Source organism: Fibrella aestuarina BUZ 2, from assembly GCF_000331105.1.
Lineage (GTDB): Bacteria > Bacteroidota > Bacteroidia > Cytophagales > Spirosomataceae > Fibrella > Fibrella aestuarina.
Window position 1 is genome coordinate 346,029 of the sequence record NC_020054.1, and the last position, 57,671, is coordinate 403,699.

Genomic DNA, 57,671 nt, shown 5'->3' on the forward strand with positions numbered 1-57,671 from the left:
CATCCGCGCCGCCGTGCTCAATGCCGAAGCTGGGCCCATCTACATCGGTCGTAATGCCACCATTAGTGAAGGCACGATCATGATTGGCCCCTTTGCCCTGTGCGATAACGCCACGGTCAATTGGGGCGGCAAAATGCGCAACAACACCACCGTCGGACCCTATTGCAAGGTGGGCGGCGAGGTCGGCAACTCTGTCTTTTTTGGCTACAGCAACAAAGGCCACGACGGGTTCCTGGGCAATTCGGTGGTGGGCGAGTGGTGCAACCTGGGCGCCAACGTCAACAACTCGAACCTGAAAAATGACTATACCAACGTGAAGCTGCACAGCTACGCCACCGGGCAGCTAGAAGATACGGGGCGGCTGTTCTGCGGGCTAATGATGGGCGACTACACCAAAGCAGGCATCAGCACTATGTTCAATACGGGCACGGTGGTGGGCGTCAACGTCAACGTGTTTGGCGCAGGTTTCCAGCCGAAACATGTGCCGTCGTTTTCGTGGGGCGGGGCCGCCGAAGGCTTTTCCCAGTACCGGCTCGACAAGGCGTTGCAGGTCGTCCGCGAGACCGTAAGCCGCCGTAATATGGCCTTCACAGAAGCCGACGAGGCCATCTTGCGGGAAATTTATTCAATGCACGCTAAGTAATGTATAATGAATGATGTACGATGTACAATGGGCTGGCCGGGCGGCTAGGCGCCCCCGGCGGACCGCTAACGCGAAGCTGTTCATGCGCCAGCCCATTATACATCGTACATCATTCATTATACATTATACTCCATTCATTACCCTATGCGTTTCGCTGACATTATAGGCCACGACGACACGAAACAGACGCTGGTGCGGGCGGTGCAGACCAACCACCTCGCCCACGCGCTGCTGTTCGACGGGCGCACGGGCAGCGCCAACCTCGCGCTGGCGCTGGCGTTGGCCACCTACGTCAACTGCGAGAACCGCAACGGGGGCGATTCGCTATTTGGCAACACGGGCCCGGCTACCGACGCCTGCGGGCAGTGCGCTTCCTGCGCCAAAATGGCCCGGCTCGTTCACCCCGATCTGCATATGGTGTTTCCAGTGGCCAACCTGGGCAAGGGCAAAAACACCAGCGAGAGCCTGCTCACCGAATGGCGTAAATTTCTGATCGAAAGCCCCTACCGGACGCTCACCGAGTGGCTCGATGCTACCGGCGGCGACAATAAACAAGCCAATATCTCGGCCGAAGAAGCGCGGAACATTCTGCAAAAACTGTCGCTCAAATCGTATGAGGGTGGCTACAAGATCATGCTCATCTGGCTCCCCGAACTGATGAACGTGACCTCGGCCAACGCGCTGCTGAAGGTGCTGGAAGAGCCACCCGAGCGCACCCTCTTTCTGCTCGTCACCAATCAGCCCGACAAGCTGCTGATTACAATTCTATCACGTACCCAACGCGTGGCGGTTGGGAATTTTTCGGATACGGAAGTAGCCACGTACCTGCGGCAGACGCTCAATTTCGACGAAACCCGCGCCCGCCGCGTGGCGTATCTGGTCGATGGTGATCTGGCCGAAGCGATGCGTATGGCGCAGACCAAAACCGATGAAGGAGCTACCAACACGCAGCACACCTGGTTTGCCGACTGGATGCGCGCCTGCTACCGGCAAGACCTGACGTACCTGGTGAAACAGGCCGATGAGTTCGACAAACTACCCAAAGAGCGCCAGAAAGGCCTGTTTGATTACAGTCTTCGCCTGTGCCGCGACCTGTTTCTATGGCAGCAGGGAGCCGAGCAATTGCTGCGCCTGCCCGACGATGAACTCAACTTCGTACGTAATTTCGGGAAGGTGCTGCGGCCCGATCTGATCGAGCGGATGGTGGGCGATATCAACGAGGCCGCTTACCACCTCGAACGAAACGCCCGCGCCAAAATGATCTTACTCGATATGTCGCTGACCTTCACGAGGTTGATTAAGTAAGAGTCACTTGCTGCGCGTCATTCGTAGTCATTCATTGTCATTTATCGTAAAGACCAATCAATGACAATGAATGACTACGAATGACGCGCAGCAAATGACCATCAATGATAAAGAATTACCGCTAGCCCCATGCCCACCACCCTAACCCCCGACCTGAAACGAGCCATTGCGCAGTTGCCCGATAAAGAGAAAGACAAGCTGCTTGTCCGGCTGATTGCCAAAGACCCGATTCTGGCCGAAAAGATGGAGTACGAACTGGTTGAGGAGAAAACGACGCTCGACCACCGCCGTCAGCTCATCCGCGACCTGATCGAGCGCACGGCCCGCCTCGACCCCGATACGGCCGGTTGGCTCATGATGGACATGCGGACGGTCAGCGGCTACATCACCCGGCACGTGAAGGTCACCAAAGACACCTATGGCGAAGTGGAACTGACGATTCTGATGCTCAACCGGTTTCTGGCGCAGCACGGCGAGCTGTTGCAGAAGCTCAACAGTCGAACCGAGAAGTGCGCCATCTACGTGGCCAAACGCACCGACGCCATCCTGAAAAAGCTGAACAAGCTTGACGCTGATTACCACCTCGAATTTGCCGACGACATGAATCGGCTGCTCCGGTTTGTGCACCACAACGCCCCCCTCCACTACGCCCGGCAACTGGGTACCCCAACCGAGTGGGCCTAAACAATTAGGGATGTACAGGGTATAGTTTACGGTGTATGATGGCGGAACGTGAGCCAGCGTTTGTCCGGCAACAGTCCATTGTACATGTCCCCTATACATTGTGCATTATGAACACCGTTCTCATCACGGGCGGCACCGGCACCATTGGCCGGCGACTCACCCAACTTCTTTTGCAACAGGGCTGCACGGTAACCCATCTGAGCCGCAGCCCGAAAGCCAGCAGCGATGGCGTACAGACCTACCAATGGAACGTCGACACCTCCGAGCTGGACCCGCGCGCCATTGAAACGGCCGACCATATCGTGCATCTGGCCGGTGCCGGTGTGGCTGATGGCCGGTGGACCGACGCCCGCAAAAAAGAAATTCTGGAAAGCCGCACCCAGTCGACGGCCTTGTTGGCCGAAGCTCTGCGGAGCACGAATCACCACGTCAAAAGCTTTATTTCATCGTCGGCTATTGGGTATTACGGCAGCGATACCGGCGACCGTCCCCTGCGTGAAAACAGCCCGGCCGGAAGCGATTTTCTGGCGCAGGTCACGCGGGCCTGGGAGCGTTCAGTAGACCCCATTGCCGATCTGGGCATTCGTACCGTGCGGATTCGGACGGGCGTCGTGCTGGCCAAAGAGGGGGGTGCGTTGCCTAAACTGGCCCAGCCCATTCGTCTTGGTGTGGGCGCTCCTATTGGCTCCGGCGATCAATATATCTCCTGGATTCACCTCGACGACATCTGCCAGCTCTACATCGAAGCGATTCGGAATGAGCAGTGGAACGGCGTCTACAATGGTGTCGCGCCCGGCCCTGTCACCAATGCCGACCTGACGAGCCGCATTGCCGATGTCCTCGAAAAGCCCCAGATTCTACCCAATATTCCGGCGTTTGCCATCAAGCTGCTGTTTGGCGAAATGGCCATAACCGTGCTGGGCGGTAGCTATGTGCTCAACAAACGAGTCGCCGACGAAACGGATTTCCATTACAAATTCCCCGATCTGCGAAAAGCGCTGGAAGATTTGTTGAGATAAGCGTTATAACACAGCGCTACGCAGAGAGCCACAGAGTTGTACAGAGAGAGCTTATTACTCATTTCTCTAGGCAACTCCGTGGCTCTCTGCGTAGCGCTGTGTTATAACTCGTTTACTCTGTGTTCGATCTCCTAGAAACGCCGCTTCAGGATCTCAACCAGTTCACTCACTTCGTCGCTTTCCATATTCCACATAAACTGGTTGGCGTAGCGGTACGAGATCAGGTCGAGCGCCTGCCCGTAGTTGGTGAGCTGGTCAAGTTCGGCGATGGCTTCGTTGTAGGCCTCAGCGCTCCCGTTGAACAGTTGGTTGATAAACCGGAATTTCTGGTTTAGCGAAATGCTTTTGGCAATGCTGCCCGAGGCTTTTTGCAGGCTATCTCCCAGGGTAGCCACCCCTTCGGGCACTACGGTTGGCGTGCTTGCCGACGTCGACATGGTTGGCGCCGGGGCATTGGTCGACAACACGTTGGGCTGATTGGCCGGTGCCGTGGGGTCGGCCTGGTAAGCACCGCCGTTGATCGCCACCGTTCCGCTCGTGTGCACGTCGTCGTCGGAGGGGGGTGGGCTGTCGGGCAGCGCACTTTGTTCGGCCACAGGCTGCACGACCGGCGCAGGCGGCGGGGGTGGCACCAGCACGGGGCTTTGTTTCGGCGCGTCTTCGTCGAGATCGAAGAACGATTTCGCGGTGGGCGCGTAATTCTCGGCTACCTGCCCGCGCAACAGCGTCGAGAGGTCCATGGCCACTTTTTCAGAGAAGAGTTCGATGTATTTTTCCGGCCGTTCGAGATCGTGAGCGCGTTGCGTCAGGATTTCGTCGAGGAACCCGAGCGCCTGGTTGACGTAGACAAACGGGCGGCCATTCATCTTCTGCTCCAGGGTCATCGGAATGAGCTTATTGACCTGCGTGTAGCGGTTGATGTGCTTGAGGCTATCGGCCGTGAGCGTGAAATCGGGTTGGTTGCGCAGCAGGTCGTCGTAATAAAACCGCGGGTCGAACAAGGCAATGAGGGTGCGGCGCGTAGCATCGGCCAGCAGGGGCTCGAGGTGTTCGCGGCGTACAGCGATGTGCTGCGATACCACGTTCATAAACGACCGCAACGCCTCTTCTACTTCCGGGTTGCTGAAGTCGAAATACGGGCTGCGAAACTTCTCAACCTCACCTTTCCATTTGTCGAACAACGTGCTTACAACGAATAAATTAACTTGTTGGATGGGCGTCAGATTCAGGATTTGCTTACCGCTGATTGTCGTATGAGCATGGTAAAAATCGGCCGCCACGCGCCGGGCGTAGGACTTACTGTATTCGTTGAGGGCGTTGGTATTGAACTTGTTCGACATTGGGTAAATGCTTTGCTTTGTAAATATATTGGGATTTACGACTTACGATGTACGAATTCCAATTTAGTGCGTCTAATTCAGCCGGTAAGCCTTTTTCTGACGGGAAAATCGTAAGTTGTATCCGGGCCTAACTTCGTCAATCAGTACATGTTCATTGAACCCTCGCGCCACCGGGAGCCGCCTCACCTTCGCACCGGATGGATCGAAGTCATTGCCGGATCGATGTTTTCGGGCAAAACCGAAGAACTCATCCGCCGACTCAACCGGGCGCGCATTGCCAAGCTCAACGTTGGTATTTTCAAACCCAGTCTCGACACGCGCTACGACGTCAACGACATTGTGTCGCACAATGCCTCGGCCATCGCCTCGACGCCCGTGCCACAAGCCGCCGATATCCTCCCCCTCGCTACCGAATGCGACGTGGTCGGCATCGACGAAGCGCAGTTTTTCGATCCGAACGTCGTGCACGTCTGCCATCAGCTGGCCGATCAGGGCAAACGGGTCATCGTGGCGGGTCTCGACATGGACTTTTCGGGCAAACCGTTTGGCTGCATTCCCCAGTTGATGGCCATCGCTGAGTTTGTGACCAAAGTTCATGCCATCTGCGTGGTCTGCGGCGACGTAGCCCATTATTCCTATCGGCTTGTGCCTTCGCAGGAGCGCGTGTTGCTTGGCGAAACCGACAGCTACGAAGCCCGTTGCCGCCGCTGCTTCAACCTCGGCACCGAAGCCGTCCACCGGGAATGGGTGTATGAATGAGGCGTTAGGCCTTAAACTACCCTCGCCACTCAATCAGCAGGCCGTCGCGTTCCAGTTTGCGGAAGAAGGTCATCTGGCGTTTGGCAAACTGGTGAATGGCCGTTTCCAGCTGCCCAACCATGGCGTCGTAGGGCAACGTACCCAGCACGTATTCCGTCACGAATTTGTATTCCAGGCCGTAGAAAATCAGTTTTTCGGGTGGGATGCCAGCATCCAGCAGTTGCCTCACCTCGTCGATCAGGCCGTGTTGCAGCCGGTCGCGCAGGCGGCGGCTGATGCGCTCCCGACGAAGGGGCACGGGCGGGTTGAGGCCAATCACCCGGTAGGGCGGCAGGTCGCGGCGCAACGCAGGTACGTTGCCAGGGCCACTGACGGGGCTTCCGGCCGCGTTCAGGTACGTTCCGATCTCGATGGCCCGGATCAGGCGTTTGCGCGTGCTCGTATCGGCCAGCGGCGTATAGGGCGACGGGTTGGCCCGAAACAGGTCGAGTAGCTGGGCGTCGGTGAGTTGGGCAAGCTCGGCGCGCAGGTCATCGTTAGGCGGAATGGGCAGCATCGTTTCGGGGCGCAGGGCCGCCTCGATGTATAGGCCCGACCCACCGCAGACGATGGGCGTCTTGCCGCGACTCAACACATCGGCCAGAGCCGCATCAAAATCGCGCTGATACCGGAACACGTTGTAGTCGTCGCCCGCGTCGACAATGTCGATGAGGTGATACGGAACCGCCGGGCCGCCAACGCTATACTCGGCCAGGTCTTTACCCGTACCGATGTCCATGCCCCGGTACACCTGCCGCGAGTCGGCGCTGAGGATCTCGCCGTTGAGTTGCCGGGCCATCTGCACAGCCAGGGTCGTTTTCCCGCTAGCCGTCGGACCAAGAATCACAAGCATAGAAATGGGTTTAAGGTATAAGGTCTACCGCTCAAGGTTGGCTGACGCGTTCTGTTGTTGCGTCGGCTAGCCTTGAGCGGTAGACCTTATACCTTAAACGTAGTTAATCAATGCGTTACCATAATCTTTTTCACCTGACTGGCATCGCCCGCTTTCAGTTGCAGGAAATACATGCCGGTAGGCAGCTGGCTCAGGTCCATCTGTTCGCTGATCTGCTTGCCGTCGCGCACCGCTACGGATAGCTGGCGCACCGACTGCCCGGTCGGGCTGCTCAGCGTCAGGGTGCCGCTGGTGGCCGGTTGTGTCAGTTCGGCCGTGACCCGGACGGTGTTGCTAACCGGGTTCGGGAAAACGTCGAAATTGGCAACGGGCGTTGGTTCGGTCGCCAGCACAACCGGCACCGGCACCTGAATCTGGAGATTGTCGATCTGCCAGCCCCAGCCGTGCGCGAGCTGATCGGCAAACAACCGGAACCGGATCAGGATGACGTCGTTGGCTCTGAACAAGCCCTTGTCATAAATCCCGATTTCCCGGCGTTTGAGCAGCGCGGCGGTACCTACAGCGGTTGAGTTCTGCTCGCCCGTGTTCGGATCGACGGCTGACTTCCGCGAATTCCAGGCCGTCAGCCATTCCGAGCGGTTAGAGGCATCGTAGCCGTCGATGAGCGGCAGCCAGGTACGTCCGTTGTCTTTGCTGGCTTCCACGATCACGTAGTCGTAAAAGCCCTGGTCCAGGTACGTTGCGCCCGATTCGCCCGGCTCCACCAACACGATTTCATCGAACCGGATCTTGGCGCTGTCGGGGTTGGCTTTCACGCGTATTGGTGCCAGCAGCGAGTAGGTAAAGTTGCTTTCGTTGAAAATATCTGAGCCGTTGGCATACGGGTGATCCGAGTTGATGCTGGGGCTGGTGAAACCCGTTGGCGTTTCAATCCGGAAATTGTTACCGGCGAAGTCAGTTGCCGTGGCGGTTGAGGCAAAGTCATTGACGTATTGCGACCGCACCGTAGCCTGTGGCCCCACAATGGTGATTTCGTAAAAACCGGTTGCCGGGCTGACAGCCTGATTCCGCGCCGCCGATAGGTCCCGCGCAACGATGCGGTAGCTAAGCTTATCGCCTGCTTTCAGCGAATTCTGGGGCAATGTAAGCAGACCAACCCAGGTGCTGTCGGGCACCAGATCGGAGTTGAAATACCGCAGCGGTACGGCCGGGCGAGCCACTCCGTTTACCTGATACTCCACATACGCCGTGTCAACGCCTTGTTTGAAACGCGTGCCTAACCGCCGGTCGTCGACGATCTTGGCGATGATGGGAATCGTGTCGGCCGCAGCGGCAAACAGCACTGTCTGATCCGGTACGTGGGTAATGGTCGGTGCTTTACGGTCGGCACCCGGCACAAACGAATAGAAGAACTGGTTATCGTTGACATCGCGGCCCGGATTTGAATAGACGCGACCGGCCACATCCTGCACGCGCAGGAAGTAGGCGATCCGGTCGGTGAGCTGGGCAGCGGGGATGGTGTATCGGTACTCGTTGGTCGTGCCCACCCGTGTCATGTCGAAGCCCTGAAAGGTATTATCCAATTGAGTCGGGTACCCTTTCCGATAGAAGATTTTAGGCGGTGCGCTGCCCAGCGCCGTATCGCTGATGATCCGGGCCGACACAACGATGTCGCTGGGCGATTCGGTATCCAGAATCGCATCGTGAAGCAGCGAGGTCGTTTTCCATTCCATATCCTCGAAAAAGGCCAGCACAATGGGGCCGGGGTTATGAATCGCCTCGGCATTGTTGACGTTGGGCGTCATCAGCGAGTTGGGGTTACCCTGCCCGTAGGTGGCTTCGTCGAGGTGGTAGAGCGTCGAGCCCGCGCTGTAGGTGGTTGGTGCGTATAATTTGGCTTTGCCGCCGGTTTTCTGCTGCAACACGGGGCCGTTGAGGAACAGGTTCCGGCCGATCAACTGGTTATAGACCAGCGCGGCCGTGCTGAAGGCCGTGGGGTCGGTCAGTTTGGCGCCGGTGTTGGTCTCGACAAACCGATCGAACACTACGGGCGATACCGAGGCGCTACGCGTGTCAGCATCGCCGAAAATCCCCCCCGTAAAGCCCAGACCATGACCCAACTCGTGCAGGATCACGGTGACAAGGTCCGACGTACCGGCGGTTGGTTTGGCATCCAGGCCGCGGTACCAGTTGTTTTCGCTGTTGAAGTTGGCCACAATGTCGGCGCTGTCAGGATGGTTCAACGCGCGACGGGCAATCTTTTCCGCCAGCGCAACCGGGTAGAACGTCTGCGCTTTCTGAGCCCCGTCCGACGAATAGAAATAGGTGGCCGGGCGGGCACTACCCAGCGTCACGAACCGGTCGCTGCCGTTGCCCAGCGGTTGCCAGGTCGCTTTGATCCGAATGGGTACAGGGCTGCTGATGAGCGTCGACCAGATATCGACTGCCCGCTGAAAAGCCGCCTTGGCATCTTCGGGATAGCCGATGTAATCGACGATAAACGTAGACGTAGCGGCCCGGCGAGCACGTCCGTCGCCAAACCCCTGCGGCGCCCCAATGCTGGTGAAGGCGTTTTCTTTGAGGCCATAGCAGATAATGGGGTCCAGTTTGGCCTGCCGCTGCCGGAAAGCAAACTCCTCGTAAGTGGTGCGGGTCTTAATCGACGCCGGTTTCTTCTGCGCCAGCAACGGCGACGTCAGCAGGAGCAAGCAAGCCAGCAAACGCAACGTGTAATAGTTTGTCATAAACGTAGTTGGGTCATCAGGGGGCAGTAAGCACTGGGCATCAGCCGTTTGGATCGATCGTAATCACAAGTGACGAATGCGCAATACCCACTACTTATTGTTTCAATACTAAAGATACCGAATTGAGGCAGTATCGCAAGCCCGTCGGCGGCGGGCCGTCGTCGAACACATGACCCAGGTGCGCATCACATACGTTGCAAAGCACTTCGACCCGATACATGCCGTAGCTGTAGTCTTTTTCGAGCCGAATCCGCTCCGGGTCGATCGGGTCCGTGAAGCTTGGCCAGCCCGTGCCTGACTCAAATTTGGTCGTTGCTTCGAAAAGCTCAGTACCGCAGCAGACACAGGTGTAGACGCCGGGCTCTTTGCTTTCGCAGTACTCACCTGTGAACGGCCGTTCCGTCCCTTTTTGGCGGGCCACTCTGAATTGCTCCGGCGTCAGGATGCGCCGCCACTCGTCTTCGGATTTGATCACCTTTTCCATCGGTTACTCTGGTTTACGTAATGTGTACGGGAAACGTTGATGGCGGGTTGCCATCTTTTGCTGATAAATACCGGATTCAATTCACTTTGTTCTATTTATCCGACCGCCCAACGTACCTGTAGCCCCAGTAGCAACGTCCGCCAAAAAGAAACCCCGGCTCGTGGGTGAACCGGGGTTTCATACCGCTATTTTTTTCGTTTGGCGACTGGTGGCGCCGCCTTGGCCGCCTGCCCCTTTCTGGTCATCGTGACGGGGTCCCACTCCACCACTTTCTGCTCGAAATAACTTTCGTTGCAGGCCAGCACCGGCGCGGCCGCCCGGAAGCCAAAAACCGGGTCTTCGATGGTGCCCTGGCTACCGGCCCGTACGTTCTTGAAGAAGTCGGCAAAGTGGGCCGCGTGCGCGTCGTCGTTTTTGGGCGACTCAAACTTGACCTCCTTCACCGGCTCGGCCGTGCGGGTTTCGGGCGGGTATTGCACATCATACTGCTTCTTGAATTCTTCCTGCACCTGCGGCGTAAACGTGAAAAAGCTATCGTAGCCGTTGTAACCCGGTGCTTTGGGCAGTTTCTTTTTTGTCAGAATGAGGTTTTCCTCCGAAAACTCGATCGTCCCTTCGTTACCGATGATGCGGGTTACGTTGCTGATTTTTCCGGCGTTGGCGAAGTTGACCCGCAACACCATCTGGAAGGCGTCGTGCTGATCGGTTTTGGGGTAGTCCATGATGCTCGTCATCACGTCAGGTACGTCGCGGCCATCTTTCCAGTAAGCCAGATTCCCCGACGAGAAGATGCGCGTTGGGCCGAGCGTGTTGGTTACGAAATGCACACCTGTGATGAGGTGGATAAACAGATCGCCCGCCACGCCCGTGCCGTAATCTTTGTAATTGCGCCACCGGAAGAACCGTTTGGCGTCGAAGGGCCGCTTAGGCGCATCGCCCAGGAAGCGGTCCCAGTCGAGGGTGGCGGTGGAGGCGTCGGTGGGGATGGAGTAGTTCCAGGCCCCGATGGCATTGAACCGGTCGTTGTTCGACTCGACGTAGTTGATCGGCCCGATTTCGCCCGCCTGCACCATCCGTTTTGCTTCCTGAAACGCCGCGCTGCTGATGCGCTGACTGCCCACCTGCATGGTCTTGCCCGATTTTTTCCAGGCATCGATGACCGCCTTTCCTTCGTTGAGGTGTTGTACCATCGGCTTTTCGCAGTACACGTGCTTACCTGCCTGCAAAGCCGCAATGGTGATGTGGTCGTGCCAGTGGTCGGGCGTCACGATCAGCACGGCATCAACATCGGGGCGGGTGAGTATTTCGCGGTAATCGCGGGTTGCAAAAAGGTCTTTGTCTTTACCAAAAGCCGTTTTGGCGTGTTCGAGCCGGCCATCGTAAAGGTCGGCCACGGCCACCAGCTCCACGTCGGGATTCCGCAACGCGGCCATAGTATCGTAATTACCCTGAATGCCCATGCCGATGGTGGCGATGCGGATTTTGTCGTTTGGGCTAACGCGTCGTAAATTAGGAATGTAAGCGGGCGCTGTGTTGCCCAATACGGTCTGTGTACCCCCCACGGCAGCTAGTGCCGAAGCAGCCGAGAGTGTCTTGATGAATGTCCTGCGTGTAGCGGTCATAACAGGGTCTTTTTTTCGTAAAAAGCGTGAGTTCTTAATTACTACCCCGTCTGCCGTACCGCAAGCTGGAATATTAGCGGGCAGGCGGTAAAAATGCCGTCTCTACCCGTTTGTGTATACACCTGTCAGACCAATCCCGTTATGAAGCGACTCTCTCTGTTTCTGCTAGTTAGCTGGGCTATTGCCTGCTGGGCAGCGCCCGCCCGGGCCAACTCCATCCTGATCCCGATGGACGATCAGCAGACCGATCACCTGAAGGCGTATGGCATTGCGTATGCCGTGCTTCAGGCCGATGGCGACGTCGATTGGCTGCTCAACTACCGGGGCGGCAGTTTCCTCATCGATTTCTCGACCAAATTTGAGTCGGAGTGCCGAATTCGCGGCGTCTCGTTTCAATTGCTGACCGACGGCGGGGCGGCCTCGCTCAAGCAGCAGCTGGCCAACCCCGACCAGAACACCGACGTGGTGGCGCTGCACAAAGCAGCCAAGATTGTGGTCTATTCGCCCATCAAAACCAGCCCGGCGGCTTTCGAAAATACCGACGCCGTGCTGCTGGTGCTCACCTACGCTGAGATTCCCTACGACGTGGTCTACGATCAGGAGATCCTGAGTGGCGACCTGCCCAAATACGACTGGCTCCACCTGCACCACGAAGACTTTACGGGGCAGTTTGGCCGGAACCTTAACCGGCTCAGCCCCGCCGACGTGAAAGCGCAGGAGGCGATTGCCAAGCAGTTTGGCTACGCCAAAGTCTCGCAGATGAAACTGGCCGTTGCCAAAGCCATCAAGGCCTTTTGCGCGGGCGGCGGCTACTTGTTTGCCATGTGCTCGGCTACCGAAACCCTCGACATTGCGCTGGCCGCCGAAGGCCTCGACATTGTGGGCAGCAGCTACGATGGCGACGGGGAAGACGCCGACGGGCAAGCCAAGCTTGATTTCAGCAAAACGTTTGCCTTCCAGAATTTCAAGCTGGAGAGTGACTATGGCGGCGGGTTTTCGACCTTTTCGGATATCAACGCGACGGCTGGCGGCGGGTATGGTCAGGCAAGTGGGTATTTCCAGCTGTTCAACTTCTCGGCCCGCTACGACGTCGTCCCGGCCATGCTGACCCAGAACCACGAAAACGTGATCAAAGAGTTTTTTGGGCAAACGACCGCCTTCCGCAAAGCCGCGGTGAAATCCAACGTGCTGGTGATGGGCGAAGGTAAAACCTCGGACCGCTACCTCTACGGCGAACTGGGGCGCGGCCAATGGACATTCTACGGTGGGCACGATCCCGAAGGCCTACGCGGTGGCGGTAACTGGCGCATCCCCACCGATCTGCATCTGCACCCACACTCGCCCGGTTACCGGCTGATCCTCAACAACGTGCTGTTCCCTTCGGCCAAGAAAAAGAAGCGCAAAACGTAAGCGGGGTTGGCGCTGATAGCTACGGTCTGGTCTATGACTGGCCTAACTTGACCGGGTGACTGGCGGGGCAAGTAATTGCCCGTCGGCTACCTATCGACTTGTTCTATAGAATATTTTTGTCTTTTCAACCCCCGCTTTCCGCGTAATCCAGTTCTTTTCTACAACGTTGAGACACGTTCTTTTTCGCCTGTCGGTAGGGAACCGATGGCTCTTATTACTGGCAGCGTTGCACCTGGCGGGTCCGCTACGGAGCCAGCAACCGATCGCCTCACCGCAGATCAGTCACCACAGCAGCAGCGATTACAAGGCTGGCACCCAAAACTGGACCATCCGGCAGGACCGGCAGGGAATCCTTTACATCGGTAACAATGAAGGCCTGCTCACGTACAACGGACGATACTGGAACACCTACCGGTTGCCTAACCAGACAGTGGTGCGCTCGATTGGTATCGACGCGCAGCACCGCATTTTCGTGGGTGGTCAAGACGAGATCGGCTACTTTTTCCCCAATGCCAATGGGGTGCTGACCTACCACTCCTTGTTGCCCTTGCTTGCTCCGGCCGATCGTAGTTTCGCCGACGTGTGGACCACCGAGGTCGTGGGCGATGATGTGTTTTTTCGGTCGGTGCGGCAGGTGATGCATTTCCACGCGGGCAAGCTGGATGTATACCGGTCGTCGAATACGTGGGCTTTTCTGGGGCAGGCGGGTGGGTACGTTTATGCGCAGGATCAGGGCCGGGGTTTGTTGCGCTTTACCAGGGGTCGCTGGCAACCGTTAGTCGACGCGGCTTCGCTGACGAACATCAGTCTGTCAGGATTATTGCCCTACGGCGCCGACACCCTGTTGGTCACCACGTTGAAGCATGGCCTGTTTCTGCTGCACCAGCGGCAGTTTGTTCGCCGCCCTACGGCCCTGGACCCGGCGCTGTTCTCCGAACGAATTTACTGCGCCGCTCAGCTTGCCCCCAACCAGTATGCGCTGGGCACCACGTCGGCGGGCGTACTGATTATCGACAAAGCAGGCCGCGTAGTGCAGGCGTTCACCAGCCCCAAGGAACTGCAGAACGCCAACGTGCGCGGGATTCTGCTCGATCAGCAGCGCAATCTGTGGCTGGCGCTCGATGACGGCCTCGACTTCGTGGCGATCAACAGCCCTATCCGCTATATCCGGCCGGATGGAGGCCGCAACGCGACGGGGTATGCCATGGCCATCCACGGGCAACACCTTTTCGCTGGTACGTCGAACGGGCTGTACGTCTGTCCAGTGGCGCAACCAACCGGTGATATCAGCCAACGACAGGGTGACTTTCGGGAAGTGCCAGGCACGAAAGGGCAGGTATGGCGACTTGATCGGCTTGGTAACCAACTGCTGATGAGCCACGAAACGGGCCTTTTCGATGTGCAGCCGCAACAGGCAACGCCCATCTACACCAAGCTGGGTACGTGGCTGGTGAAACCCGTATCGGCGACGGGCCTACTGGCAGGTACGTACCATGGCCTACGGGCCCTGTCAAAAAATGGCGACATCGTCCGCGACCTGGGTACTACGGGCGACACGCCCGAATCACTCCGTTTTCTGCTCGTCGACACCGTTGCGAATCAGGCCTGGGCGTCGCACCCCAACCGTGGTCTTTTCCGAATGGCGCTCATTCCGGGCACGACAACCGTTCGTTCCACCCGGCTCTATACCGATCGGGACGGGCTGCCGTCGGTGCAGTATAACTACCTATTTCGGCTGCGGAATCGCCTGTTCGTCGGTACCCAGAAAGGGGTTTACGAGTATGATGCCCGGCAGGATCGGTTTGTGCCCTCGCCTCTGCTGACGCCCCTGCTGGGTACGTTGACGGTGCAATACCTGGTCGAAGATCAGGAGCAGAACATTTGGTTTGCCAGTCAGAAGCGCATGGGTGTGATCGACTTCGGCGGCGCTTCCTCGCAGCGGCGTCCGCAGGTTGTTTTCTTCCCCGAACTGACGGGTCGGCTGATTGGCGGCTTTGAATTCATCTATCCGTTTAACCGGACCAACATTTTCATCAGCAGTAACAAAGGTTTTCTGCATCTCAACTACGACCACTACCGTGCCCGGGTGCATCGACCGACCGTGCTGCTGAGCAAGGTGACAACGTTGGGGGCCAAAGACAGTCTTGTTTTTGGGGGGTACGTCCTCCGCCGCCCCAGCCAGTCAACGCCAACTCTCTCGCCTGATAGGCGCTCCCTGCGCTTTGAGTTTGCGTCTACCTTGTTCGATCAGGCGACCAACGTCGAGTTCAGCTACCGGCTGGAAGGCAGCGAGGGCAATTGGTCGTCGTGGAGTACCAAGAGCGAGAAGGAATACACCAATTTGCCGTGGGGGCACTACACGTTTTCCGTAAAAGCGCGCAATAACCTGGGGAACGAATCGGGCGTTCAGCGGTACTCGTTCTACATTCAGCCTGCCTGGTACGAAAGTTACTGGGCCCGGCTGTGTTATGTGCTACTGGCGGCTGGCGGCCTTTACCAACTCTTCAAATGGCAACGCCGCCACCACCGGGCCGAGCAGGCGCAATTAACGTACCTGCACCAGCTTGAACTGGACCGCAACGAGAAAGAAATCGTTCGGCTAAAGAACCAGCAGCTCGAGGCCGACATGGACTTCAAAAACCGGGAGCTGGCTACCATGACCATGCAACTGGCCCAACGGGGCGACGCCCTCATCAAGGTAAAAGAGGTCGTGTCGACCATGGCCAAAAAGCAGGATAACAAAGACAACGCGCTGAACTTCCGCCAAGTCCTGCGCTTGATTCGGGACGTTGAAAGCAAAGACGCCGACTGGGGGCAGTTTACGCTGCACTTCAATACGGTGAACGATGCCTTCTTCCGAACCCTGAAGGAAAACCATCCCGATCTGACACCCAATGACCTGAAGCTGTGTGCTTTTCTGAAGATGAATCTGTCATCGAAAGAAATAGCCCAATTCATGAACATTACCGTCAAGGCCGTCGAAATTGGGCGGTATCGGCTGCGCAAGAAATTGGGCCTTTCACCCACGACCAACCTCTACGAATTTCTAACTGACGTAGCCAAGCAGAGTGCCACGGGAGGGCTTCGCTAGCGCGTTTTCGAGCACAAAGAATCCTAAAAAGAAACGTTAAAATTATAAAAAGTCAACACATTCATCTTCAGATATATACAATTCATATGTAGTGATAAAGTAGGGCCATTTGGGTGCTCAATCAATCCGAATACGTACTCTTGTAGTGGTTATGTAGTGGATACCAAAAGGCCAACTCCGCATCGGGACACTCTAGTTTTGAAGCAGGTTTTTAAGTCAATAATCCTGTTTTCAAGACGAACTTCTTCATGCGGAAACGTTGTACACTTATTCTTTTTCAAGCGCTGTGGCTGCTGCTCATTCCTACGTTGCTGTGGGCACAGACACGCCAGGTCCGGGGGACGGTTACGGCCCAGACAGACGGCAGCCCACTCCCAGGCGTGTCGGTACTGGTGCAGGGAAGCACCGTAGGTACGTCGACTGACCCAGACGGCAATTTCTCGATTGCGGTTCCCAACAACGAGGCTATACTAGTGTTCAGCCAGATTGGGATGAAGCGCCAGACGGTGCCCGTGGGTACCAGCACGACACTACGTATTTCGCTGGTCGATGATGCCAGCAATCTGGACGAAGTCGTCGTGGTGGGTTATGGCGCGCAGAAGAAAAGCGTGGTAACCGGTGCCATCTCCAGCGTCAAAGCCTCCGACCTCGTGTCGATGCCCATTACCCGCGTGGAAGAAGCGCTTCAGGGCCGGGCTTCCGGGCTGACCATTGCGGCCAGTTCGGGTCAGCCCGGTTCGGGTTCGTCCGTTCGGGTTCGGGGGGTAACGACGCTGAATAACAACGATCCGCTTTGGGTGATCGACGGGGTGGTGATCGACAACGGAGGAATCGGCTACCTGAATCAGTCCGACATTGAGTCGATCGAGGTGCTGAAAGATGCCGCCTCGCAGGCCATTTACGGGGCGCGGGCTGCCGCCGGGGTCATTCTGGTAACAACCAAGAAAGGCAAGGCCGGTTCGATGCAGATCAGCTACAACGGTTTCTACGGCGTTTCGTCGCCCGCCCGCAAGCTGGATCTGCTCAACGCCTCGCAGTACGCTACGCTGCGCAATGAGGCATCGGTCAATGCGGGCGGTAAGCCCGTTTACACCGATCCGGCGGCACTGGGTACCGGCACCGACTGGCAATCGCTGATCTTCAACAACAGCGCCAAACGGCAGCAGCATGAGCTGAGCCTCAGCGGCGGCAGCGAGCGCTCGACGTATTACCTCTCCTTGGGCTACATTGATCAGCAGGGCATCGTGGCAACGCCCATCTCGAACTACAACCGCCTAAACGTGCGGCTCAATTCGACGCACAAGCTGGCCAAGTGGCTGACGTTCGGGCAGAATCTGGGCTACGCGCACGACAAGTCGGTGGGGCTTGGCAACACGAACAGCGAGTTTGGCGGTCCGCTGAGTTCGGCCATCAACCTCGATCCGCTGACGCCCGCCGTCGTGACCGATCCGGCTGTCGCGGCCCTGCCACCCTACACGAACGTTGGGATCCGGCGCGATGCGAATGGGAACCCCTATGGCATTTCGCAGGCCGTAGCGCAGGAAATTACCAACCCGCTAGCCTATATCCAGACGCGCCTGGGCAACTACGGCTGGAGTGACAACATCGTGGGCAATGGCTACCTGGAAGCCGAACCGATTAAAGGATTGCGCCTGCGCTCGACGGTGGGGACCAAGCTGGCCTTCTGGGGCGGCGATAGTTTCACCCCGCTCTCGTGGCTGAACGCCACAACCATCACGTCGCAGACCTCGTTCAACCGGAGCAACAACCGCCGGATCGACTGGAACCTGGAAAACACGATTTCGTACACCCGCGCCATCAACAAACACACGGTATCGGTGCTGTTGGGGCAGGGGGCCTACAAAGACAACAACGCCAGCTTCACCAGCGTAACGTTTTACAACGTACCTGTCGACAACTTCGATGATGCGTCGCTGAATTTCAAACGGCCAGTCGATCAACGATCTTCCGATGGCGGCGAGAGCGCGATCCACACGGTTAGCTCCTTGTTTGCCCGCGTCAACTACGAGTACAACGAGAAGTATCTGGTGCAGGCACTGGTTCGGCGCGACGGCTCCTCACGATTTGGCGCCAACCACAAATACGGCGTTTTCCCCTCGCTCTCGCTGGGTTGGGTACTCTCGCGCGAATCGTTCTTCCCGCAGACGCCCGTCCTGAATTTCCTCAAACTGCGCGGTGGCTACGGCGTAGTGGGTAACGATGCCATCGGCGACTTTGCCTACCTGTCGACCATCGGCAGCGGCCGCAACTACACCATCGGCACGTCGGGCAGCTACATCATCGGCTACAGCCCCAACGCCCCCGCCAACCCGGACCTGAAATGGGAGCAGACAAGCCAGACCAACGTGGGTATCGACGCTACGCTGTTCAACAACGTAAACCTGACGCTGGAGTGGTTCCGCAAGAAGACGACCGACATTCTGCAAAATCCACGCATTCCGGGGTACGTCGGTGCCATTTCAAACCCGGCGGCCAACGTAGCCGACATTCAGAACACGGGGGTTGAACTGGAACTAGGCTACAACCGCCGCCTCGGCGACTTCACGATGTCGGTAAACGGCAACGTCTCCTACGTGAAAAACCAGGTAACGAACCTGGGCAACGGCATCGCCTACCTCTCGGGCGGGCAGGGCTTCCAGGCCAGCAGCTACCCCATCACCCGCACGGCGGTGGGGCAGCCGATCAACTCGTTTTTCGGTTTCCAGACGATGGGGATCTTCCAGACGGTTGAAGACGTGAATGGGTACGTGGGTAGCAATGGTCAGAAGATTCAGCCCAACGCCAAACCCGGCGATTTCCGCTGGGCCGATCTCAACGGCGATGGCCGCATTACGGAAACCGACCGCACGTTTATCGGGAACCCAACGCCGACCATGACGTACGGGGCAACCATCAACCTGGCCTACAAAAATTTCGACCTGGTGATTTTCGGGCAGGGAGTATCGGGCAACAAAATTTTCCAGGGTCTGCGCCGACTCGACATTCAGAACGCCAACTGGCAGACCAGAGCGCTGGGCCGCTGGACCGGTCCGGGTACGTCGGATACGTACCCCCGCCTTGTCAACGGTGATCCGAACAAGAACTTCCTGAACCCATCGGATTTCTACCTCGAAGACGGCGGCTACTTCCGCCTGAAAACCCTGCAGATCGGCTATTCGCTGCCCAAAGCGATCATCGGCAAAATCGGTATGCAGCGCGCACGGATTTACCTAATGAGCCAGAACCTGCTGACGATCACCAAGTATACGGGTTACGACCCCGAAATCGGCGGCGGCGTGCTGAGCATCGACCGGGGTATCTACCCACAGGCACGATCGTACATGCTGGGCCTGAATGTATCGTTCTAATGTCTTCCCTCTACTTTACTGATGAAAAATCGATATAAAATTCCCGCCCTGTTGCTCGTTATGGGCCTGCTGGGCGGCTCGTGCACCACCGAGTTTCTGGAAGTGCGGCCCAAAGGGACCGACCTGGAAGCCAACTATTACCGCAATCAGCAGGAAGCCTTCAACGGGCTGGTGGCTGTCTACGACGTGGTTGGCTGGCAGAGCAGTGGCTACATTACCAAGATCGGGGCGCTGAATGCGGCTTCCGACGACCATTTTGCCGGGGGCGGCGGCCCGAGCGACATCAACGCCTTTCAGGTGATCAGCAACTACACGCTGACGCCCGACACGGGGCCGCAGGGTGATCTGTGGCGGAAAGGGTTCTCGGGCATTTTCCGGGCCAACACTATTCTGCAAAAACTGCCCGGTGTACCCATGGACGCTACCCTGAAGGCTCGTTACACGGCCGAAGCCAAGTTTCTGCGCGCCTATTTCTACTTCGATCTGGTTCGTCTGTTCAAGAACGTACCGCTGTTCACCAGCCCGGTCGATGCGGCCGACATGTATAATGTGTTGCAGGCGCCCCCGGCGGAGGTGTACAAGCAAATTGAAAAAGACCTGACCGAGGCACTGACGACGCTGCCCGCAACCGTGGCCGTAGCCACTGAGGGCGGTCGGGCTACCCAGGGTGCTGCCCACGCGCTTTTGGGCAAAGTGTATCTGCAACAGGAGAAGTTTGCCCCCGCCGCTCAGGAACTGGCGCAGGTCAACGGCACACCCGGCGGTACCAACCAGTACGGCTACAAACTACTGCCCAACTTCGCCGATCTGTGGAAAGTATCGAACAAGTTTAACAGCGAGTCGATCTTCGAGATTTCGTTCACCAACACGTCGGCGGGCGACTGGGGTTGCGTAGCCTGTACGGAAGGAAACGTACTGAACATCCTGACGGGGCCGCGGGGTTACCGGCCGCAAAAAGCAGGTGCCCCCGATTACGTGTCGGGCTGGAGCTTCCTGGTTGTGACGCCCGACCTGTACAATGCCATCAAAAATGACCCGCGCAGCCGGGCTACGGTGGCCAACCTCGACAGCCTGGAGCGGAACGGTATTGCTACGTACGAGAAGGGTTACATGAACACGGGCTATTTTCTGGAGAAAACCGCCGCTCGCCAGGTCAACCGTCCCACGGGCGCTGGCGCACCGGAGCTGAACTACGCCCAGAATATGTACGACATGCGCCTGGCCGACACGTACCTGCTGGAAGCCGAAGCCCTGATCCGGGGTGGTGGCGACCTGACCCGGGCCGCCGCGCTGATCAACGCCGTTCGTGACCGGGCGTATGGCGACAAGAACCACCACGTGACAGCCACCATGGACAATCTGATGACCGAACGCCGGCTTGAACTGGCCGGTGAGGGGCATCGCTGGCTCGACCTGGTCCGCTGGGGTAAGGCTGCATCGGTGCTGGGTTCACGGGGCTTCGTCGCCGGTAAGCACGAAATCCTGCCCATTCCCCTGCTGGAGATGGAAAACACGAAAATCCAGCAAAGCAAAGAATGGGGCGGTACGCTCTGAGTCAATAGCCCCCACCTGCCAGCAGGTGGGGGCTTCTTTTCCTTTCCTATGCTACGCTTCTTCCAACCTTACCTTCCGGGTCTGTTGCTGCTCAGCGTGCTGGGCTGCTCCGGGCAAACGGCTTCCGTCAAGCCCAACCCCCTCGTCACGACCGGGCCAACCGATCTGGGCTGGACCTTTGAGAACACGCCGGTCTGGGCAGACGAATTTGATTACCAGGGCCTCCCCGATCCCCAAAAATGGGGGTACGACCTGGGCGGTAGCGGCTGGGGCAACAATGAACTGGAATACTACACCGACAGCCCCGATAACGCCCGTGTAGCCGACGGCAAGCTGACCATCACGGCCCGGCAGGAACAGCAGGGCAACCGCGACTACACTTCGGCACGGCTCGTCAGCCGGGGGAAGGGCGATTTTCTCTACGGGCGGTTCGAGATTCGGGCGAAGCTGCCCGTCGGCAAAGGGACCTGGCCGGCCATCTGGATGCTACCCACCGACTGGGCTTACGGAGGCTGGCCCAACTCGGGCGAGATCGATATCATGGAGCACGTCGGCTACGACCCGAACGTCGTGCATATCTCGACCCACACGCTCGCTTACTACTTTAAAATTAACACGCAGAAGACCGCTACGAAACGGGTAGAAACGGCCACGACCGACTACCACCGCTACCGCGTCGACTGGACGCCCTACGCCATCCGGGGCTACATCGACGATCAGCATGTGTTTGACTTTGTGAATGAGGGTAAGGGCTACGCGGTGTGGCCCTTCGACAAGAAGTTCCACCTGCTGCTGAATCTGGCCGTGGGTGGCGACTGGGGCGGGGCGCAGGGCGTTGATGCCGCGGCCTTCCCAACGGCGATGGACGTCGATTACGTCCGTGTGTACAGGCTCATTGAAAAATAACGCGCAACGAGTTCTAAATCCCTTACAAACATGAAAAGAACGTTACAACACAGGGCCCGGCAGCTAATGGCGATGGGCTGGGCAGTCATCTGCCTGCTGACGAGCTGGGCCGCTAGCACACAACCTGCTCAGGCTCAGCTTAGCCGACTGCGGGCCGATGGGCAGCGGATTGTCAACGCCAACAACCAGGAAGTGCTTCTGAAAGGCGTGGGGCTGGGCGGCTGGCTGCTACAGGAGGGCTACATGATAAACCCGAATTCGGGTGGCACGCAGGGGTCGTTCAAGAAGCGGCTCTACGATCAGGGACAGTCCGATGCCCAGGTCGAAACGTTCTACCAAAGCTGGCGCGATACGTTCATCACGCAGGCCGACATCAACTGGATCGCCGATCAGGGCTTCAACTGCGTCCGGATTCCGATGCATTACGAGCTCTTCCTGACGCCCTCGCAGCGGGCCGTGCGCAACAATGTAATCCGCAACCCAAGCACCTACATGACCTACGTCAACTCGATGACGAGCTGGTACAACGCCAATCAGCTCTTCACCGACCCCAATTCGGAAGGCTTCCGCACGTTGGAAAACTGCCTGAACTGGTGCGCCGCCCGCGGCCTGTATGTCATCGTCGACCTGCACGCGGCGCCGGGAGCACAGGGCAGCGACACCAACATTTCCGACGCGCTGGTCACCAATGACCTCTGGAACAAACCCATTTTCCAGAACATCACGGTGCGCCTGTGGGAAACCATCGTTCGGCGGTACATCAACAACAACACCGTTGCTTTCTGGGACCTGATCAACGAACCCAACAACGTACCTGGCGGTGGGCAAGCGATTTTCAGCCTGACCAATCGGCTGATCAACGCCGTTCGTGGCCTGGGCGATACGCACCTGATTATGGTGGAAGGCAACGGCTGGGGCAACAACTACGATTACCTCGAGCCCAACAACTTCAACAACCGCTCGAACCTCGTGTACAACGCACACCGCTACTGGATCACCCCGAGCGACGATTACGTGCGCGACGGCAACCCGAATCAGATCAACCGGATGATCAACCTGACCGAGTTCCGGTCGCGCTGGAACGTACCGGTCTGGATTGGTGAAACCGGCGAAAACGATGACAGCTGGCTCCGGCAGAACGTCGACAAACTCAACGCGGCCAAAATTGGCTGGGCACACTGGACCTACAAACGCACAAGCAGCAGCCCCAATGCCGCGTTGCGGCGCATCGACGGCCCACCGTACCTGACCGACGGCGTGTCGGCCATGAGCGGCGTGTTGAACAACATTAAGTTTGCCAACACGAGCATCAACTACGGCCCGCTGGATGCGGTCAATCCACGCCGGGGCGCCACCACGGTCTGCACCGGCAGCTATAACCCCGTACCAGCCACCCTTCAGGCCGAAAGCTATTGTTCGATGAGCGGCATTGGCGTCGAAACCACCATCGACGCTGGCGGCGGGCAGAATGTGGGCAACATCGAAACCGGCGATTGGCTGGGGTACCGCATCAACGTACCTGTGGCCGGTAGCTACACCATTCAGTACCGTGTAGCTACGCCCAACAGCGGCGGTAGCCTCCGGTTTGAGCGGTTGGGGGGGTCATCGTCGTTTGGCACGGTGGGCGTCCCCAATACGGGCGGCTGGCAGAACTGGCAGACCATCACGCAGACCGTGCAACTCCCGGCCGGTGACCAGGAAGTCGCGCTCGTGTCGGCCAACGGCAGTTTCAACATCAACTGGTTCCGTATCGCCAGTGCCGGCGCGCCCATTGGGCAAACGATCTGGCTGCGTGGTTTCAACAACCAGTACGTGTCGTCGGAGAATGGGCAGGCCCCCATGAACTGCAACCGCGCCTCGGCGGGAGGCTGGGAGCAATTTGTGGTCGTCAGCGCGGGCAACGGCAAAATCGCCCTGCGTGGCAGCAATGGGGCGTATGTCAGCTCCGAAAACGGACTGGCCCCCATCACGTGCTCACGCACCACGATTGGCGCGTGGGAATCGTTCGATTGGATCGAAGTAAGCGGCGGGCAGGTCGCCTTCCGGGGTAACAACGGGCAGTACATCTCGTCGGAAAACGGGCAGGGCCCGATGACCTGCACCCGCACCTCCATCAGTGGCTGGGAAGCCTTCAACTGGGGCGTTGCCGGCTCGGCACGGATGGCCGCCGCGCTCGAACCCGGCGAAGCCGACAGCCGTCTGCAGGTTTTCCCCAACCCCTCAACGGGTCAGTTCACCATCCGGGTGCAACGGCCGGGGCAGGTAACCATTTCAGACCTAACGGGCCGCTCGGTGCTGCAATCGGCGGTAACCGAAAGCCTGAACGTAACCGACCTGAAAAGCGGCTTGTACATCATCCGGCTGAACGACGGACCTGCTTCCCTGTCGAGAAAAGTACTGGTTCATTAATCCATTTTCTTACCAAAGCTGAGTAGACTCAGCCAAACAGGCGGGTTATTGCTAGCCGGTAAGCGCGTTCCGGCTGGTAATGACCCGCTCTGTTTACATACCCCCTGAAGCAATATGTTTTTTTCACGAGTAATGGCTGGTCTGATCGTACTGGCCAGTCTGTTTTCCGGTCCTGCTATGCTTGCTCAGCGTGCGCCGGGTTTTCTCCGGGCGGATGGGACCCAGCTCGTCGATGGGTCGGGCCAGAAACTCATTCTGCGCGGTATGGGGTTGGGCGGCTGGCAGTTGCAGGAAGGCTACATGTTTCGGCTCAGTAATCTGGGGCAGCAATACCGCATCAAAGAGAAAATCAGCGATGTCGTCGGCCCGCAGCAGGCCGACCGCTTCTACGATGACTGGCTGGCCAACCACACCCGCCGCATCGACATCGATTCGATGGCCGCCTGGGGCTTCAACTCCGTGCGCCTGCCCATGCATTACAACCTCTACACGCTCCCGAGCGAACAAGAGCCGGTGGCCGGCCAGCATACCTGGCTGGCGAAGGGTTTTGCCCTCACCGACAGCCTGCTCAACTGGTGCCGGGCCAACAAGATGTACCTCATTCTGGATCTGCACGCGGCCCCCGGCGGTCAGGGCAACGACCTGCCCATTGCCGACCGGGACCCCGCCAAACCGTCGCTCTGGCAAAGTGAAGCCAATCAACAGAAAACCATTGCGTTCTGGCGAAAACTGGCCGAACGCTACGCCAACGAACCCTGGATTGGTGGCTACGACCTTATCAACGAACCCAACTGGGGCTTCGACGACCCCAAAGACGTACGCGGCACGGCCGAATCCAGGAATGTACCGCTGCGTAAGCTGATGGTCGACATCACGAAGGCCATTCGGGAGGTCGACAAGCATCACCTGATCATTATCGAAGGCAACGGGTTCGGCAATAACTATGCGGGTATACTACCCACCTGGGACCCCAACATGGCGCTGAGCTTTCACAAATACGGCAACTTCAATACGCAGCCCGCCATTCAGCGCTTTCTGGATCTGCGCCAGCAATACAACGTACCTATCTGGCTGGGCGAGTCGGGCGAAAATTCGAACACCTGGTTTACCGAAGCCATCCGGCTGATGGAAACAAACGACATTGGCTGGTGCTGGTGGCAACTAAAGAAGATGGGGCTGAACAACCCGCTGGAAATCAAGACGCCGGCGGGCTACCAGACGCTTCTCGACTACTGGAGTGGTAAAGCGCCCAAGCCAACCGCCGCCGAGGCGCAGCAAACCCTCGACGAACTACTGGCCAACACCAGGCTGGACCGGAATCAATACCACCGCGATGTCATTGATGCTATGTTCCGGCAAGTGCAGTCGACCCGCTCTAAACCGTTCGTTTCGCATACGCTGACCAATAACGCCACCGTACAAGCGGCGGATTTCGACATGGGGCGGCAGCGGTCGGCTTATTTCGACGCCGACACCGCCCGTTATCAATACACGCCTGGTGTCAATACAGATGGGAACCGGGGCCGCGCCTACCGCAACGATGGCGTCGACATCCGCCTCGACCCAACGAGCAAGAGCCCCTATGTCACGAACACCGAATCGGGCGAGTGGCTCACCTACACGGTGAAAGTCGCCAAGACGGGGTCTTACGCCGTGCAGTTCCGCGTTGCTTCCGACACCACCAACGGCCGATTATCGCTGCTGACCGCCGACAAACCGTTGCTGACTGCCGTCGACGTACCCAATACGGGTGGCCCCACAAGCTGGCAGTCCACGTCCGCTCAGGTTGTTCACCTACGAAAAGGCCTGAATACGCTGCGGCTGCTGATTATACAGGGCGGGTTTAATCTGGCGGCGATGGAGTTTTCAACGGCCAATCGTAAACCCGCGACCAATTAAGCCACGGTGCCGATCCACACCCTAGCCTTAGTAAAGAGTTGCCCGCCCCTGCTTTCTCCGCAAAGAACATCCGGTCTATGATCCGCTTTCAACCCGCCTACCTGCTTGTGGCGATTACGCTGCTCGTGCTCCCCCACCTTGGCTTCTGCCGCTCTCTGGCTCCCGGCGATTCGGTCACGGCCCCGGGCGCGACGCTGAAGCTCGTAGCCCGGCAGTTCACCTTCACCGAAGGCCCCGCCGTTGATAAGAAAGGCGACGTTTTCTTCACCGATCAGCCTAACGACAAAATCTGGCGCTACGACACCAAAGGCAACCTGTCGGTCTACATGGACAAGACCGGGCGCGCCAATGGCCTGTTTGTCGATGCCAACGGCAATCTGCTCGCCTGCGCCGACGAAAACAACGAACTGTGGTCGATCAGTCCGGCCAAACGCGTGACGGTATTGCTCAAGAATTATCAGGGCAAGCACTTCAACGGCCCCAACGATCTGTGGATCACGCCTAAAGGCGGCGTTTTCTTCACCGACCCGCTTTACCCCCGCGATTACTGGACACACAAAATGCCCGAACTAGCCGGGCAGCATGTCTATTACCTGCCCAAAGGCGCCACTGAAGCCCGCATTGTCGACAGCACGCTGATAAAACCCAACGGCATCATCGGCTCGCCCGACGGCAAAACGCTCTACGTAGCCGACGCCGGTGCTGGCAAAACGTACCGCTACACCATCCAACCCGATGGCCGCCTGACCGACCGGCAACTGTTTGTCGAACAGGGATCAGATGGCATGACCATCGACCAACAGGGCAACGTGTACCTGTCGGGCCGGGGCGTGACGGTGTACAGCCCCAAAGGCGCCAAACTTCAGGTAATCCCGGTACCGGCGCGGTGGGTGGGTAACCTGTGTTTCAGCGGTGCCGATCGCAAAACGCTGTTCATCACCGCCACTGATGCCGTGTTTACCATCCCCATGCAGGTACGTGGGGTGAAGTGAAGGGAAATTGGTCGTTGGTAGTCATTGGTAGTCATTCGTTGTAAAAAACAATTAATGACCATCAATGACCACCAATGACGCCGAAGGCAAACCCCTACTTCGTCGCGATGTAGAAGAAATCGAGGCTGCCGGCGGGGTCGTGACTCACCATGTAGTCGTTGACATTGATTTCAGCGGCGAGGCCATCCTGTTTCAGCAGGCGGTTTCGGTTCATCCGGTTCATCAGGTCGTAGGGCACCTGCAATAGGCGGCGCGGCAGGCGGTGTTGCAGGTTCAGAAAATCCCACCGTGTGAATTTGGCTACCGACGCTTTGTTCTGCGCGTAATAGGTCATCACCTTCTCGTTGCCATGCACGCCATCAGTCACCACCGTCGGGAAGTACTTCCCGATCAACGCCTCCAACTCATCGGCGAGGTACTCGCGTACGTGCCAGGGGTTACGGGTCAGCGAAAACGTCTTGTTGACGGTCGTCAGCAGCAGTTTTCCGCCGGGCTTCAGCACCCGGTAGCATTCGCGCACAAACAGGTCGTCGTTTTCGATGTGCTCGATCACCTGAAACGTCACGATATAGTCGAAGGTGTTATCGGCCAACGTACCTAGGGGAGGAATATTCGCTTGAATAAACGTCGATTCGGGATAGGCTTTGCTAAGGGCGGCGATCAGGTCAGCGTTTTTGTCGATGCCGGTGTACTGGTCGGCGGCTTTGGTGAGCAGTTCCAGACCACGCCCCCAGCCACAGCCGATTTCCAGCACAGTGCCGCTCACCAGTTGCGCAGCCTGTGTATACGGATACAATAACCGCTGGTGAACGGGGTTGTCCGACGTAATATCAGCGGAAGTAATCTCAGTGGTCTTGTACATAGCTGCAAAATTACGGGTCGAACCGGGCAATTCCGAACGTACCCAGGCTTTGGAATGTTGCCACTCGTAGAGACGCAATCCGTTGCGGCTCACCAGCGTCGGCAGGTAACGTACCTGTCATTTGTGCGCTGACACTTGTAGCGAAACCCGACTTCCTGTTACGGCTGCGGCCCGACACGGCTAAACGCTACACAATACAATCAACAGACGTATTTTTGTGGTATGATCACAGTTCGCGAGAGGCCGATTACCCATTGGTTACCCATTACGAAGAAAGAAGTTGAGCAGCGCGGTTGGGACGACGTCGATGTGGTGCTGATTTCCGGCGACGCCTACGTCGATCACCCGTCGTTTGGCACAGCCGTCATCGGGCGGATCATTGAAAGTGAGGGCTTTCGGGTGGCCATTGTGCCCCAGCCCAACTGGAAAGACGACCTCCGTGACTTCAAGAAGTTTGGGCGACCCAAGTATTTCTTTGGCGTAACGGCCGGCTGTATGGATTCGATGGTGAACCACTACACGGCCAACAAACGACTGCGCTCCAACGATTCCTACACGCCCGGCGGCGAAGCGGGTTTCCGGCCCGACTACGCCACCATCGTGTACACCAAAATCCTGAAAGAACTGTACCCCGACGTACCCGTGCTGATCGGGGGGATCGAAGCGTCGTTGCGCCGCGTGACGCACTACGACTACTGGCAGGATCGCCTGATGCCGACGATTCTGGAAGATTCGGGAGCCGACCTGCTCGTGTACGGTATGGGCGAACAGCCCCTGCGCGAGATTCTGCGGCTGGTGCAGAGCGGCGTGCCGCTCAATCAGGTCCGTGACGTCAACCAGATCGCGTACCTCGACGAGACTCACAACGTACCTGAGCATACGGCCTGGAACACGGTGGAACTGGCAAGCCACGAGGTTTGCCTCAAAGACAAGCTGAAATATGCGGCCAACTTCAAGATCGTCGAGGTAGAGTCGAACAAGTGGCAGGCCAACCGCATTTTGCAGAAAGTGGGCAACCGGACGCTGGTGATCAACCCGCCGTTCAAGACGATGGACGAGGCCGAAATGGACCGCTCATTCGATCTGCCCTACACGCGCTTGCCGCACCCCAAATACAAAAATCGTGGCCCCATTCCAGCCTACGACATGATCAAGTTCTCGGTCAACATGCACCGGGGCTGCTTTGGTGGTTGTAGCTTCTGCACCATTTCGGCGCACCAGGGCAAGTTTGTGGCGTCGCGTTCGCAGGAGTCGATCATGAAAGAGGTCGACGAAATTGCGAAGCATCCCGAATTCAAGGGTTATCTCTCCGATCTGGGTGGCCCGTCGGCCAACATGTACAAGATGAAGGGCAAAGACGAGTCGATCTGCGCCCGTTGCCAGGCCCCCAGCTGCATCAACCCGGTTATCTGCTCGAACCTCGACACCTCCCACACGCCGCTGACGGAGGTCTACAAAATGGTCGACAACCATCCGTCGGTCAAGAAAGCGTTTGTCGGCTCCGGGGTCCGGTACGATCTGCTGGTCGATGATTTCAACAAGAACAACGCCGACGGCAACCACGACGAATACATGGAGCAGCTCATCACGCGCCACGTATCGGGCCGGTTGAAAGTCGCGCCAGAGCATACCTCCGATGCCACGCTGAAGGTGATGCGCAAGCCGAGCTTCAAGTATTTCCGCAAGTTCAAGGAGAAATACGATCAGATTCAGGACAAGCACAACCTGAATCAGCCCCTCATTCCATACTTCATCAGCTCGCACCCCGGCTGCGAAGAGCAGGACATGGCCAACCTCGCCGCCGAAACCAAAGACCTCGGTTTCCGGCTCGAACAGGTGCAGGACTTCACCCCAACGCCCATGACCGTGGCGGAGGTGATCTACTACACCGGTGTGCACCCTTATACGCTTCAGCCGGTCTATACGGCTAAAACGCGCGAGGAGAAACAAAACCAGAACAACTACTTTTTCTGGTATAAGCACGAGTTTAAAGACTGGATCAAAAACCGGCTCACCAAGCTCAAACGCCCCGATCTGGCCAAAACACTGCTTGGCAATTACCAGCCCAACTACCAGCAGCGAAACGCGCAGAAGACGCAGCAGCGGGGTGCCGCCCCAAAGAAAGGCGGAGGCAAGTTTAGAAAGTAAGTCTAAACACCGAAGCTTCCGCTTGGGTAGTGGTAATGACGCCCCTGTTTTACACGACCGAAGCGGAAGCTCCGGAGTTATAGATCCACTCGAATGCTCCCTTTCCTGCGCGATAACTGGCCTAAGCTCCTCGACCTAACGCTGACGCACATCGGGCTGACGATTGGTTCGCTGTTGCTTGCTTTGCTGATTGGCTTGCCGCTGGGTACGTTGATCGCCAAACGCCGACGCAGCGCCACGGTGGTGCTGGGTGTAGCGGGTGTGTTGCAGACGGTGCCAAGCATCGCCCTGTTGGGGGTGCTCATTCCGCTGCTCGGCATTGGGGCGGGCCCGGCGCTGGCGGCGCTGTTTCTGTATGCCCTCCTCCCCATCATCCGCAATACCTACGTCGGCATTACTGAGGTAAACCCCAACACCACCGAGGCAGCGCGGGGCATGGGCATGACCGACCGGCAGGTGCTCTGGCAGGTCGAACTGCCGCTGGCGTTGCCGGTCATTTTCGCGGGTATCCGCACGGCAGCGGTCGTCAACGTGGGGGTGGCTACCCTGGCCGCTTATGTGGCGGCGGGCGGGCTGGGCGAGTTCATCTTCGGCGGTATTGCGCTTAACAACACGCCCATGATTCTGGCCGGGGCTATTCCGGCGGCGTTGCTGGCCGTCCTGTTCGATGCCACGCTGGCTCAGCTTCAGCGGGTAAACTGGCGGGGCGCAAAGCGCCTGGGACGCGGCACCAACGTGGCACTGCTCGCGGTGCTGTTCGTGGGGTCAGCAGCGGCTTTCTGGCCAACGGGACGCCAAACCAACCTATTGGCTGGGTTTGCGCACGAATTTGGCGGGCGGGCGGATGGCTATCCCGGTTTGCAGAAGACCTACGGCCTTCAGATTACCCACCGCCTGCTCGACCAGAACCTGATGTACGAGGCCATCCGAACGAGCAAGGTCGACGTGATCAGTGGCTACTCGACCGATGGGCGCATCCGGGCGTTCGATCTGCGTGTGTTGGACGACGACAAACACGCGTTTCCACCCTATGCCGCCGCCCCGGTCGTGCGCCAGAAAACGCTGGCAACGTACCCAGTCCTCGGCCCGGCGCTCGATTTGCTGGCGGGTCGCCTCTCCGACTCGGTCATGACCGACCTGAATTACCGCGCCGACTACCTGCATCAGTCGCCCGGCCGCATCGCGCGTGAGTTTCTGCAACGAGCGGGCCTGTGGCAGCCGCCAACCGGCGCGCGCACAGGGCAAGTGATCATGGGTTCGAAGGTCTTCACCGAGCAATACATTCTGGCCGAAATCTACCGGCAACTCATCGAGGGGCGTACGCCGTTGCGGGTGGTGCTGAAAACGGGCTTCGGCGGCACTCAACTCTGCTTCGACGCCCTGCGCACCGGGGCCATCGACTTTTACCCGGAATACACCGGCACCGGCCTGCTGGTGATTCTGCAACCGGGCCGCGCCACACTCGATTCAATCGGTAGTGCGCCCGCCGCCGTATATGGGTACGTTCAGCGCCAATTCTTGCAACGCTACGGCCTGCGGTGGGGTCAACCACTCGGGTTCAACAATGCGTATTGCCTGATGATGCGTGAGGCTGACTCCCAGCAACTGGGTATCCAGACCATCTCACAACTGACTAAATACCTGGAACGTTAACCCTTGTTCTGGCCTGGGCGTTCATGTTACCGGACAGCTGAATCGTTGTCGTTCAAGACCTTGCGGCAAACGGCCTAGTTTTTGCTTTTACTATAGTGAAGTACTATAGAATAGGACGAAACCCGGATATTTTACCATCGAACGGCCATGTAAGGTGGCGTTATCTCCCTAGATTTGTCGTATACTAGCTAGTTGCGTTTTACTAACTCATAAATAGTGCATATGAATTGGACGTTTCCCTATCGCCAATTTCTGGGAATTCTTGCGCTGATGATGGCCTTCGTAAGTCATTCGCTGGCGCAAACTATCACTGTTAACCAGAACATTTCGCCCACCACTGGCCTCTGTACCGGCTCTACCGTAACGCTTACGTTCACCACATCAGGTACGTTCACAGCGGGCAACGTGTTCAGACTGGAACGCTCTGAAGCCGATGGCACCTTTCCCGCCTCACCCGTTAGTGTCACCACGTTGACGGCCTCACCAGCCAGCGCCAGCGCTACCAGCCTGTCGATAGCTGGCACGTTGGGTAGCGTTACCTACGGAATAGGCTATCGGTTCCGTATTACGTCAAGTGCCCCGGCGCGCACAAGTACCAACCTGACGAATCCCGTTACGATTGGGACACCGCTGCCCACGACGTCGGGGAATCAACCGAACGGTACGTTTGCTGCCTGTCAGAATAGCGGCTTGTTGTCGTTGACTGCTAACGGCAGCAACCTGTCGTGGTATGAAAATGCGGGTGCTACTACGCCAAATCCCGGCCCTACGTACGGCTTCAGAACCGACGTTACCCCTAACACCTATACGGTCGCTTTTACTCAGACTAGCAGCAGTGGTTGCGTAAGCGGTCGAGCGTCTGTTAATGTACTGATAACGGCGCCGCCCAGCACGACGCCGACCGTAGCCGGTTTGCGGGAATACTGCCCTGGTGCTGGTGGGCAGCTTACAGCCTCTGGTTCAGGTACGTCGTTTCGGTGGATCAACCTAGCGGATAACAGCGCGCAGACGGCGGCAACGATCAACGCCCCATCGACCTCGGGAACGTACAATTTCTCAATTAGTCAATTCAATACAGCCAACGGCGTTACATGCGAAGGGCCTCGTGGCGTGGTTACTATTACGGTCTACAACGTCCCTGACAAACCTAATCTAGAAAAAATTGCCGTCGCGTATTGCCAAGGCGATACCCCGCCAACGCTGTCGGTAACGAATCTGGCAGCTGGCAATAAGCTTACCTGGACTTTCCCGAACAACAGCCAGGTGACTAACACAGGACCAATTTCGGCACCGGCAGTTGTACCGTATTCAGTCTATTCGGTTGTACAAAGCAACACCGCTAATTGTTCCAGTGCGCCCACCAGCGCAACTGTAACGATTAATACACCGCCGGGTAATCCCACATTGAGCACTAGCAACAACGGGCCTTTCTGCCAGTTTTCGGGAACAAACAATGTGCAGTCGATTACGGCCTCCAAAGTAATAGGGGGGAAGGTTTTTTGGTATGATTCTTCCACAGACACGACACCCACCGAAGGCGACAGCTACACCATTTCAACTGTAAATAGCGGCGATATACAGGTTTATTTCCGACAGCAAAGTGACAAGGGATGCTTCAGCAGCGCAACGCCCGTTTCAGCAACTGTGCGCATCAACCCCAAACCTGCTGCGCCAACGGCCATTAGCGCACCGAACAACTACTGTGCGAATGATGCCAGCGCCCAACCTCGTCTGAGTGCCACGCTGTTGAGCGGGGCTACCATCAAGTGGTATAACCTCACGGATAATACAACCTCGGCTGACGCGACTTTAGCGGCCCCCTCCTCCACCAAACGATATCAGGTAACGCAGACGTTGAACAGTTGCGAGAGCGACCGGAGTGACATCGTCACCGTCACGGTAAAAGGCAATCCCGGCACGGCTTCGCTGCGACTGACCAGCGCGACCGCTTTCTGCCAAAACTCAGGCACTGGCAATGTTCAGACCATTACCGCCGCTGGTGATGCAAACGCGGTCATCGAATGGTACCCGAACCTAACGACTTCTGCCCCTCTTTCTGCTTCAGGAAACAGTTTTACTGTTTCGACCGCCACAGCAGAGCCTGACCCACTAGTTTATTTTCAGCAGCGCGTCGATGGCTGCGCCAGCACCCGTATCTCTCGCGCCATTACCATCAACCCAACGCCCGCCAAACCGTCGGTCAGCCAATCGTATTCAGTCTGTTTGAATGCTCAGGCCGAGACGTTGAGCAATGTATCTACCGGGCAGGGGCTGAGGTGGTTTGAAGGCAATACCGAACGGTCAGGTACGTATCGTCCAGCTACAAGCACAGTAGGTACGTCGACAACTTTTGCCGTGACTCAGACCATCAACGGTTGCGAAGGGCTAGCCGAAACGCTTCGGTTAACCGTGTATGGTCTGCCCGACAAGCCGACGGCCGTCAACTACAATTACTGCTCCGCACAGGCACCGGTAACGCTGTCGGCCTCAGGAAGCGCCATCCGCTGGTACACACAGGCGGGTGGGTTTCTGGCCCCGGGCAGCACGTATCCAGCCCCTAATACTGCTAATACATACAATTACAAAGTCACCCAGACCGACGCCCGAAATTGCCAGAGTGACTTCTTGGACGTGGCTGTAGTCGTGCGCCCGACGCCTGGTGCGCCCGGCTTGCCCAACCCGAACCCAATTTTCTGCCAGACGCGCAGTGCCCAGCCATTAGCCGCAACGGGCGAGAATCTCGTCTGGACAGATGCTTCAGGCAATGCGCTACCCGGCGCGCCCACGCCATCGACGAGCGGCCTGGGTACACAGCGCTTCTATGTGACACAGACCAACAGCGCCAGTTGCACCAGCACCACAGCGCTGGTATCGGTGACGATTAATGCCGTACCTGGGCAACCCACATTTACAACGCCGCGCCAGTATTGTTCGGGTGAAACCGCCGATTTACTGGTGGCCAACGGGCAGGATCTGCGCTGGTATGATGTGGCTAGCGGTGGCACCGGCAGCACGAACGCCATTCGGCCCAACACGTCGCCCAACCCCAGCGACGTGACGGCCGTCCGGACCTACTACGTGACGCAAACCGTCGGCTCCTGCGAAAGCGACCGCCGCGAAATTCCGGTGACGATCAAACGGAAACCCGGCCTGCCCGGCAACGTACCTGGCAATCCCGAATTCTGCCGGACTTACGGCGCGCCAACATTATCAGCAACGACCGAAAACGGCGCCAGCCTAATTTGGGTGGTCGATGGCCGTGATACCCCCAATGCCCCCACCGCCCCTAACGACCGCGTGGGTACCTATAGCTACGCCGTTGCCCAGACGCTGAATGGTTGCCGGAGCGACAACGCCCCCTTTACAGTACGGGTGAAAGATACGCCGGGGCAGCCGGGCGTGAGCCTCTTCACGCTCTGTCAGGGCGGTCCGTCGCGGCAGTTGAGCGTACAGGGCGAGCGGCCTAAGTATTACGACGCCAACAACAACCTGCTGAACGACAACCCAACGCCCAGCACCGCGCAGGTTACGACGATCGTTTACAAAGTAAGCCAGACCAACAGCGAAGGCTGCGAAAGCCCGAAGGTCGACTACCCCGTCATCGTTTACGCCGTGCCTGCGCCGCCAACCGTGCGCGATCTGCAATACTGTCTCGTGCAGCGCGACCAGCCCCAACAGGACATTAAGCCACTTACCGCTGAAGGTGCTAATATCCGCTGGTACAATTCAGACAATACCGCGCTCGGCGGAGCGCCCAATCCGCAGCCTGATGGCCTGCGCACCGAGCGGTATTTCGTGACCCAGACCGTCAACAATTGCCAGAGTAACAACGCTACGGTAACCGTCCGGATCGTGACCACACCGACGCCGATTCTGGCGACGTCACTGCTGACCTACTGCCGCAACGACGTGTCGCGTCCTATCGACGTGACGGCCGCCAGCGGGTCAACGCTCTTCTGGGTCGATCCGAACGGATTTGTGAGCACGCAGACGCCCACGCCTCCCACGCTAAACGCCACCAAAGGCGGCGAGACCTATCAGGTCTATGCACAGGGTAGCAATGGCTGTTTCAGTTCACGGGCCACGGTTGGGCTGGTTGTCAACACCAACCCGACGCTTAGCCTGTTTGGCTCCACGACGGTCAACTACGGCCTGACGGCCCAACTCACGCTGCGGTTTACCAGCCAGCCGCCTTATTCGTTTACGCTCTCCGATGGCACCACCGGTACAACGACCGACTCGGTGTTCCGGCAGACGGTGAAGCCCCTGCGCACGACGATCTATCAGGTAGCCAGCGTCTCGAACGTCTGTGGCATCGGGCTATCGGGTAACCCGGCAACGGCGACCGTGTTCGTCAATATCCCGACGATCACGACGCAGGCACTGGCAGGATCGACCAGCTTCTGTGCAGGCACTAACCTGTCGGTCGCCTTCTCAACCGCAGGTACGTTCAACCAGGGCAACCGATTCAAGGTGCAGATTGCCGATTCGACCGCAAAAGTCTACACCGATATCTCGGCCGAAAGCGCGACAAGTCCCATCACCGCCACGATTCCGTCGGCGTTTAAAGGTGGACCATACTTTATCCGGGTGCTGGCCACTAACCCCGGCGCCGAAGTGCCCGGCGAACGCAGCCCGACCATCTTGACGGTAAAAGGGTTGCCATCTGCTGTACTGACTGGTACACAGGATGTGTTTGAGACGTACCCAGCCAGCCTGAGCATCGCGTTGGCTGGCGATAGTCCCTGGGCCATCACCTATACGGTTGATGGTGGTCCACCCAGCACCATTAGCACTAACGCGAATCCGCATATTCTGACCTTCCAGCCGACCAAAAACACCACCTACATGCTGACCTCGGTCACCAACAACTGTGGTTCGGGACCAGTGTCGGGCACGGCGGTTGTGACGGTGTTGCCCCTGCTGGCGGTGGAAGACCCACTCACGGGCGCGCTCTCGCTCTATCCCGTCCCCACCCAAAACGTGCTGACGGTTTCGATTGATCTGCCGCTTACGGTTCAACAGCCCGCCGAGCTGATGCTGAGTGATTTCAACGGCCGCCCGGTATTGAGCCGCACCACCGAAAATCGCCAGACCCAGCTCGACCTGAGTCAGCAGCCAGCCGGTATCTACCTACTGAGCGTGCAGGTTGGCGATCGGCGCGTCGTCAAAAAAGTGATGAAACTGTAAAGCAAGTCTAGAAAGTAAACAGGACACGGAGTGCAGAGTCTGGAAAGTCGTTTGTGTATTGCTTTACGCATATGAAACGGCCTTCCAGACTCTGCACTTCTTTTTTCTGCGACTTTCCCCACTTTTACGTTTATGTTTTCCGATGACTATTTCATGGCTATGGCATTGACCCTGGCCGAAGAAGCGGGCGAAGCGGGTGAGATCCCGGTGGGTGCGGTTGTGGTTGCGCGAAACCGTATCATCGGAAAAGGGCGTAATCAAACCGAGCAGTTGACCGACGTAACGGCCCACGCCGAAATGCTGGCGATTACGGCGGCGGCCCAAACCCTAGGCGGTAAATACCTCACCGACTGCACCCTCTACGTGACCCTCGAACCCTGCGTGATGTGTGCGGGCGCGCTTTTCTGGGCGCAGATTGGCCGCATCGTGATTGGCGCCGATGACCCCAAACGCGGATACTCACGCCTGCAGCCTTCGCCACTGCACCCCAAAACCCGAATCGAGACGGGTATCCTGGCCGACGAGTGCCGGGCGTTGTTGACGAACTTTTTCGGCCGTCTAAGAACATAAACCAGAAGGGCCGTGTTAGTTCCGATGAGTTGCGCTAGTGCCTTAAGGTGCTTTTGGCCAACATGAATCGTCAAACCTTAAACCGTGCCGGCGTACCGGTTATACACAGTTTTATGGCTTTTGTATTAGACCCGCTGCCCTACCCGAGCGATGCGCTCGAACCGAACATCGACAAGCAGACCATGGAGATCCACCATGGCAAACACCATAACGCGTACGTAACGAACCTCAACAACGCGATCGCAGGGACCGAAATGGAAAACCTATCGATTGATGAACTGGTCGCTAACGTAAGCAAATACCCCGTAGCCGTTCGGAACAATGGCGGCGGTCACTTCAACCACACCCTTTTCTGGAATATCCTCTCGGCAAATGGCGGTGGTCAGCCTACCGGTCAGCTTGCCGAGGCAATCAACCAGAAATTTGGCTCGTTTGATGCGTTCAAAGAAGAGTTTACCAAGGCTGCCACCACGCGTTTCGGCTCAGGCTGGGCGTGGCTGATCGTGACACCTGCCGGTGAACTGGCCGTTACGTCGACCCCCAATCAGGATAACCCGTTGATGGACGTGGCTGATACAAAAGGCACGCCCATTATTGGCCTCGACGTGTGGGAACACGCCTATTACCTCAAATACCAGAACAAGCGTCCTGATTATATCGCCGCTTTCTGGAACGTAGTTGACTGGAATGCTGCCGAGGCCGCTTACCAGAAAGCCAAAGCAGCCTAGCACGAACCCTGTAAAAGGAAGCATGTAAAATGAGCTAGTCGAAAAAAATGACTAAAAACCTCGTTCTACATGCTTCATTTTACATTTTTCATTAAATTTGCACTCCCAAACACACGGTGGTTGTAGCTCAGTTGGTTAGAGCGTCGGATTGTGGTTCCGAAGGTCGCGGGTTCGAGCCCCGTCTCCCACCCCCAAAGTCCTGGCAGTTTTGTCGGGACTTTTTTGTTATTGACTAAGCTCTGTTGTGCGTTACGAAAAGCCGATAACGATCGTTCTGGTGCTAGCTTACATAGCGGGTTTGGTGGGGCTGCACGTCCCGGCGGTGGCCCCCCTGTTTAAGCTGCTCACGCCCCTCAACCTGCTGGGTACGTTGGCGGCGTTACTTTATTTTCATACCGACTGGCAGCGTTCCTTTTATTTCTACATCGCCCTGGCCGTCCTCACCGGCTTTTTCGTGGAAGTGCTGGGCGTCGAAACGGGTTACATTTTTGGTGGCCCCTATGCTTACGGCGCCGGGCTTGGCCCCAAGGTACTCGGGGTACCGCCGGTTATCGGCATCAACTGGCTTGTGTTGACGTATGCCTTTGGCTCGATTTGCGAACGACTGCCCTGGCGCATCTACATCAAAACAGCGATTGCAGCTACCGGTATGGTCGCGCTCGATCTCCTCATTGAGCCGGTAGCCATTCATCTCGATTTCTGGACCTGGTTCGGCCGGCCGATACCTATTCAAAATTACGTAGGCTGGTGGCTGGTGGCGGCCGTGTTACTAAGCATCTGGTATGGCCTGCCTTTTCGTAAGGAGAATCGCCTGGCTGGTCTACTAATTGGTCTACAGCTTTTCTTCTTCGCAGGTAACCTACTTCTGCTTCAACTGACAAAATGATTGAACAAACTAGCCTTCCACTAAGTTGTTCATAGAAAAAACGTACATAAACGGTTGATTCTATAGGTCGCTATTGTAAAAGTTTGACCTGCTGATTAGCTTAGACGTTGCATTCTCGTATAAAGGGCAAAAAGTAGTTAAAATCGTTTGCTCTACGCTCCTCTCTCTCCATAGTGCACCGTTCTATAATCCGACTGCCCCATGAGTAATTACTCGATAAAAGATTTAGAGCAGCTTTCTGGCATCAAAGCCCATACGTTGCGGATCTGGGAGCATCGTTACAATATCATTTCGCCCAAACGAACGGATACCAACATTCGCACGTACGATGATCAGGATCTCAAGCTTGTCCTGAACATCTCGTTATTGAAGGATCACGGCTATAAAATCTCAGAGATTTCAAAGCTGTCGGTTGAGGAGATGTATCAGGAGGTCATCAAGATCTCCGATAAGCAACTTAATTACCCCGATCAGATTCACGCGCTGACGATTTCGATGATCGACCTTGATGAAGATCGGTTCGAGAAAATCATTAGCACCAACATCCTGCAATTCGGCTTCGAGAACACGATGATCCACATCATCTACCCGTTCCTAAGCCGTATAGGTACGTTGTGGGTAACGGGGTCGATTGGGCCGGCACAGGAGCATTTCATTACGAACCTGATCCGGCAGAAGCTCATCGTGGCGATCGACGGACAGGTGAGCAAGCAACGGCCCAACGGCAAGAAATACATGCTGTTTCTGCCCGAAGGTGAGCTACACGAGATCAGCCTGCTTTTTGCCAATTATATTATCCGGGCGCGGTACAATAAAGTGGTCTATTTGGGCCAGAGTTTGCCGTTCAACGAGCTTGTCTTCGCTTACAACGTACATAAGCCCGATTATATCTTCTCGGCTATCACGTCGGTACCGGCCAACCATGAAGCGCAGCTTTATGTTAACAAACTGGCCGCGCAGTTTCCGGAGTCACACCTGTTGCTGACGGGTTATCAGGTCGTAGGGCAGGATATCCAGATGCCCGAGAACGGCACCATCGTTAATAACATCGATGATCTGATCCGCATCGCCAGTACGTAGGGTTTTAAGTCTAGAAAGTCGGTTCAGAAAGAAGTCCAGCGTCTGGAAAGTCGTTTTAGAATTGTTGTCTGCGTAAGCAACACACCTAAAGACTTTCCAGACGCTGGACTTCTTTCTGAACCGACTTTCTAGACTTCTAATGAAATGAAAAAGCCCGGCTATTTAGCCGGGCTTTTTCATTTCATTAAACCTTGATTTCAACGTCGACACCGCTGGGGAGTTCGAGTTTCATCAGGGCGTCAACCGTTTTGGCCGAGGTCGAGTAGATGTCTACCAGCCGCTTGTAGGTGCAAAGCTGGAACTGCTCGCGGGCTTTCTTGTTGACGTGCGGTGAACGCAGTACCGTGTAAATCTCTTTGTCGGTCGGCAGGGGAATTGGCCCGCTTACCACCGCACCCGTTGATTTAACGGCTTTCACAATTTTTTCAGCCGACTTATCAACCAGCATGTGGTCGAACGACTTCAGTTTAATGCGAATCTTCTGATTCATAAAATAGCGGCTCGTTTAGCGATAAAACCCACCTCCGAAAGAGCCATTTACTCCGGGGCAGGAATATTGTTAGCGATGCGTGACGACTAGGCGTTGCTCAGGTACGTTCCGGTAGCAGCGCCTAGTCATCACACATCAGTCAACTAGTTGCCTTTTTCTTTCTTCACAACGCCGTCCGCGATGTTTTGCGGAACGATTTCGTAGTGAGAGAATGTCAGGTTAGCCGTTGCACGGCCTGATGACATCGTACGGAGTTCGGTGATGTAGCCGAACAGCTCCGACAGGGGTACGTCGGCCTTGATTACCTGCGAGCCAGCGCGGGTATCCATGCCTTTCATGATACCGCGACGGCGGTTCAGGTCACCCGTGATCGGACCGGTGTATTCTTCAGGCGTCAGTACTTCAACGGCCATGATCGGTTCGAGCAGTTTCGGACCCGCCTGACGGGCGGCTTCACGGAAGCCCATGCGGGCGGCCAATTCAAACGACAGTGAGTCTGAGTCGACGTCGTGGAATGAGCCGTGGAAGAGGCGCACTTTCATGGCATCAACCGGGTAACCAGCCAGCGGGCCGTTGCTCATGGCTTCGGCAAACCCTTTCTGGATAGCCGGGATGAATTCACGGGGAATCACACCACCCACAATCGCATTGTCGAATTGCAGACCAGCTTTTACTGAGCCATCTTCTTCGGGGTCGCGCGGCATCAGTTCAAACACGATGTCGGCAAACTTACCACGACCACCCGTCTGCTTTTTGTACACCTCGCGGTGCTCCACTTTCTTGGTGATGGTCTCTTTGTAGGCAACCTGCGGTGCACCCTGGTTCACTTCTACCTTGAACTCACGACGCATGCGGTCGATGATAATCTCGAGGTGAAGCTCACCCATGCCCCGGATGATTGTCTGGCCAGTTTCTTCGTTAGACTCAACTTTCAGCGTGGGATCTTCTTCGATCAGCTTACCGATAGCCTTCGAGAAGTTGTCCTGATCGGCCGTTTTCTTCGGCTCGATGGCGTAACCGATAACGGGATCAGGGAATACCATTGATTCGAGGATAATCGGGTTCTTCTCATCCGACAGCGTATCGCCGGTTTTGATGTCTTTAAAGCCCACAACCGCACCGATGTCACCTGCTTCGAGGCGGTCGATCTGGTTTTGCTTGTTGGCGTGCATCTGGAAAATCCGCGAGATACGCTCTTTGTTGCCCGAGCGGTTGTTCAGGATGTATGAACCTGACTCCAGCACACCCGAGTATGACCGGATAAAGCACAGACGACCAACGTAGGGGTCAGTAGCAATCTTGAACGCCAGCGCCGAGAACGGATCCGAAACCGACGGCTTGCGTACAGCTTCAACACCCGTATCGGGGTTTGTACCTACGATGTTGTCTTTGTCGAGCGGTGAGGGCAGCAGGGCCATCACGTAGTCGAGCATCGTTTGTACGCCTTTGTTCTTGAACGACGAACCGCAAAGCATCGGCACGATCTTCATGGCGATCGTTGCCTTACGCAGGGCGGCCAGGATTTCGTCTTCGCTGATCGACTCGGGATCTTCGAAGTACTTTTCCATCAGCGTGTCGTCGAATTCGGCAACGGCTTCGAGCAGTTTCTCGCGCCATTCGGTTGCTTCGTCCATCATGTCGGCCGGGATGGGAACAACCTCGAAGGTCATGCCTTTGTCCGACTCATTCCAGACGATACCCCGGAAGTTAACGAGGTCAACTACACCTTTGAAGCTATCCTCTTCGCCGATCGGCAATTGAAGGGGTACCGCATAGCTACCCAGCATCTCCTTCACCTGACGGCAAACGTTCAGGAAGTCGGCGCCAGCACGGTCCATCTTATTGACGAAACCCAGACGAGCTACGTTGTAGTTGTTGGCCAGACGCCAGTTAGTTTCTGACTGCGGCTCAACGCCATCAACGGCACTGAACAAAAACACCAGCCCGTCGAGTACGCGCAATGACCGGTTCACTTCAACGGTGAAGTCAACGTGGCCGGGGGTGTCAATAATGTTGATGTGATATTTCTGATCGCGGTAGGTCCAGTCAACGGTCGTAGCAGCCGAGGTAATCGTGATACCACGCTCCTGCTCCTGCTCCATCCAGTCCATGGTGGCGGCTCCATCGTGAACCTCCCCAATTTTGTGGCTTACCCCAGCGTAATAAAGAATACGTTCGGTGGTCGTAGTTTTGCCCGCATCAATGTGAGCGGCGATACCGATGTTTCTCGTCAATGATAGATCGCGAGCCATTAGCTTGTTAAACAGAGAATGTTTGTAAAAATAAGGTAGTTCAAAGGGCTTCAGGCAGTTGCAAAACAAGCCACCCCTTCAAATCAGGACGCAAAATTACTGACTTACAACGACAAAATCAAGCAAGTTGTATAAAGGTATCATCAGGAAACAACCCCTCACGGGGCACCACTCAGGCCCGTTTTTAGGGCCTGTCAAACTTCTTCATACCCAAACAAACGGATCGCCATGCAGCAACGTTAATATTCCGATAACCAATTGGGCTAGCGGGCCTATCGTCAGGCGAATCAGCCTTGGCTCGTGATACCTCAACGGTGTTCCTATAAGTCGTCAGTAACCAAACTATGAAGTCGTTCCTCTTAGCTGTCTTTTTCGGCTGCTTCTGCCTGCTGGCCACTGCGCCGGCTCAGGCGCAGTTGTATTCGTCGGCGGATTTTGATAAAAAGTATGATGGCCTCCTGAAGCACCCCGGCGTGCAGATCGAGTCGGCTGAAGCCATCAACTACATGTACAACTACAAATTCGCGCTGGCCGATCGTGAGTTTCGCTGGCTCCGGGTACGTTACCCGAGCCACCCGATGCCCTATTTCCTGATGGGCATGGCCGAGTGGTGGAAGATTGTGCCCAACACCGACGTCGAGGACTATGATGACCGCTGCCTGGCCTTGATGGATACGACCATTACCCTGGCCGAAGAGCTGTACGACAAAAGTGAAGACAAGCTCGAAGCGTCGTTCTTCCTGGCGGGCGCCTATGCGTTCAAAGGGCGGATCTATTCGGAGCGGAAGAAATGGACTAAAGCCACCTTCGCCGGGAAAAACGCGCTGAAGTATTTCGAGAAGTGCAAAGGCAACGGCGACCTGAACCCCGAGCTGATGTTTGGCGATGGGCTGTATAACTACTACGCCAAGTGGATCCCCGAGAACTACGCGCTGCTCAAACCGATCCTGATGTTTTTCCCGAAAGGCAACAAGCAGGAAGGCATTCAGCAGTTGGAGAAGACGGCCAATAACGCATTTTACACCCGAGTCGAGGCCCGGTATTTCCTGCTACAGATATATAGCATGGAAAACCAGTATGATAAGGCCTACGACATGGCCAAGTTCATGGCCGAGCAATACCCCGACAATCCCTTTTTCGAGCGCTATTACGCCCGGTCGGCATTTGTGCGTGGGCGGCTCACCGAGGCAGAAACCATCTCAAAAGATATCCTGACCAAGATTGCCGCGGGCAAGGACGGCTACGAGGGCGTCAGTGGCCGAACGGCAGCCTACATCCTGGCGTACATCTACCAGAATTTCTACCGCAACGTACCTGAGGCCAAGAAGTACTACCAGCAGTCGGTCGATTTTGCGATAAAGACCAATCAGAAAGGAACAGGCTACTACTGGTCGTCGCTACTGGGGCTGGCCCGTATCGCCGATAGCGAGAAAAACTACGATCAGGCCCGGGCCTATTACACGGAGGTGATGGACAACGCCGAGAAGAAATCGGCCCAATACCAGGAAGCCAAAAAAGCGATTAAAGAAGGCAAACAGTCCCGCCGCGAAGAACGCCGCAAGCGGAGAGAGTAATAAATGAATATTGGATGATGTACAATGTATAATGGGCTGACGCTAGATGTTTTTATGTTAGCCCATTATACATTATACATTATACATTATACATTATTCATTATTCATTCCTCACGGAATAGGCATCACTTTGCTTTCCTTGAAGGTCGACAGGATCACCATCGTCTGGGTGCTGGCGACTTCTTCGATTTCGTTGATGGTTTCGAGCATCAGTTTCTGATACGACGCGATGTCGTGTGAGATCACTTTCAGCAGGAAGTCGCCCGAACCGGTGATGTGATGGCACTCGATGATTTCGGGAATCGCCTCAACCCGTGCCACAAACGAGTCGGTAACCATCTTCTTGTGGCCAACGAGATTGACCATGACGAAGGTGGTCACGCCCAAACCCACCTTCTGACGGTCGAGTTGCGCGTGGTAGCTCTGAATAATGCCCGACGTTTCCAGTTTCTTTACTCGTTCAAGCGTAGGCGCTGGCGAGAGGCCAATTTCTTTGGATAGTTGAGCGTTGGTGATTTTTGCGTTCGATTGCAGTATGTCCAGGACTTTGCGGTCGATATGGTCTAATTTCATCACTGACAAGGTTTGCCGGTTCTGTACGTCTTTTTAATCTCGCAAAGCTAAGCACCATCGCCTGTTTATTCTAAAAATATACCGAGATTATGTGTTAAAAGGAAATAAAAGTTTGATTAACGGCAAATCAGCAACATATTATTGGGATTAGATACGTCTAATTTTTTCTACAAATTATCGCTTAGACAATTTATTGAGCGTAATGGCTCGCTGGCTTTTCGACTTAAACCGGGGCGCATTTTCGTCGTCGGTCACCGCCGATGTGGCGGCATGCTTAGTTTTGCGTCTCTGCACCCGAGCCCGCCACATCCGAAACGACGACGGTTTCATCTCCCGGCGCATCAGTTCGATCGTCTGTTGCTCGGAAAGGCCGAATTGGGCCGTAATGGCATCAAAGGGTGTACGGTCTTCCCAAGCCATCTCGATGATACGGTCGATGTCGGCGGGGCTCATGTCTGGTTGCATGCTTGTATAAACACGTAGTCGCCACAGTTGGCGCCAAAAACGCGAAGATTTATCACAATGTGGCGGCTGACGCAGGCATCATTGTACAATAATCGTTGCGGTCTTTGCGACAACCTTGGCGACTTTGCGTTTATATCCGTATGAAAATGCGCAAAAAGTCGGAACTGCCGACCAAAGTATGCCCTGTCTGCAACCGGCCCTTTAGCTGGCGAAAAAAGTGGGAGCGCGACTGGGATCAGGTCATCTACTGTAGCGATCGCTGCCGGTCAGAAGCCAAAAAGAGCACGTAAGGCCATCGAAAAAGGCCGAGAGCAATGCTCCCGGCCTTTCCTGCGACACCAATATGAATTGAACTAAAAAGATTGTTGCGAATCGGGCCAGAGCCGATTAGTTGTAGTTTGTGTTTTGGGGATCCCAGTTGATCCAGCCCTGCGTCCAGTTGGTTGTACCGAAGGCACCACGGAAGGTCACTTTGTCGAAGAATGAATCAGCACCTTTACCGTCCCAGATAGCGCCCGTCAGCAGCGGTGAACCCGTCTGCGGCAAGAAGTTGGGAGCTGTGAGGTTGAAGGTGCTGGCATTCAGCAGCAGCGTAGTAACCTGATCCGACGGAATAATTACGTTCGCGTAAGCGGCTGTGCCGAAGAAGGCCTGCGCCTGAGCGTTGGTGATGCCCGTTGTGGCGATGTTGTCGCCCCGAACAGCCGTAGTAGATGCGGTACCCGTGTTGGCCAGCACAATACCTCGCAATTGTAACGTACCTGCGTTCATGTTAGCCAACGTACCTGTACCACCTGCCGTGCCGTTATCGAGCCGTAAGCCTTCGGGATACCCAGCAATAACCGTGTTGAAAATGCTGATGTTGGTATTGCGGCGCAGGTGCATACCTGACTGATAGGCCCCGCTACCACCCGACGTGGGTGCTGAAGACGGCGTGCCGCTGAAAGCAAAGTTGCTAACGTTGGCGAAAACGGGGGCTGTTAGGGGGAGACCTACGTTGGGGTCGGTAGCCGGTTGGCCCGTGCCCGCGAAGTTATCTGATTCGAAACCGTTTGAGCCCGATTGGTCAGCTACGTTCGGATCGCGCAGGGCCACGGCATACTGCACTTTGCCTGAGAAGCCCCAGTCGGTGTCCCAATCGTCGTCGAAACCACGGTGAGCAACGAGGTACTTCGCATTAACCGTGCCGCCAAACCATTCGTACGAGTCGTCGCCCGAGTACGACACCTGGATGTGGTCGATGGTAGTACCCGAACCCACCCCATAGAAAGTCAAGCCGTTGATTTCACTTCCTGGATTCAGCGCAATACCGGGGAATTCGATCCGCACGTACTGCAACGTACCTGAGTTATCGGCAACATCAGCAAACGTACCAATCTGGCCCGAAATGCCCCCTTCGAAGCCGGTAGCTCCTTTTTGGTTGTGCGGCGCTTTACCGATCAGGACGATGCCGCCCCAATCGCCATACTTCCGCTGACCAGCTGGTTTGTTAGACGTAAACACGATCGGTGCAGTGGCCGTACCTTTTGCCTCAATCTTGGCGCCTTGCTCAACAATCAGTGTACCCCCTTTCTGTTGGCCAGTCGGATCCAGTGTAGCATCGCCACCTTTGATTACGGTACCAGGCTGAATGGTCAGCGTTGCCCCAGCTTTCACGTAGGTAAAGCCACGAATCAGATAAACGTTGTCGGCCGTCCAGGTTTCGTTGGCCGAAATGTTACCCGTTTTCTCGATTACCGACCGGGTACCGATCGAGAAGGTCTGCGTGCTGGCGACCGTCTGGCCACCCGTAGCTACAGACACTGTACCTGTTTGTGCACCAGCCGGTACACGTACTACCAATTGCGTTGATGTAGCAGTGAGCACTTCGGCAACCGCGTTGCCGCCAAACGTTACAGTGTTGCTGGCTGGTGTCGTCCCGAATTGAGTGCCCGTGATCGTAATCGTACTGTTAACAGGGGCCGTTGTGGGGCTGATGCTGGTAATACCCAGCACAGGAGCCGGTTCTTGATCGTTTTTGCAGGCGGTGAACGCAACGCTAAGTCCGAACAGGACGAGCAGGGCGTAGGCCAGTTTGCTTACTACTTGCATGAGAGATGAATTGGTTATAGTAAAAGCGGACCCTTACGGCACAATCACGCGGCGGCCGAAGGTATAGATGGCAGACAGGGTGTAATAGCTTCCGCGCCGCAACTGACGCCGGTTTTGGTCGGCATTGGCGATCTGCGAGGTCACGTCTTTGCCGATCACACCATCACGGTTAAAGTCCTCGGCCAAGCGCACCGGCTGGTTCAGAATATCTTGAATACCCAGGCGAAGTTCGAAGCGGTTGGTAATGTTCTTGGTAATGTTGAGGTCGACTACGTGGCGGGGCATTTCGTAGATCGTGGGTACGTCGACGTTACCCACGGCGAAGATCCGCTGCCCAAACACGTTGTACAGAATGTTACCCTGCCAGCCCGATTTCGGAGCGGCGTAATAAACACCAGCGTTGATGAGGTACGGCGACTGCCCGGCCAGAGGACGTTCGGCGTCGGTCAGGCCGCGGTATTCCTGAATGGCACCACCCAGATCGGGGGCTTTCACAACCTCACCCACATTTACACGGCTGCGGATCAGCGACAGGTTACCCACAAGGGTTAGGTTCTTTAGGAAGGCACTTGCCGACTCGGTAAAGCCTTTGCGAATCTCTACCTCCACCCCGTAGTTCTGGGCCGACTGCGCATTCATAAAGGTGTACGAGAGCACGTTGGGGTTTAGCAGCAACAGCGATTCGATGGGGTTACGGAAATGCTTATAGAAGCCCGTTACCGAAATCAGTTCGCCCGAGCTGGGGTAAAACTCCCACTTGGCATCCACGTTCTGAATCGTTGCGGTTGTCAGCGTCGTATTGCCTCGCACGTTGGCCAGCAGGCTGAAATCGTAGTATTCAAACGGGGCAATCTCCCGGAACTCCGGCCGGTTGATCGTCGACGAATAGGCCAGACGGATGTTCGACCGGTCGGTGAGCTTGTAGGTCAGGTTAAGCGACGGCAGCGGGCTAAAGATCCGGTTCGACACCAGTCGTGTATCTACTCCCACGATGGTGGAGCGCAGGCTCTGATCATTGTATTCACCCCGGAAACCCAGCGTTAGGTTAGTACGGCTACCCAAGTACACATCGCCGCTTACGTATGCCGAATAGTAGCTGTTCAGACCGCGATACGAGTCGACATCGCGAGTGGCATCGCGGAGCGTCAGTCCATTTGAGCCGTTGACATTGTCGAACGTAAAGGCTGAGCCGATATCTTGGGTACGGGCATTGAGCGAATTTTCACCTACCGAATTATAGCCGTAGAAACGGGCGCTGAAATCACGATTCTTTTGTTCGTAATAAACTCCCGCTTTGATGCGGTTCGGCTCGCGGTCGGTAGGATTGCCGAACGTATGCTCATAATTGGCTACACCCGAGTATACATACTCGTGAAGGCGAGAATAGAAGCGGCCCGTTTCGGTTGGCGTCGGGTCAATCGGAGTGGTAATGGTGAATGGGTCCGTGGTGCCAATAGCGCGCAGGTAGCGAGCCCGGCGCCAATCGGGTTCCCAGCGGCCCGTGTACCCGAATCCACCAATCCAGCTCACTTTGGTCAGTTCGTTGATCGTGTGCTCACCAGCGAGTTGGCTCGTTAGGATGCTCCGGTTTTCAAACCGTTCCGAATAAGCCAGCACATCATTGTTACTGGCGTAGTTCTGTCCCTGCCGTACGATCGTCTCGGTATTACCCAATTGGTTGAACAGCGTTTTCCATTCCAGGTTAAACAGCGGCGAGATACGCGCCGACCAGTTGTGCAACACACCCAGGCGCGTGCCCCGGCTATAAGTAGCGTCGTTATACTGTTGGGCTGTCGAATTGGCTACGGCCGAGTTGTCATAAAGGCGCTGGTCAACGTTGGCAAACTGATTCGTTTGCGCGTAGTTGATACTCGTCAGGTTGCTTAGGCGCACATTGCCAATATCGAACCGACGCCCCGTATTCAGGGCGAAGCGAATATCGGGCGATACCGTTGTTTGTTGCAGGCCCCAGTTGTTGGGCAGCAGGCGGGCATAGGCCGCCCGTTGCAGCGAACTGAGGTTATTGAACGTACCTGAATTGGTGGGGAAGCTCGTGGGCAATTGCTGATCGGCGCTCCAAAGACCCAGTGCGTTGAGCCCGCCCCGGTTGTGCGACTGCACCGATTGGCCCGTTGTATTGTCGCGGTAACCCAGCGTCAGGCCAACATCGATGAAATTTTGTTCAGGACGGCGTTTCGTATAAATCTTGATAGCACCACCGCCAAAATCGCCAGGCAATTCGGCCAAACCGGTTTTGTAGACGATCATCCGATCGATGATGTTGCTCGGTACCAGATCGAACGAAAATGAACGCGTGTCTACCTCGGTTGAGGGCGTAATCAAATCATTGACCAACACGGAGTTGTAGCGAGCACCCATACCCCGAATCAGCACGAAGCGGTTATCGACGATGCTCACGCCCGGCACGCGGCGGATGGCGGCAGCGGCGTCGCGGTCCTGCGCTTTCTGAATCTGCTGGGCTGATACACCCACTGCCATGGCTTTGATCTGCTTGATCTCAGCGACTACTGCAATTTCGGTGTTGGTAGTGCGGCCCGCTTTCACGACCACTTCCTGCAACTGCTGATTGTCTTCCGACAAATCCGTTTCCAGCACCGTGGCGTTGCCTGACTCGATCCGCACGTTAGGAACCGATTTGGTTTTGTACGACACGTAGCTGATTTGGATGGTGTGGCTACCGGCTGGTACTTTTGCCAGTTCAAATTGGCCGTTGACGTCGGTGCTGATACCCATCGGTGTGGGCAGCCCCATAATCTGCACCGTGGCCCCGATGATGGCATCGTGGGTTTTGCCGTCGCGGATTGTACCGCGGAGGATGCCTGTTTGCCCGAATACCGTCAGTGACAGGCAGCAGAGTGAACTAATCAGTAATAGCTTTTTCATATTGGCGTTAATCCATTATCTGGATGACGCCGCAAAGCTACCGGGGCCATGTTACCCCAATATTACCAGTAGGTTACGGCTAAATTATGATTACACCGTTTCCTTATACACACGTAACACACTGTAAATCAATAGCTATCTCTGTTTTTAGTCGGCTACACAAATAGACTATGGTGATGTCGTATCTTTACCAAACGAATTAGCTGCCATTCCGACTGTATGCGTATTATTTGCTCCGTGGGTCTCGTTGTGCTGCTGTTGGTCGGCCTGTTGCGCTGCCAACGGACCACCAAACCCGAACCACCCAAGAAGACGATAACGAGTGCCATTCCCGAACCCGTAACGCCCCCCGTCTCGATTACGGTCGCTGCCATTCCGCCCCGGCCTATCGTATCGGATTCGCTTCTGCTCGAACCGCCGATCATCGACTCGTCAGGTACGTTGCCGCCGCTCAAGCGTGAGTTTCGCGCCGTCTGGATCGCTACGGTCGACAACATCGACTGGCCGAGTAAGAAGGGCCTGCCCGTAGCCGATCAGCAACGGGAGTTTCTGGAGTTGCTCGACATGAGTCAGCAAACGGGCCTCAACGCGGTGGTCGTGCAGATTCGGGCCGCGGCCGATGCCTTTTACGCCAAAGGCAGTGAACCGTGGTCGGAGTGGCTGACGGGGCAACAAGGCCTAGCACCCGACCCGTTCTACGACCCCATGGAATTCATGATCCGGGAAGCGCGGGCGCGTAACCTTGAGTTTCACGCATGGCTTAACCTCGACCGGGCTACGTTCAGCAAAGTGGCGAGTGTTGCGCCCACCAACATTAGTTTTCAGCGCCCCAACTGGATGGTCGAGTATGGTGGCCGCAAACTCTTTAACCTCGGCCTGCCCGAGGTACGTGCCTACGTGGCCGGTACGGTCGCTAACATCGTTCGGAACTACGACGTGGACGGTATTCATTTCGACGATTATTTTTATCCCTATGCCGTAGCGGGCCAAACCTTTGCCGACGATGCGACTTTTCAACAATTCAACCCCGATGGGCTGAAGAAAGACGATTGGCGGCGGCAGAACATCGATAAGCTCATCCGGCAAATTGGCGACTCCATTCAAGTCACCAAGCCGTGGGTGAAGTTTGGCATCAGCCCGTTTGGCGTCTGGAAAAACCAGAAGAACGACCCGCAGGGCTCGCTCACCTATGGCGGTCAGGCCTTCTACGATCTCTACGCCGACATCCGCAAGTGGGCGCGTGAAGATTGGGCCGATTACATCGTTCCGCAGATTTATTTCTCGACCAAATTTGACCGCGCCAACTATAAAGTGCTGGTCGACTGGTGGATCAAAAACAAAGGAAACCGACACCTGTATATAGGGCAGGGGCCATATCGGCTCGGGCGGGGGTCGGAAGCGGGCTGGCTTGAGCAGACCCAATTGGGCGATCAGCTACGCCATAATCGACAGTATGCCGATGTGCTCGGCAGCGTTTTTTTCAGTGCCAAATCGTTGAAGAATAACCTGCTGGCTTGTCGCGATACGCTGCAGACCCGCTTTTACCAACATCCGGCCCTAGTACCTACCATGCCCTGGCTCGACGATGTGCCACCCAACCAGCCCCGCAATGCGAAAGCCGCGCCGCTCACCGATGGTATTGAATTGTTCTGGGAAGAACCCGAGCAGCCGACCGAGCTCGACCGGGTACGTTATTACGTGGTGTACCGAACGGAAGGCGTGCGTTTGCCCCGCACCACCGACCCCCGCCGGATTCTGGCGATCCGCCCCGCCGAACAGGGCACTCGCCTGATTGACCGCTCGGCCGACCCGAAAAAGCGCTACACCTACACCGTCACGGCCTTCGACCGCCTCCACAACGAAAGCGCGGCTACTTCAGTTGTGTACCGGACTGGTGTGAATTGAGGTGTTTTACACAAACGCGCCCATCACTTCTGACACGGGTTTAGCCTCGGGGAAGAAGGAAAGGAGGCGGTTCAGAATACCTTCGACGACGGCGTCGGGGCAGGAAGCGCCGCAGGTGAGCAACACCGTGATAGGGCGCGTGGCGGGCAGGTAGTTTTCGGTCACGATTTCCTGCTTCGTGGCTAGATCGAAATGGCGAATCAGCGTATCAGACAGCATCTTATCGGCCGATTCAATAAAGTAGGTCGGGAGTTTTTCGGCACAAAGCTCTACGATGTGCGACGTATTCGACGAATTGTAGCCGCCCGCCACAATGGCCAGGTCGGCTGGGTACGTTAACAAGGCATACGTCGCGTCCTGGTTGTCGTTGGTGGCGTAGCAGAGCGTATCGCGCGTGTTGGCGAAGTGCTCTTCCACACTAGCCGATCCTTCTTCCAGCCCATACTGGCGGATCATCACCAGCTTCAGAAAATCAGCAATACCCTGGGTGTCAGACGCCAGCATGGTCGTCTGGTTCACGACGCCGATCCGGCGCAGGTCGCGGGCGGGGTCGAAGCCGGCAGAGTACTGCCCGGCAAATTCGTCGTAAAACTGCTCCGGGCTGCGTTCGCCGGTGATGTACAAGGCCAACCGTTGGGCCTGTGCCATGTTTTTGACCACCACCGTTGGGGCCGATTCTTTGCTGTGCGAAAACGTGGCCCGGGTTTCTTCGTGCGTGGGCTTGCCGTGCACCACAATCGTGTACTCTTTTTTCCCGATCTGGCTCGCCTTGTTCCATACCTTTTCCACAAATGGGCAGGTCGTATTGTAAGTTTCTACGTCGAGGCCAATCTGCGCGAGTTCACGCTGGGTTTCGAGGGTGGTACCAAACGCCGGGATAATCACCACGTCGGCGGGAGTCAGTTCAGTAAACGGAATCAGCTGCCGACCCGACGTATCGAGCAGGAACTGTACGCCCCGGCTCAGCAAATCGGCGTTGACGTCAGGATTGTGGATCATCTCGCTCAGGAGAAAAATTCGTTTTCCCGGATTTTCGGCAATTGCTTTGTAGGCAATCTCGATCGCATTCTCGACGCCGTAGCAGAAGCCAAAATGCCGCGCAATCTGAAACCGCACCGGCCCGAAGTCGAGCGTCGTCGGCGTGAAATCGCGTTTAAGCTTGTCGCGTTTGCGGCGATACTCTTTCAGCGGCGTAATGATGGTGCTACGGTAATACTCGGGAATGTCGAACGTTTTCATAGGTGACAAAGGTACAGCCCTACCAGCCTATTGGGTCAACATCCGGCGCAGGCGCTTCGTTCGGCATCCGATTTGCCGCCAAACGTCAAACTTCTTTCGTATCTTGGTAACTCGCCAACAGCGCCCATAACAACCTGACTGTATTCTCTGAATGAGACGATCGTTTACGCTTGCTTTTGTCGTGGCTGCCACCTTCGGGTCGGTCGCTTTTTTACCCGTCAACCCGCTTCGGCCGTCGCTGGAGAAGGTGTTCGAACGCATCAACCAAGAGGTGATGCAACATGGGCAGGCCTACGAAACCCTGGCCGATGCTTCTACCCGGATCGGCCATCGCCTGACGGGCAGCCCCAACGGTGCCAAAGCCGAAGAGTACGCGTTTAATCTGCTCCGGTCCTACGGGTTCAAAGACGTGCGCTACGATTCGTTCGAGGTTGAATCGTGGATGCGCGACACCTGTACACTATCTATTGTGCCCAACAAGTCAGACAATTACCGCGACGTGCGGGTGGTTTCGCTGGCGCACTCGCCCGTGGATGCGCACGTTCGGGGCGAAATCATCGACGTGGGCAACGGGCTGGAAGGGGATTTTGCCGCCCTGAAAGATCAGATCAAAGGAAAAATCGCGCTGGTTAATATCGGCCTGTCGAACCCGACGAAAGGCGCGCGCAACCTGCACCGCTCCGAAAAAACGGCCCTCGCCATTCAGCACGGCGCCAAAGGCGTGATTATGGTCAATCTGGTGCCGGGTAATGTGCTGCTCACCGGTACGGCTTCGGTGACGGGTAAGCTGATTCCGGTACCGGCGGTCTGTATTTCCTACGAAAGCGGACAGGCACTGCGAAAATGGATGACCGAAGAGCAAAACGACCACCTCAACGCTCAGATCGACATGACCAATGCAAGCCGGAAAATCAAGGCCCGCAACGTGGTGGCGACGCTACCCGGTTCGAAATACCCGAACGAGAAAATCGTGATCGGCGGCCACCTCGACTCCTGGGATCTGGCAACGGGCGCGATCGACAACGGCATCGGCTCGTTTTCGGTGATGGACATTGCCCGGACGTTCAAAGCGCTGAAACTGAAGCCCGCCCGCACCATCGAATTTGTCTTGTTTATGGGCGAAGAACAGGGACTCCTGGGCTCACGGGCAATGGTCGAAGCCTACAAAAAGGCGAACAAACTCGATCAGGTACGTTACGTGCTGAACCTCGACATGACGAATAACCCGGTGGGTTTCAATGCCTTTGGCCGGGAAGAGATCATTCCGCTACTAAAAACGGTGGGCGAAGCGATCCAAAAAACCGATACCGGCTTTGCCAACACACTGACCAATCAGGCAGGCCTTCATTCTGACCATCAGCCGTTTATGATCGAGGGTGTACCCATAATCGGTATGAACGGCAACCTGGCCCGCGAAGTGCTCGACTGCTACCACGCCAACTGTGATCGCATCAACCTGGTCGACAAGGCGCAGCTAACCAACACCGTGCGGTACAGCGCCATGTTGCTCTACGCCCTCGCCGACGCCAGCGACATTCCGACCCGCCGTTTTGATGACACCCGCACTCGCGATTACCTCATCGCGCAGGGCCTCCGCACCCCCCTCCAGATTGCCAACGAGTGGCGCTGGAAGGAGTAAGATGAATGAATAATGTATCGTGTAGAATGAATAATGGGCTGGCGCGCCTTACTCTTGCGCCAGCCCATTATTCATTCTACACGATACATTATTCATTCAATTCCCACTCGGCATCCCCGATAGCTGGAAGCTGGCGATTTTCCAGTTATTGCCGACTTTCACACAAGTGGCGATAAAGACCACATTGGCGTTGAAACTGGTGCCCTGTAGCGCCCCCTTAAATTTTGAGTCGCCCGTCACGATCGCTATATTACCGTTGTAAGTCCGGCTGCGTACGTTGTTGGCAGGCATGGTTTCGGTCACCAGATAGGCCCCGCTCAACGCCTGGCTTAAGAGATCCCGGTCGGCGGTTTGCCCATCGAAACTGGTAATCGTAAAGTCGTCGGTGGTGAGGGCGGTCATGGCTGTTGCGTCTTCGGCTTCGATTGCCTTACAGAAAGCCGTCGCCAAACCCGCAGGCTCGGTAGCCGCCGTCTGAGCAAAAGCGCCGACGGTTGTCAGCAACGTACCCACCAGAAATAGTATTTTTTTCATAAAAAACGAGACACATTTGATTTCTGGTAAAAGTCGGCAGTTGACTGCTTATTTCCAACGGGTATTGGATAAGCGACGCAAGGCTTAATCGACACGTTATATAGCCTTCTGCTTTAGACCAATCCTTCCCGCAATAAATCGTGCAGGTGCACAAACCCGACTAATTGATTGGGCGGTGCCGAGACTAACACCTGCGTGATATTGCGCGATTGCATGACCTCCAACGCCGCCACGGCATAGTCGTCGGGCGAAACACAGACAGGGTTCACCGTCATGATGTCGCGCGCGCAGAGGTGGTGATAATTGTCGTACTGACTCACCATGCGCCGTACGTCGCCGTCCGTGATAATGCCCAGCAACGTACCTGACGGGATGGGCCTTCCCGAATCTGTTTGGCCCGATACGTCCAGCACAGCCGCCGCGCCCAGCCGCCCGGCTGACATCGTCATCATGGTATCGTGGATGCTGGTATGGGGCAGCACGTAGGGACATTGATTATTCGGAAACAGATCGCTCACTTTTAGGTACAATTTCTTCCCTAAAGCGCCACCAGGGTGGTACCGGGCAAAATCCTGCCGGGTAAAGCCGCGGGCCGTGAGCAGGGCAATCGCCAGCGCGTCGCCCAGCGCCAGTGCCACCGTCGTGCTCGTGGTTGGGGCCAAGTTGAGCGGATCGGCCTCGCGGTCGGCGGGGGCCAGCAAAACAAAATCGGCCTGCTTGGCCAGATACGAGTCGGCCTCGCCCACCAGCGCGACGAGTTTGGCACCCGTGCGGTGAATGAGCGGCACCAGCACCTTTATTTCGGCGGTGTTACCACTCTTCGAAATGGCCATAACCATATCGGTTGCCTGCACCATGCCCAGATCGCCATGAATGGCGTCGGCAGCGTGCATAAACAAGGCAGGCGTGCCGGTCGAATTAAGCGTGGCCACGATCTTTTGCCCGATCAGCGCACTCTTTCCGACGCCCGTAATCACCACCCGCCCGGTCAGCTGACGAATCGCCTCGACGCACTGCTCAAATGACTCGCCGATGTGGGCGGTGGCGGCGCGAATGGCCTCAGCCTCGGCCAGCATAACATCGCGGGCAATGGATTGCCAATTTTTTGTTAGTTTCAATCTCAAGAACTGCTTTGATACGGGCAATGGGTTGTAAATTCGCTTTACCCGTAGAAGTAAACACCGATACGTCTTACTTTATCAGCGTATTGTTAAAGTTAACTAAGTGGTGACTCTACAGGGTTTGTCTGTTTGTTGCTTTGCCAACAAGCCGCTTCATCGACAACAAACCCAGTAGGGATTCGCAAAGATAGAAACGCACACAAGCTCCAACCACCTTCCTTAAGTAGCGTACCATGATGCAAATTGACCAGTCTATCCAGACAACATTGAAGGAGCGGCTGAAAGAAATTTTTGGATTCAGCCAATTTCGGGGCGACCAGGAAACGATTATTCATAATATCCTGGCAGGCAAAAACACCTTTGTCATCATGCCCACCGGGGCAGGCAAATCGCTTTGCTATCAGCTGCCCGCTATCGCTTCGGAAGGTACTGCCATCGTGATCTCGCCGCTGATTGCCCTGATGAAGAATCAGGTCGATCAACTTAATGCCTTTGGTATAAACGCGCAATTTCTGAACTCGACGCTCTCGAAAACCGAGATGACCAAGGTAAAGAAAGATACGCTCAACGGCACCCTCAAGCTCCTTTACATCGCGCCTGAGTCGCTCACGAAAGAGGAGAATCTCGATTTTCTGAAGAAGGCCGT

40 protein-coding genes and 1 tRNA gene (2 of these 41 cut by a window edge) are annotated in these 57,671 nt (G+C 56.3%); 26 read left to right on the forward strand and 15 right to left on the reverse strand.

What is annotated here, in order from left to right; translation table 11 throughout:
• The 4 genes from FAES_RS01315 to FAES_RS01330 form a co-directional block, all read left to right on the forward strand.
• Window positions 1-643, forward strand: partial view of a putative sugar nucleotidyl transferase gene (locus FAES_RS01315; RefSeq protein ID WP_015329374.1) — the 3' portion only. It extends 536 nt beyond the left edge of the window; only the last 643 of its 1,179 coding nucleotides appear in the window; its start codon lies beyond the left edge, outside the window; its stop codon occupies window positions 641-643.
• A 144-nt stretch (window positions 644-787) separates the two neighbouring features.
• Window positions 788-1,948: a DNA polymerase III subunit gene (locus tag FAES_RS01320; RefSeq protein ID WP_015329375.1), complete on the forward strand. Its 1,161-nt coding sequence runs from the start codon at window positions 788-790 to the stop codon at window positions 1,946-1,948.
• A gap of 129 nt (window positions 1,949-2,077) precedes the next feature.
• Entirely contained in the window at window positions 2,078-2,632 is a 555-nt protein-coding gene (locus tag FAES_RS01325) for a hypothetical protein (protein ID WP_015329376.1), read from the forward strand.
• Window positions 2,633-2,739: 107 nt separating this feature from the next.
• A complete protein-coding gene (locus FAES_RS01330) occupies window positions 2,740-3,651 on the forward strand; it encodes a TIGR01777 family oxidoreductase (RefSeq protein ID WP_041257346.1) in 912 nt (303 codons plus the stop codon).
• Window positions 3,652-3,782: 131 nt separating this feature from the next.
• Here FAES_RS01330 and FAES_RS01335 read toward each other — a convergent pair whose 3' ends face one another.
• Window positions 3,783-4,991 carry a DUF8457 domain-containing protein gene (locus tag FAES_RS01335; protein WP_015329378.1) on the reverse strand — a complete coding sequence of 403 codons (1,209 nt, stop codon included), beginning with the start codon at window positions 4,989-4,991 and terminating at the stop codon, window positions 3,783-3,785.
• 147 nt (window positions 4,992-5,138) lie between these two features.
• On the opposite strand from FAES_RS01335, the gene FAES_RS01340 reads away from it, so the two are divergent.
• A complete protein-coding gene (locus FAES_RS01340; protein WP_015329379.1) occupies window positions 5,139-5,750 on the forward strand; it encodes a thymidine kinase in 612 nt (203 codons plus the stop codon).
• A gap of 16 nt (window positions 5,751-5,766) precedes the next feature.
• On the opposite strand, the gene miaA is transcribed toward FAES_RS01340, so the two are convergent.
• The 4 genes from miaA to FAES_RS01360 all read right to left on the reverse strand — a co-directional run bounded on the left by miaA (window position 5,767) and on the right by FAES_RS01360 (window position 11,492).
• Window positions 5,767-6,642, reverse strand: coding sequence for a tRNA (adenosine(37)-N6)-dimethylallyltransferase MiaA (gene miaA / locus FAES_RS01345; RefSeq protein WP_015329380.1), 876 nt, complete (start codon window positions 6,640-6,642; stop codon window positions 5,767-5,769).
• 107 nt (window positions 6,643-6,749) lie between these two features.
• A complete protein-coding gene (locus FAES_RS01350; RefSeq protein WP_015329381.1) occupies window positions 6,750-9,386 on the reverse strand; it encodes a T9SS type A sorting domain-containing protein in 2,637 nt (878 codons plus the stop codon).
• 94 nt (window positions 9,387-9,480) lie between these two features.
• A complete protein-coding gene (gene msrB / locus FAES_RS01355; protein WP_015329382.1) occupies window positions 9,481-9,870 on the reverse strand; it encodes a peptide-methionine (R)-S-oxide reductase MsrB in 390 nt (129 codons plus the stop codon).
• A gap of 185 nt (window positions 9,871-10,055) precedes the next feature.
• Window positions 10,056-11,492 (reverse strand): Gfo/Idh/MocA family protein, encoded by a 1,437-nt coding sequence (locus FAES_RS01360; RefSeq protein ID WP_015329384.1) that lies wholly within the window; start codon window positions 11,490-11,492, stop codon window positions 10,056-10,058.
• A 141-nt stretch (window positions 11,493-11,633) separates the two neighbouring features.
• On the opposite strand from FAES_RS01360, the gene FAES_RS01365 reads away from it, so the two are divergent.
• From FAES_RS01365 to FAES_RS01405, 8 genes are all read left to right on the forward strand, one after another.
• Complete coding sequence (locus tag FAES_RS01365) at window positions 11,634-12,902, forward strand: hypothetical protein (RefSeq protein WP_041257347.1); 1,269 nt, start codon at window positions 11,634-11,636, stop codon at window positions 12,900-12,902.
• A 166-nt stretch (window positions 12,903-13,068) separates the two neighbouring features.
• Window positions 13,069-15,993, forward strand: a complete 2,925-nt coding sequence (locus FAES_RS01370) for a triple tyrosine motif-containing protein (RefSeq protein WP_015329386.1) — start codon at window positions 13,069-13,071, stop codon at window positions 15,991-15,993.
• Between the two features lie 248 nt (window positions 15,994-16,241).
• Complete coding sequence (locus FAES_RS01375; RefSeq protein ID WP_015329387.1) at window positions 16,242-19,361, forward strand: SusC/RagA family TonB-linked outer membrane protein; 3,120 nt, start codon at window positions 16,242-16,244, stop codon at window positions 19,359-19,361.
• 21 nt (window positions 19,362-19,382) lie between these two features.
• The gene (locus tag FAES_RS01380; protein ID WP_015329388.1) at window positions 19,383-20,915 is read left to right on the forward strand and encodes a RagB/SusD family nutrient uptake outer membrane protein; all 1,533 of its coding nucleotides are present in this window, start codon (window positions 19,383-19,385) and stop codon (window positions 20,913-20,915) included.
• 48 nt (window positions 20,916-20,963) lie between these two features.
• Entirely contained in the window at window positions 20,964-21,821 is an 858-nt protein-coding gene (locus FAES_RS01385; protein ID WP_015329389.1) for a glycoside hydrolase family 16 protein, read from the forward strand.
• 30 nt (window positions 21,822-21,851) lie between these two features.
• Window positions 21,852-24,230 (forward strand): cellulase family glycosylhydrolase, encoded by a 2,379-nt coding sequence (locus tag FAES_RS28805; protein WP_083891454.1) that lies wholly within the window; start codon window positions 21,852-21,854, stop codon window positions 24,228-24,230.
• A gap of 177 nt (window positions 24,231-24,407) precedes the next feature.
• Entirely contained in the window at window positions 24,408-26,129 is a 1,722-nt protein-coding gene (locus tag FAES_RS01400; protein WP_198409033.1) for a cellulase family glycosylhydrolase, read from the forward strand.
• A gap of 77 nt (window positions 26,130-26,206) precedes the next feature.
• The gene (locus tag FAES_RS01405; RefSeq protein ID WP_015329392.1) at window positions 26,207-27,121 is read left to right on the forward strand and encodes an SMP-30/gluconolactonase/LRE family protein; all 915 of its coding nucleotides are present in this window, start codon (window positions 26,207-26,209) and stop codon (window positions 27,119-27,121) included.
• A 94-nt stretch (window positions 27,122-27,215) separates the two neighbouring features.
• On the opposite strand, the gene FAES_RS01410 is transcribed toward FAES_RS01405, so the two are convergent.
• Window positions 27,216-27,983 carry a class I SAM-dependent methyltransferase gene (locus FAES_RS01410; protein WP_041258496.1) on the reverse strand — a complete coding sequence of 256 codons (768 nt, stop codon included), beginning with the start codon at window positions 27,981-27,983 and terminating at the stop codon, window positions 27,216-27,218.
• A gap of 222 nt (window positions 27,984-28,205) precedes the next feature.
• Between FAES_RS01410 and FAES_RS01415 the strand changes: the two genes are divergently transcribed.
• The 8 genes from FAES_RS01415 (at window position 28,206) to FAES_RS01450 (ending at window position 40,238) form a co-directional block, all read left to right on the forward strand.
• Window positions 28,206-30,131, forward strand: coding sequence for a YgiQ family radical SAM protein (locus FAES_RS01415; RefSeq protein ID WP_015329394.1), 1,926 nt, complete (start codon window positions 28,206-28,208; stop codon window positions 30,129-30,131).
• A 93-nt stretch (window positions 30,132-30,224) separates the two neighbouring features.
• Window positions 30,225-31,784: an ABC transporter permease/substrate-binding protein gene (locus tag FAES_RS01420; RefSeq protein ID WP_015329395.1), complete on the forward strand. Its 1,560-nt coding sequence runs from the start codon at window positions 30,225-30,227 to the stop codon at window positions 31,782-31,784.
• Window positions 31,785-32,006: 222 nt separating this feature from the next.
• Complete coding sequence (locus tag FAES_RS01425) at window positions 32,007-36,974, forward strand: T9SS type A sorting domain-containing protein (protein ID WP_051054006.1); 4,968 nt, start codon at window positions 32,007-32,009, stop codon at window positions 36,972-36,974.
• A gap of 132 nt (window positions 36,975-37,106) precedes the next feature.
• Window positions 37,107-37,544: a nucleoside deaminase gene (locus FAES_RS01430; protein ID WP_015329397.1), complete on the forward strand. Its 438-nt coding sequence runs from the start codon at window positions 37,107-37,109 to the stop codon at window positions 37,542-37,544.
• Between the two features lie 113 nt (window positions 37,545-37,657).
• Window positions 37,658-38,272 (forward strand): superoxide dismutase, encoded by a 615-nt coding sequence (locus FAES_RS01435; protein WP_041257349.1) that lies wholly within the window; start codon window positions 37,658-37,660, stop codon window positions 38,270-38,272.
• Between the two features lie 115 nt (window positions 38,273-38,387).
• A tRNA-His gene (locus tag FAES_RS01440) sits at window positions 38,388-38,466 on the forward strand.
• An 83-nt stretch (window positions 38,467-38,549) separates the two neighbouring features.
• Window positions 38,550-39,158 carry a carotenoid biosynthesis protein gene (locus FAES_RS01445; RefSeq protein ID WP_229364402.1) on the forward strand — a complete coding sequence of 203 codons (609 nt, stop codon included), beginning with the start codon at window positions 38,550-38,552 and terminating at the stop codon, window positions 39,156-39,158.
• 201 nt (window positions 39,159-39,359) lie between these two features.
• Window positions 39,360-40,238, forward strand: a complete 879-nt coding sequence (locus FAES_RS01450; protein WP_015329400.1) for a MerR family transcriptional regulator — start codon at window positions 39,360-39,362, stop codon at window positions 40,236-40,238.
• A gap of 184 nt (window positions 40,239-40,422) precedes the next feature.
• Here FAES_RS01450 and rpsJ read toward each other — a convergent pair whose 3' ends face one another.
• Together rpsJ and fusA are read right to left on the reverse strand one after the other, a co-directional pair.
• Entirely contained in the window at window positions 40,423-40,728 is a 306-nt protein-coding gene (rpsJ, locus tag FAES_RS01455) for a 30S ribosomal protein S10 (protein WP_015329401.1), read from the reverse strand.
• A 143-nt stretch (window positions 40,729-40,871) separates the two neighbouring features.
• Window positions 40,872-42,980, reverse strand: coding sequence for an elongation factor G (fusA, locus tag FAES_RS01460; protein ID WP_015329402.1), 2,109 nt, complete (start codon window positions 42,978-42,980; stop codon window positions 40,872-40,874).
• A gap of 344 nt (window positions 42,981-43,324) precedes the next feature.
• On the opposite strand from fusA, the gene FAES_RS01465 reads away from it, so the two are divergent.
• Complete coding sequence (locus tag FAES_RS01465) at window positions 43,325-44,554, forward strand: tetratricopeptide repeat protein (protein ID WP_015329403.1); 1,230 nt, start codon at window positions 43,325-43,327, stop codon at window positions 44,552-44,554.
• Between the two features lie 111 nt (window positions 44,555-44,665).
• On the opposite strand, the gene FAES_RS01470 is transcribed toward FAES_RS01465, so the two are convergent.
• Together FAES_RS01470 and FAES_RS01475 are read right to left on the reverse strand one after the other, a co-directional pair.
• Window positions 44,666-45,127, reverse strand: coding sequence for an Lrp/AsnC family transcriptional regulator (locus tag FAES_RS01470; RefSeq protein ID WP_015329404.1), 462 nt, complete (start codon window positions 45,125-45,127; stop codon window positions 44,666-44,668).
• A 174-nt stretch (window positions 45,128-45,301) separates the two neighbouring features.
• On the reverse strand, window positions 45,302-45,592 hold the full coding sequence (locus FAES_RS01475) for a TIGR03643 family protein (RefSeq protein WP_015329405.1): 291 nt from the start codon (window positions 45,590-45,592) through the stop codon (window positions 45,302-45,304).
• Window positions 45,593-45,732: 140 nt separating this feature from the next.
• Here FAES_RS01475 and FAES_RS29470 point away from each other — a divergent pair, with 140 nt between their 5' ends.
• On the forward strand, window positions 45,733-45,882 hold the full coding sequence (locus tag FAES_RS29470) for a DUF2256 domain-containing protein (protein WP_148289273.1): 150 nt from the start codon (window positions 45,733-45,735) through the stop codon (window positions 45,880-45,882).
• 97 nt (window positions 45,883-45,979) lie between these two features.
• On the opposite strand, the gene FAES_RS01480 is transcribed toward FAES_RS29470, so the two are convergent.
• A complete protein-coding gene (locus FAES_RS01480) occupies window positions 45,980-47,683 on the reverse strand; it encodes an IPT/TIG domain-containing protein (RefSeq protein ID WP_015329407.1) in 1,704 nt (567 codons plus the stop codon).
• Window positions 47,684-47,716: 33 nt separating this feature from the next.
• The gene (locus tag FAES_RS01485; RefSeq protein WP_015329408.1) at window positions 47,717-50,587 is read right to left on the reverse strand and encodes a TonB-dependent receptor; all 2,871 of its coding nucleotides are present in this window, start codon (window positions 50,585-50,587) and stop codon (window positions 47,717-47,719) included.
• 219 nt (window positions 50,588-50,806) lie between these two features.
• Here FAES_RS01485 and FAES_RS01490 point away from each other — a divergent pair, with 219 nt between their 5' ends.
• Window positions 50,807-52,492 (forward strand): glycoside hydrolase family 10-like protein, encoded by a 1,686-nt coding sequence (locus FAES_RS01490; RefSeq protein ID WP_015329409.1) that lies wholly within the window; start codon window positions 50,807-50,809, stop codon window positions 52,490-52,492.
• 6 nt (window positions 52,493-52,498) lie between these two features.
• Here FAES_RS01490 and FAES_RS01495 read toward each other — a convergent pair whose 3' ends face one another.
• Complete coding sequence (locus FAES_RS01495) at window positions 52,499-53,731, reverse strand: 4-hydroxy-3-methylbut-2-enyl diphosphate reductase (RefSeq protein ID WP_015329410.1); 1,233 nt, start codon at window positions 53,729-53,731, stop codon at window positions 52,499-52,501.
• Window positions 53,732-53,882: 151 nt separating this feature from the next.
• Between FAES_RS01495 and FAES_RS01500 the strand changes: the two genes are divergently transcribed.
• The gene (locus FAES_RS01500; RefSeq protein WP_015329411.1) at window positions 53,883-55,370 is read left to right on the forward strand and encodes a M20/M25/M40 family metallo-hydrolase; all 1,488 of its coding nucleotides are present in this window, start codon (window positions 53,883-53,885) and stop codon (window positions 55,368-55,370) included.
• Window positions 55,371-55,466: 96 nt separating this feature from the next.
• On the opposite strand, the gene FAES_RS01505 is transcribed toward FAES_RS01500, so the two are convergent.
• Together FAES_RS01505 and FAES_RS01510 are read right to left on the reverse strand one after the other, a co-directional pair.
• Window positions 55,467-55,904, reverse strand: a complete 438-nt coding sequence (locus tag FAES_RS01505) for a nuclear transport factor 2 family protein (protein ID WP_015329412.1) — start codon at window positions 55,902-55,904, stop codon at window positions 55,467-55,469.
• Window positions 55,905-56,017: 113 nt separating this feature from the next.
• Entirely contained in the window at window positions 56,018-57,022 is a 1,005-nt protein-coding gene (locus FAES_RS01510) for a KpsF/GutQ family sugar-phosphate isomerase (protein WP_041257352.1), read from the reverse strand.
• Between the two features lie 236 nt (window positions 57,023-57,258).
• Here FAES_RS01510 and recQ point away from each other — a divergent pair, with 236 nt between their 5' ends.
• Window positions 57,259-57,671: the beginning of a DNA helicase RecQ gene (gene recQ, locus FAES_RS01515; RefSeq protein ID WP_015329414.1), read on the forward strand. It continues 1,816 nt past the right edge of the window; only the first 413 of its 2,229 coding nucleotides appear in the window; it begins with the start codon at window positions 57,259-57,261; its stop codon lies beyond the right edge, outside the window.

What these genes read in the sequence shown, in the direction of transcription:
- FAES_RS01340 (WP_015329379.1), top strand. Translation starts at nt 5,139, where the DNA reads ATGTTCATTGAACCCTCGCGCCACCGGGAGCCGCCTCACCTTCGCACC.
- FAES_RS01325 (WP_015329376.1), top strand. Translation starts at nt 2,078, where the DNA reads ATGCCCACCACCCTAACCCCCGACCTGAAACGAGCCATTGCGCAGTTG.
- FAES_RS01330 (WP_041257346.1), top strand. Translation starts at nt 2,740, where the DNA reads ATGAACACCGTTCTCATCACGGGCGGCACCGGCACCATTGGCCGGCGA.
- FAES_RS01420 (WP_015329395.1), top strand. Translation starts at nt 30,225, where the DNA reads ATGCTCCCTTTCCTGCGCGATAACTGGCCTAAGCTCCTCGACCTAACG.
- FAES_RS01465 (WP_015329403.1), top strand. Translation starts at nt 43,325, where the DNA reads ATGAAGTCGTTCCTCTTAGCTGTCTTTTTCGGCTGCTTCTGCCTGCTG.
- FAES_RS01435 (WP_041257349.1), top strand. Translation starts at nt 37,658, where the DNA reads ATGGCTTTTGTATTAGACCCGCTGCCCTACCCGAGCGATGCGCTCGAA.
- FAES_RS29470 (WP_148289273.1), top strand. Translation starts at nt 45,733, where the DNA reads ATGAAAATGCGCAAAAAGTCGGAACTGCCGACCAAAGTATGCCCTGTC.
- FAES_RS28805 (WP_083891454.1), top strand. Translation starts at nt 21,852, where the DNA reads ATGAAAAGAACGTTACAACACAGGGCCCGGCAGCTAATGGCGATGGGC.
- FAES_RS01350 (WP_015329381.1), bottom strand. Translation starts at nt 9,386, where the DNA reads ATGACAAACTATTACACGTTGCGTTTGCTGGCTTGCTTGCTCCTGCTG.
- FAES_RS01505 (WP_015329412.1), bottom strand. Translation starts at nt 55,904, where the DNA reads ATGAAAAAAATACTATTTCTGGTGGGTACGTTGCTGACAACCGTCGGC.
- FAES_RS01405 (WP_015329392.1), top strand. Translation starts at nt 26,207, where the DNA reads ATGATCCGCTTTCAACCCGCCTACCTGCTTGTGGCGATTACGCTGCTC.
- FAES_RS01365 (WP_041257347.1), top strand. Translation starts at nt 11,634, where the DNA reads ATGAAGCGACTCTCTCTGTTTCTGCTAGTTAGCTGGGCTATTGCCTGC.
- FAES_RS01410 (WP_041258496.1), bottom strand. Translation starts at nt 27,983, where the DNA reads ATGTACAAGACCACTGAGATTACTTCCGCTGATATTACGTCGGACAAC.
- FAES_RS01380 (WP_015329388.1), top strand. Translation starts at nt 19,383, where the DNA reads ATGAAAAATCGATATAAAATTCCCGCCCTGTTGCTCGTTATGGGCCTG.
- FAES_RS01375 (WP_015329387.1), top strand. Translation starts at nt 16,242, where the DNA reads ATGCGGAAACGTTGTACACTTATTCTTTTTCAAGCGCTGTGGCTGCTG.
- FAES_RS01335 (WP_015329378.1), bottom strand. Translation starts at nt 4,991, where the DNA reads ATGTCGAACAAGTTCAATACCAACGCCCTCAACGAATACAGTAAGTCC.
- rpsJ (WP_015329401.1), bottom strand. Translation starts at nt 40,728, where the DNA reads ATGAATCAGAAGATTCGCATTAAACTGAAGTCGTTCGACCACATGCTG.
- FAES_RS01500 (WP_015329411.1), top strand. Translation starts at nt 53,883, where the DNA reads ATGAGACGATCGTTTACGCTTGCTTTTGTCGTGGCTGCCACCTTCGGG.
- FAES_RS01475 (WP_015329405.1), bottom strand. Translation starts at nt 45,592, where the DNA reads ATGCAACCAGACATGAGCCCCGCCGACATCGACCGTATCATCGAGATG.
- FAES_RS01430 (WP_015329397.1), top strand. Translation starts at nt 37,107, where the DNA reads ATGTTTTCCGATGACTATTTCATGGCTATGGCATTGACCCTGGCCGAA.
- msrB (WP_015329382.1), bottom strand. Translation starts at nt 9,870, where the DNA reads ATGGAAAAGGTGATCAAATCCGAAGACGAGTGGCGGCGCATCCTGACG.
- FAES_RS01485 (WP_015329408.1), bottom strand. Translation starts at nt 50,587, where the DNA reads ATGAAAAAGCTATTACTGATTAGTTCACTCTGCTGCCTGTCACTGACG.
- FAES_RS01320 (WP_015329375.1), top strand. Translation starts at nt 788, where the DNA reads ATGCGTTTCGCTGACATTATAGGCCACGACGACACGAAACAGACGCTG.
- FAES_RS01495 (WP_015329410.1), bottom strand. Translation starts at nt 53,731, where the DNA reads ATGAAAACGTTCGACATTCCCGAGTATTACCGTAGCACCATCATTACG.
- FAES_RS01470 (WP_015329404.1), bottom strand. Translation starts at nt 45,127, where the DNA reads ATGAAATTAGACCATATCGACCGCAAAGTCCTGGACATACTGCAATCG.
- FAES_RS01415 (WP_015329394.1), top strand. Translation starts at nt 28,206, where the DNA reads ATGATCACAGTTCGCGAGAGGCCGATTACCCATTGGTTACCCATTACG.
- miaA (WP_015329380.1), bottom strand. Translation starts at nt 6,642, where the DNA reads ATGCTTGTGATTCTTGGTCCGACGGCTAGCGGGAAAACGACCCTGGCT.
- FAES_RS01450 (WP_015329400.1), top strand. Translation starts at nt 39,360, where the DNA reads ATGAGTAATTACTCGATAAAAGATTTAGAGCAGCTTTCTGGCATCAAA.
- FAES_RS01360 (WP_015329384.1), bottom strand. Translation starts at nt 11,492, where the DNA reads ATGACCGCTACACGCAGGACATTCATCAAGACACTCTCGGCTGCTTCG.
- FAES_RS01400 (WP_198409033.1), top strand. Translation starts at nt 24,408, where the DNA reads ATGCTTGCTCAGCGTGCGCCGGGTTTTCTCCGGGCGGATGGGACCCAG.
- fusA (WP_015329402.1), bottom strand. Translation starts at nt 42,980, where the DNA reads ATGGCTCGCGATCTATCATTGACGAGAAACATCGGTATCGCCGCTCAC.
- FAES_RS01385 (WP_015329389.1), top strand. Translation starts at nt 20,964, where the DNA reads ATGCTACGCTTCTTCCAACCTTACCTTCCGGGTCTGTTGCTGCTCAGC.
- FAES_RS01425 (WP_051054006.1), top strand. Translation starts at nt 32,007, where the DNA reads ATGAATTGGACGTTTCCCTATCGCCAATTTCTGGGAATTCTTGCGCTG.
- FAES_RS01480 (WP_015329407.1), bottom strand. Translation starts at nt 47,683, where the DNA reads ATGCAAGTAGTAAGCAAACTGGCCTACGCCCTGCTCGTCCTGTTCGGA.
- FAES_RS01490 (WP_015329409.1), top strand. Translation starts at nt 50,807, where the DNA reads ATGCGTATTATTTGCTCCGTGGGTCTCGTTGTGCTGCTGTTGGTCGGC.